Consider the following 53,998-nt stretch of genomic DNA (forward strand, 5'->3'; position numbering starts at 1 on the left):
GCATGGCCTTGCCCCAGGCCTGCTCGCCGAGCACCTTGGGCGGCTGGCGGTACTTGCCGGCCAGCCGCCGCAGGATCAGGTTCACCAGCCCGGTGATGTCGTCCCGGCGCTCGCGCAGCGGCGGGAGGTGGATGGGGACCACGTGCAGCCGGTAGTAGAGGTCGCTGCGGAACTCGTTCGTCGCCACCATCTTCTCGATGCGGCGGTTCGAGGCGGCGATGATGCGGACGTCGGCGCGCAGGACCTGGCGCCCGCCGACCCGTTCGAACTCGCTCTCCTGCAGCACCCGCAGCAGCTTGGCCTGGGCCGGGAGGGGCAGGCTGTCGATCTCGTCCAGGAACAGGGTGCCCTGCTCGGCGCGCTCGAAGAAGCCCTGGTGGACGTTGCAGGCGCCGGTGAAGGCGCCTTTCTCATGGCCGAACAGCGCGCTCTCGATGAGCTCGTGGGGGATGGCGCCGCAGTTCACCGCGACGAACTTCCGCTCGCTGCGGTTGCTCAGCGCATGGATGGCGCGGGCGATGATCTCCTTGCCCACGCCGGTCTCGCCGCTGATGAAGACCGAGGCCTGGGTGGGGGCCACCACCTCCACGGCTTCCAGCGCCGCGCGCATCTCGGGCGACTCGGCGACGATGGCCGGCCGCGGCTGCCGGCCGTCCGGGTGGGCGCGGGCATCGGTGGGGCACCAGAGGCCCTCCATCCGGCTGGCCACGCGCACGGAGACCTCCGCGTGCTCCGATCGGGACACCAGCGCCTCGCCGTGGTTGTGGTACTCGTCGCCCCGCACTCCCGCGGCCAGCTCCGGGTCGGTGTGGATGCAGACCTCGCAGCGGTCGTCGCCGGCGGCGATGCGCCGTTTCAGCTCCACCTTGGCGTAGCCGAAGTTGCGCGCCGCGATGCCGCCGAACACCGAGGAGGTCATGCGGCACAGCTCGGGCGCCTCCCGGACCATGTCGCCGAAGGGGCAGCGGGTGGCCTCCACCCGGATGACCCGGTCCGGGCCGGAGCTGCGGGAGAAGCTGCCGCCGATGCGGTTCTTGATGTTGACGATCACATCGGCGTATTCGTCGGGGGTGATGGGGCCGACCAGGCCCAGCTCCTCCCGGGCCGCGGCCTCGAAGCAGCTGCTGGCGGTGAGGCCCAGGAATTCGATGTAGTTGAAGTGATCCTCGCAGGCGGAGCAGCCCTTCTGGTTCGCCACCTTGATGCTCTGGGTGACGAAGGTCTGTAGAAAGGAGATCGGATTCAGGTTCCCCGGGCGCCTGGTTTTCATGCCAACCCCCTGTCTCGATGTTGTCTCGGGTGGTGCTTCGCGGTACCGGCCGTCCCCGTTGTCCCGCGGGGGCCGACACCCTGGCGGGGCGCCGGGACGGGGTGTCGCCGGAGGCCGGCGGCGTGCCCGCTGCGGGACGCCGCCGGCGGAGTGACTCGCTTCAGGTCAGGGCTCGGTGCGCCGGCTCAGGAGCCGCAGCACGGTTCCTCGGCGCACACCCGGCAGCGCCTGCAGTAGTAGGCGTTGGTCAGGTGTGCGGTGATGAGCAGCACGCCTCCGGTCACGGTCAGCCCGGTTTCCAGCGCCTCGCCGGCGAACCCTTCCGGGATGAAGGCCGCAAAGGCAAGCATAGCAAAGCCCGCCAGGGCCGCCATGGCCATGCCGGGACGGTTGTGCTGACGATAGCCGGGGATGAAGGCCAGCAGCCCGACGAACATCAGCGCCGAGACGAAGCCGATGTGGGTCCCCTTCTCGGTCACGGCCAGCACCGGCAGCAGCGCCGCCAGGAAGGGGGTGGCGATGCAGTGTCCGATACACAGGAGCGAGCCGATGACTCCGACCCGGTCCCAACGCGTGCCTTGCGGCAGTTCGATTCTTGCACTATGCATGGATAACCCTCCAGGAGCGGGACGAGGGGGCCTGGACCGGCCGGTCACGGACAGCAACGGCAGCCCTTGCCGCACTGGGGCAGCGACCTGGCCGCCTGTTCCCGTCCCTGCGCCATCCCGCCGTGCACCGGGGGTGCGGAGAGCAGAACGCGGACGGCCTCGCCGCCGCAGCCGGGGCAGGGCGGCTTCGGCGCGGCCAGGGCGTGGAACGCCTCGAAGTCCCGGCCGCAGGCATGGCAGCGGTAGTCGTAGGTCGGCATGGCATGACCCCTCTTGTCTGGTAACGTGAAATTCCCACAGGCAAGTGGGGCGCCGGGGCGTTGCCGCACCCGGCGCCCGTCAGGCGCCTCAGCTCCAGCGCGGCGGCTGCTTGCCCTTCACGTTCATGGACGCGGCGGTGGCCTGGGTGACCGACCGGGTGGGCGCATTGGGATTGGGCGCCCGCAGGCGGCGGAACTCCGTCTCCCATACCCAGCCGCTGATGGTGATGTCGTCGGGGATGAGCGGGTGGTTGCGCAGCTGCTCCACGCAGCGGATGCAGGTGGCGTCCACGTCGTCCATCATGCCGATCCACTTGGCGAAGTTGCCGGGAGCGAGACTCAGCTCGGGCAGGGAGGGATCGATGGGCACGCTGTCCACGTCGATGCCCTTGCCGCGCAGGGCCGCCTCCAGGTCATTGCCGTTGGCCGAGAGCATGCCGCAGCCCGTGTGCTGGAGGACGATGATCTCCTTGGTGCCGAAGAAGTTGATGGTCAGCATGGCCGAGCGGATGGCGTCGTCGGTGACGATGCCGCCGGCGTTGCGGAACAGGTGGGCATCGCCGCCGCCGACCGGGGTATCCGCGCGGATGCCGAGCGCCTCGTCCACGGGCAGGCGCTCATCCATGCAGGCAAGTACCCACAGCCGGCGCATGTTGGGGCCATCGGCCCCGAACTGGCGCCGGATGGACCAGTCGTCGTAGCTCTTGACCCGGCTTTCGATTTCAGCCTTGAGTGTCGTCATTCTCCATCTCCTCGCATATTGTTTTATGGATGTTTCGGGCCGGTTGTGGTCGCCGGCGAAGGAGAATGGAGCAGGACCCGTGCCATAATTACAATATCATTAAAAACAATAGGATAGGATTTGCCCGATACTCCCGCCGCACCGGCCTGGTTCGCGCCGCCTGCGGCCATGACATGGAAAATATTAAATAAAACAATAAGTAATGTATTTATGAAGCCTGGGTTCGCGGTGCGAAGTCCGGCTTCGCGGTTTTCGCCTCTGCCGTGACCGGGCCGTGCCGGGCGCCGGTCGGTTGTGGACCTTCCGCCGGCAATGAAACATCATGCACCGGAGGTGCCGGTGCCGTGCCGCAGCCGACTGGGCGGGCCGGCGGGCAGTGCAAGGACAGGGAGAACTCTGAAAGATGTCGTGGGGGAAATCCGCGCTTTCGTTCCGCACGCGGCTGGTGGCCATCGTGGTCATGGTGCTGGCGGTGGGCTTCATCACCACCAGCGCCATCAGCTTCAACGTCTCCAGGGAGAGCCTGCGTGAGACCATCGTCGTAAACGAGCTGCCGCTTACCAGCAACAACATCTACTCCGACATCCAGGTGGACCTGCTGCGGCCGGTCTTCGTCTCCTCGCTGATGGCCAACGACACCTTCCTCAAGGACTGGGTGCTGGGCGGCGAGCAGGACGAGGACAGGATCCGGCGCTACCTGAACGAGATCCGGCTCAAGTACGACGCCTTCACCAGCTTCTTCGTTTCCGAGCGGACCCGCAACTACTACCACTTTTCCGGGGTGACCCAGGTGGTGGAGGAGGCGGACCCCCGCGACGCCTGGTTCTTCCGCGTCCGCGCCATGGAAACGCCCTACGAGATCAATGTCGACCACAACGCCGAGCAGGGCGACACCCTGACCATCTTCATCAACTACCGCGTGCTCGATGAGAAGGGACATTTTCTCGGCGCCGCCGGCGTGGGCCTGCAGCTGGACACGGTGGCCCGGATTCTCACCCAGTACTCCCAGAACTACCGCCGGACCATCTACTTCGTCGATGGCGCGGGGCAGATCATGCTGCGCTCCGAGGGCGCCCGCATCACCGTCGACGACATCCACCAGGCCGAGGGCATGGGCGAGGTGGCGGATCGCATCCTGGGGGCCGATCACACCTCCCTGAGCTACCGCAGCGGTGACGAGACCGTCCTGCTCAGCTCGCGCTACATCCCCGAGCTGAAATGGTGGGTGCTGGTGGAGCAGAAGGAGGCGCAGGCGACCACGGAGCTGCGCCAGAGCCTCATGGTCAACTTCCTGGTCAGCCTGGTGGTCATCGGTCTGACCATCCTGATGGTGGTCTACACGGTCAACCACTTCCAGGCCCGGCTGGAGACGCTCGCCACCACCGACAAGCTCACCGGCATCGGCAACCGCCAGGTTTTCGATATCAGCCTGGAGCAGAGCCTCAAGGTCATGCAGCGCTACGGCGAGCCCTTCTCGGTGTTCCTGTTCGACATCAACCGGTTCAAGACCATCAACGACACCTACGGCCACCTGGAGGGGGACCGGGTGCTGCGCATGGTGGCGCGGATGGGCAGCGAGACCCTGCGCGAGTCGGACCTGATCTGCCGCTGGGGCGGTGACGAGTTCATCGTCATCGCCCGCCAGTGCCGCCTCGAGGACGGTCTCCGGGTGGCGGACAAGCTGCAGCGGAGCATCGAGTCGACGCCGCTGCTGCGGGACGGCAAGGCGGTGACCATCACCGTGGGCATCACCGAGAGCCGGCCCGGGGACGATGCCGATGCCGTTCTGGCCCGGGTGGACCAGGCGTTCTACGCCGCCAAGCACGCGGCCCGGAAGGGGCAGGAATCGGTCGCGGAGCCGGGCTGAGGTCCGTCGGAGGCCATGTCCGGAGCGCCGTGGACCGCGCCCTGGAGCAGTGAGCCGCGGGTCCGGCGCGGAACAAAAAAAACGCCGCGTTCCGGGGGGAGGACCGCGGCGCCAAGGGAGGGGTCGAACAAGCGCAATGACCGGAAGGCGGAACCGCGGTGGCGACCCGGTTGGCTCCGGGATCCGAGGGGGGTGCCGCCCCGCCTTCCAGTGACCGCAAGATTGGACCGCCAATGGGCAAGCAGTGTGCATGAACCGGGGAAGTCGCCGCCGCCCGGTTGAACCGGCAGCGCGCGGGCGGGTCTTTCTGGTACGCTGTAACCGTTCCCGAACCCCGTCCCGCCCCAGCCGTCGTTCCGGGCCGGGGCATTTCAGCCTTGTTCCGTTACCGGTCCCCTGCGCCGGACGCACCCCCAAAGAGTTGCCATGGCAATCACTCCCTCCGTCCTCTTCACCCTGGGCCTGCTGGCGGGCCTGACCCCCTTCGCCATCGATCTCTACCTGCCCAGCATCCCCACCATCGCCCGGGACCTGGGCGCCTCGGTGGAGATGGCCCAGCTCAGCCTGACCGTGTACCTGGGAGTGTTCGCCGTGGGCCAGCTGTTCCTGGGGCCGGTCTCGGACGTGCTGGGGCGGCGCCGGACCATCCAGGGCGGGCTGGCGGTCTTCTTCCTCGCCAGCCTGGCCTGCGTGGCCGTGCCCTCCATGGAGTGGATGCTGGCGGCGCGCGCGGTCCAGGCCGCGGGCGGCGCGGCGGTGGCGGTCACGGTGCCGGCCCTGGTGCGGGACCTGTTCGACAAGGACGAGTATGCCCGGGTCATGGGGCTGGTGATGATTGTGATGGCCATGGCGCCGCTGGTGGCGCCGATGCTCGGCAGCGCCATCGTCGCCACCGCCCACTGGCGCTGGGTGTTCGTGGCCCTGGCGGCCATCACCACCGCGGCCGCCGTCCTGTTCCAGGCACGGGTCCCGGAGACGCTGGCCGCCGCCCGGCGCCAGCGCTTCGACCTGGGGCAGATCAGCCGCAACTACCTGCGCCTGCTGACCCACGCCGCGGGGCTGGGCTACATGCTGACCGGGGGGCTGGCCTTCGCGGGCATGATGACCTTCATCGTCTCCTCGCCCTACGTCTACATGGAGCTCTACCACGTCCCGGCGCGCTACTACGGTTTCCTCTTCTCCCTGCACATCCTGGCGGCCGTCCTGGCGGGCTTCGTCAACACCCGCATCGTGCGCCGCCTCGGGGCCGAGCGGCTGCTGCGGATCGGTCTCGGCGTGCAGGCGACGGCCGCGCTGCTGCTGCTCGGGCTGGCGCTGGGCGGGGAGCCGCCCCTGTGGGTGGTGGCCGGCGCCTCGATGCTGTTCATCGGCACCAACGGCCTGGTGCTGGGCAACTCGCTGGCCGGGTTCATGGCCTATTTCCCGCAGCTGGCGGGGACCGCCTCGGCGTTCGCGGGAACCCTGCGCTTCGGCCTGGGGGCGCTCATCGGCACCGTGGTCAGCCTGGTGCACGACGGCACCGCCGCGCCCATGCAGGTGGCGATGGGCCTGTGCGGGCTGCTCGCCGTGACGGTCTACCTGCTGCTCTGCCTGCCGGCCCAGCGGCGGCAGGCGCGCGCGGGTGCCTGATTCCCTATAATCGGACCATCCGAATCCCCGGGGGAGAGTGTGTGAAGCTGACCGTCGAAGAGTTCCGCGCCTGGCGCAACCGCAGCGTGACCCTGCTGGGCATGTCCGGGGTGGGCAAGACCCGCCTCTCGTCCCTGCTGCGGCGCCACGACTGGTTCCACTATTCGGGCGACTACCGCATCGGCACCCGCTACCTGGACGAGCCGATCCTGGACGTCATCAAGCAGCAGGCCATGCAGGTGCCGTTCCTGCGCGACCTGCTTCGCAACGACTACATCTACATCCGCAACAACATCACCGTGGACAACCTCGGCTCCGTGCTCAGCTTCGTGGGCAAGCCGGGCGACCCGGCGCGCGGCGGCCTGCCGCTGGCGGAGTTCGCCCGCCGCCAGGCCCTCTACCGCCAGGCGGAGGTGGACGCCATGCGCGACGTGCCCGAGTTCATCCGCAAGGCCCACGACATCTACGGCTACCCCCACTTCGTCAACGACGTGGGCGGCAGCCTGTGCGAGCTGGACGAGCCGGGCATCCTGGATCTGCTGGCCGAGCACACCCTGTTCCTCTACATCCGCGTCACCCCCCGCGACGAGGCGGAGCTGTTCCGCCGCGCCGAGGCCGATCCCAAGCCCCTCTACTTCCGGCCCGCCTTCATCGAGGAGGCCATCGGCGTCTACCTGGCGGAGCGGGAGCTGGATTCGGTGGCCCGGATCGAGCCCGACGACTTCATCCGCTGGGTCTTCCCGCGCCTGTTCCGCTCCCGGGTGCCCCGCTACGAGGCCATCGCCGCCGAGTACGGCTACACCGTCACCTCCGAGGAGCTGGCGCAGGTGCGCGACGAGCAGGACTTCATCGGGCTGCTGGAGACCGCCATCGCCCGCACGCCCGCGGCGGCGTGACGCCGGGGGCTGACCGCCGTCCATCGCGGCGCCGGCCGAACGGGCAGTGTCCAGGGGGGGGCGGTCTCCCGCCCCCCCTTCGCACTCAGGCCGCCCTGATCTCCCGCCCGGAGTCCTCGCGGATCACCACCGTGCTGGCCACCGGCGTGATCTCGTCGGCCGGCATTTCCGCACGGCGGGCATGCTCCCGGAGGGCCTCCTCGTTCACGGCCTGGTAGATGCAGAGCGCTCCCAGCGTGCCGTCGGCCTCTTCCAGCACGTAGGTGCGGATCCAGCGCACCTCGTCCGGCATCTCCTCGTTGCCGACCCGGGTGGCGAGGCCCGCGGTATTCTCGAGCTCCTGTGGGGTCTTCCAGGCATTGCGGCGGCGAATGATGAAAGTCTTCATGCTGGTCACCTCATTCTCGTGGTTGCCGTCGGGTCAAGTGTTCCGGGGCCGGACCGAAAGGGATATCCGTCCCCACACGCTTCCAGCCTAGGCACCGTTCGCCCCGGCGTCCCTTGCATGCACCTATCAATTCCCTAAGTTTTTCCTAAACGAGCCCGTGCCGACGGGGGGCTTGACTCTGTAGTCGACTACAGGGTTTATGCTTTTGCCGTACCTCACGAATCCATCCGCCCGTCGGCAGCCGACCTGCCGCGGGCCCGGGGAACCGACATGGACAACCTCACCATCGGCAGGCTGGCGAAACAGACCGGGCTGGGCGTGGAGACGCTGCGCTACTACGAGCGCCGCGGCCTCATCGAGCCCGAGAGCCGCACGGCCGCCGGCTACCGTCTCTTCGCGCCGGACGCACTGCGCCGGCTGCGCTTCATCCGCCGCGCCCAGGCGCTCGGCTTCTCCCTGGACGAGATCGCGGAGCTGCTGGCCCTGAGCGAGCGGCCGGCGGAGAGCGCCGCGGAGGTCAAGCGCCTCACCCAGGCGAAGATCGACGACATCGAGAACCGCATCCACGACCTGGAGCGGATGCGATCGGCGCTGCAGGCGCTGGAGGTCACCTGTCCGGGACATGCCGGCACCACCGCCGAGTGTCCCATCCTGGCCGCACTCAACGACGGCGAGCCCGGTGTGAAGGCGTCCCGGAGGGCCAGCCCATGAAGCAGATTGAAATCGGTGTGGACGGCATGACCTGCGCTTCCTGCTCGGCGCGGGTGGAGCGGGCCCTGGGCAAGCTGGAGGGGGTGGCCGAGGCCGGCGTGAACCTGGCCACCGAGCGGGCCAGCGTGCGCTTCGACGAGTCGGTCCTGAAGGTGGACGCCATCGTCGCGGCGGTGCGCGAGGTGGGCTACACGCCGGTGACCGACGAGCTGGAGATCGGTGTCGGCGGCATGACCTGCGCCAACTGCTCGGCGCGGGTGGAACGGGCCCTGAACAGGCTGCCCGGGGTCGTGGAGGCCGGCGTGAACCTGGCTACCGAGCGGGCCACGGTGCGCTTCATACCGGCGATGATCGGCCCGGACGACATCGCCCGCACCATCGAGGAGACCGGCTACGAGCCCCGCCCCCTGGATGGGGACGAGGCGGCCGAGGATCGCGAGGCGGCCGCGCGCGAGGCGAGCCGGCGGGCCATGTGGCGCGACCTGTGGGTGGCGGTGGCCCTGTCGCTGCCGGTGTTCATCCTCGCCATGGGCACCCACTTCGTGCCGGCCTTCCACCACGCCCTGACCGGGCTCGCGCCCCAGGGCGTGTGGGACTGGACCCAGGCGGTCCTGACCACGGCGGTGATCCTCGGCCCGGGGCGGCGCTTCTTCCGGCCGGGCTGGATCGCCTACCGCCACCTGTCGCCGGACATGAACAGCCTGGTGATGACCGGCACCGGCGCCGCGTGGCTCTACAGCATGGCGGTGCTGCTCCTGCCCGGCCTGTTTCCGCCCGAGGCCCGCAACATCTACTTCGAGTCCGCGGCGGTGGTGCTCACCGTCATCCTGATGGGCAAGTACCTGGAGGAGCTGGCCAAGGGCCGCACCTCGGCCGCCATCAGGAAGCTGCTGGGACTGCAGGCCAAGACCGCCCGGGTGGTCCGCGACGGCGCCGAGGAGGAGGTGCCGGTGGCGCGGGTCCGCGCGGGCGACACGGTGGTCGTGCGTCCCGGCGAGCGGGTGCCGGTGGACGGCGAAGTGCGCGAGGGCGAGAGCTACGTGGACGAGTCGATGCTCACCGGCGAGCCGGTGCCGGTGGCCAAGCGCCCGGGCGACAAGGTGGTGGGCGGCACGGTGAACCAGCACGGCCTGCTGCGGGTGGAGGCCACCCAGGTGGGCAGGGAGACGGTGCTGGCCCGGATCATCCGCCTGGTGGAGCGGGCCCAGGGCTCCAAGCTGCCCATCCAGGGGCTGGCCGACCGGGTGGTGCGGGTGTTCACGCCCGTGGTCATCGCCATCGCCACGGTCACGTTCCTGGCCTGGCTCGCCCTCGGGCCGGATCCGGCCATCACCCTGGCGCTGGTGAGCGCCGTGGCGGTGCTGGTGGTGGCCTGCCCCTGCGCCATGGGGCTCGCCACCCCCGCGGCCATCATGGTGGGCAGCGGCCGGGCCGCCGAGCTGGGCGTGCTCTACCGCAAGGGCGAGGCGCTGGAGATCCTCTCCCACGTGGACACGGTGGTGTTCGACAAGACCGGCACCCTCACCGAGGGGCGGCCGCGCCTCACCGACCTGGAGGCGGTGGATGGCGACGCCGACGCGGCGCTGCGCCTGGCCGCGGCGGTGGAGGCGGGGAGCGAGCACCCGCTGGCGGCGGCCATCGTCGAGGCGGCCCGGGAGCGGGGACTCGCGCCGGCGGCGGTGGAGGCCTTCCAGGCCATCCCCGGCTACGGCGTGAAGGCCCGGCTGGAGGGGCGGGAGGTCCTGTTCGGCGCCGCACGCTTCATGGCGCGCGAAGGTATTGACCCGGGCGCGCTCGCCGGGCGGGCCGAGGCCTTCGCCGGCGACGGCAGGACGCCCGTCTTCCTCGCCGTGGACGGGGCGGCGCTGGCGGTGCTGGCGGTGGCCGATCCCCTCAAGGCCGAGTCGGCGGCGGTGGTGGCCGCGCTCAAGGGCCAGGGACTGCGGGTGGTCATGATCACCGGGGACACCCGCCGCACCGCCGCGGCCATCGCCCGCGAGGCCGGGATCGACGAGGTCCAGGCCGAGATCCTGCCTGACGGCAAGGCCGAGGCCGTGCGGAAGCTGCAGGCCGCGGGCCGCCGGGTCGCCTTCGTGGGCGACGGCATCAACGACGCCCCGGCGCTGGCCCAGGCGGAGGTGGGCATCGCCGTGGGGTCCGGCACCGACATCGCCATCGAGGCGGCGGACGTGACCCTGACCCGCGGCGACCTGAGCGGGGTGGTCACCGCGCTGCACGTGGCCCGGCGCACCCTCGCCACCATCCGCGGCAACCTGTTCTGGGCCTTCATCTACAACATCCTGCTGATTCCGGTCGCCACGGGGATCTTCTACCCGGCCTTCGGACTGCACCTGAATCCCATGGTCGCGGGCCTGGCCATGGGGCTCTCGAGCGTGTTCGTGGTGACCAACAGTCTGCGCCTGCGACGCCTGCGCGCCACCCGGCTCGGTGGTGCGCCGGATGACGCGGCGGAGAAGCATGAAACGGCGGACCTCGGCGCGGGCCAGGCCGCCCATTGAAATCGCCTTGTGCGAACAATCAGCCACTGGAGGCAATAGCGATGGAAACGAAACTGAAGGTGACCGGCATGACCTGCATGCACTGCGTGGGCGCGGTGAAGAAGGCCCTGCAGCAGGTGCCCGGCGTGGAGGCGGCCGAGGTGAGCCTGGAGGAGGGGCGGGCGGTGGTCACCGGCACCGCGGACGTGGCGTCCATGGTGGCGGCCATCAAGGAGGAGGGCTACGGCGCCGAGGCGCAATAGCCTGGTCACGCCGCCGTTCCCCGGACGGGAGCGGCGGCCGGGGGAGACGCCATGGCCAGTGAAATCCTGATCTACACCAGTCCCGGCTGTCCCGACTGCGCCGCCCTCAAGCGGTGGCTCGACGAACGCGGCCGGCCCTATGCGGAGAAGGACCTCTCCCGCCCCGGCATCGCCGACGAGGCGAAGGCCCGTTGCGGGGTGCGGGTGGCGCCGGTGACCGTGATCGGCGAGTCGTGCCTCTACGGCACCTTCGCGGAGCAGAAGCCCCGCATCGAGGCGATCCTGGGGGAATGAAGCCCGCGCGGGCTGCGGCAACGCCGATTGACGATCGTCAATGACCCGGGCGGACGCCTGGCACAACCTTGCCCGCCAGTGAATCCGCCACCGGAGAAGGCCATTGTCCCGTCGCTCACCCGCGCTCGCCGCACTGCTGCTCCTGCTGCCCGTCGTCGCCACCGCCACTGCCCTTCCCCGGGGAGACTGTGACGCGCCCGCACCCCGGACCGACCTGACCCACTGCTCCTTCGCCGGACGCAATCTGTCCGCGACCGACCTGAGGGGCGCGGTTCTCGATGGCGTCAATTTCCAGAATGCCGTGATGCCGGGCTGCAACCTGGACGGGGCGAGCCTGCGCAAGAGCGATCTGCGCTGGACCAACCTCGGCGGCTGCCGGCTCAACGGCGCCGACCTGAGCGGGGCGAACCTGTTTCACACCACCCTCGATCACGCCGTCCTGGACGAGGCGCGGTTCAGCAGGACCTTCATGTTCGGCGTGAAGATGAACGCGGCCAGGGTCCGCAATGCCCGCTTCGAGGGGGCGCACATGAAGGACAGCAACCTGGAGGCGACGGATCTCTCCGGCAGCGTCTTCCGCGACGTCTACCTCCTGCGCACGGTGATGATCGGGGCGCGGCTGATCGGCGTCGATGTCCGCAATGCCGATCTGACCGGGGCGATGCTGGACGAGGCCGATCTCAGCGACGCGGTGATCCGGGATGCGAACTTCTCCGGCGCCTACCTCGGATTCACCCGCTTCAAGGGTGCGGACCTGGAGGGCAGCCGGTTCCCCAACGCCGTTTTCGAGGCCACGGACTTCACCGCGGCGAGCAACCTGGACCCGGCGGTTTCGGCACGGCTCGACAACGCAGGAAGGGTGCCCTGAGGGGCGCCGGCGCATGCCGTTCCGCGGGAGCGTGGTATCCGTGTCCCGTGACCCCGGAGAGCCTGGGAGGACTGACAGCGGCTGTTTCCCGGCTATTCGATATGATGCGCCTGCCGGGCATGGGCACTTTTTCCTGCGCTGGTATTCCGACTCCTGTAACCTAGTGAAGCAGTACACCAGTTGCTGAAATCCATGGTGGCCATCACCAACGTAAGGGTCTACCGGCTGACGAGGTCTGTAAAACATGCACCCCGGTCATGCGAGTATCGTTCTGGCACCCGGTGACAAGCTCACCCGCAGCGTACTCGACAAGCCTCTCTGGCCCCTCATCTGGCACCACTACCGCGACAAGCAGGTGTGGCGCTGGGAGATCAGCCGCGACAACATGACCGGCGTGGCGGAGTGCGGCGAGGCGGAGTCCTCCGAAGCGGCCATCGCCGCGGTTCGCGACTGGGCGGCGGAGCACTCCGGCTATCTTCTCATCCACACCCGGATGCGCCGCAGCCCGCCCCTCGGGCTTTGACCTCAATCCGTATTTTCCTGCCCCGTGTCGTTCCGCCGGGCCGCCGCGCGCGCCAGCTGCGCCGCCTCCCCGGCGTCCAGGTGACGCCAGGGCAGGGGGATGAGTCCCGGCACCCGTTCCCGGTAGCGGCGGTAGGCCTCGCCGTGGTAGAGGAGGAGCTTGCGCTCCTCGAACCGGGAGCCGATCCAGAGATAGGCGCTGGCGAACGCCGCGGTCAGAAGCCAGGCGGCGTTCATGTCCCGGGTCCAGAGGATGATCAGCCCGAGAAAATACCAGGGGTGGCGGACCCAGCGGTGCAGGGGCGAGAGATGCAGCCGCTCCTGGTCCTCCACCGACGTCTCCCGCGCCCGCCACTGGCGCAGCCCCAGGAACTCCTGCCCGTCGTACCAGCGCAGCGACCAGAGGAAGCCCGCCGCCGCCAGCGCCGCCAGGCCGTTGGCCACCCAGAACCACGCCCCCCGCCACGCCCACAGCATCGCCCCCTCGTAGCTGTAGGTGAGCCACAGCGGCGGCAGCAGCAGGATCGCCGCCTGCAGGTTGAACAGCAGCCGGTAGGCCGGCATCCAGCCCGGCCGGCGCGCCGCCACCCACCGCTTCGCCCCCAGCGAGGCCAGCAGCGTGTGGACGATAAAATAGAACAGCCAGGCCAGGGCAAGCAGCGCGAGATGGGTCATTTTTCAAAAATAGACAGGATTTACAGGATTGACAGGATGAATAGAAAAACCTGTTATCCGCAGATTACGCAGATTGCGCAGATTACGCACCGTACAACCAACTGCCCGATACCAAGACGATTCTGGTTTTCAACAATCAGCGTAATCAGCGTAATCTGCGGTTAAACAGGTCCTTATCCTGTGAATCCTGTCTATTGAAAAACTGACCCTATCGTTTTCCGCCCAGCAGCGAGCCGAGGACGCCGCGCAGGAGCTGGCGGCCCAGGGAGCTGCCGATGCTGCGGGCGGCGGACTTGATGAAGGCCTCGGTGACGCTCTGGCGGCTGCGCCCGCGGGCGGGGGCCTGCGCCGCCTTTTCGCGGGCGCGGCCCGGTTCGGCCCCGGCCTGCCGGCGCCCGGCGGCCACGGCGGTCTCCTCGGCCCGGGCCTTGAGGATCTCGTAGGCCGACTCGCGGTCCACCGGGGTGTCGTAGACGCCGCGGACCAGGGAGTCGTTCATGAGGGCGCGACGCTGCGCCGGGTCGATGGGCCCGATCCGGCTGTGGGGCGGGGCCACGAGCACCCGCTCCACGATGCCGGGGCGGCCCTTCTCGTCCAGGGTGGAGACCAGCGCCTCGCCCACGCCGAGCTCGGTGATGACCCGCTCGGTATCGAGCGCGGGGTTGCTGCGGAAGGTCTGGGCGGCGGCCTTGACCGCCTTCTGGTCGCGGGGGGTGTAGGCGCGCAGGGCGTGCTGCACCCGGTTGCCGAGCTGGCCGAGGACGGCGTCCGGCACGTCCAGGGGATTCTGGGTGACGAAGTAGACGCCCACGCCCTTGGAGCGGATGAGGCGCACCACCTGCTCGATCTTGTCCAGCAGCACCTCGGGGGCGTCGTCGAACAGCAGGTGGGCCTCGTCGAAGAACAGCACCAGCCGGGGCTGCTCCGGGTCGCCCACCTCGGGCAGGCGCTCGAACAGCTCGGCCATGAGCCAGAGCAGGAAGCTGCCGTAGAGCTGGGGGGTGCTCATCAGCTTCTCGGCGGCGAGGATGTTGACCAGCCCGCGGCCCCGGTCGTCGGTCTGCATCAGGTCGTCGAGGTTCAGCGCGGGCTCGCCGAACAGGCGATCGCCGCCCTGGTCCTCCAGGCCGATGAGGCGGCGCTGGATGGCGCCCACGCTGGCGGCGGAGACGTTGCCGTAGAGCGTGCGGAACTCCGCGGCATTGTCGGCCACGAACTGCAGCATGGCGCGGAGATCCTTCAGGTCCAGCAGCAGCCAGCCGTTGTCGTCGGCCACCCGGAACACCAGGTCGAGCACGCCGCGCTGGGTGTCGTTGACGTTCAGCAGCCGCGCAAGCAGCAGCGGGCCCATCTCGGAGATGGTGGTGCGCGCGGGATGGCCCTGTTCGCCGTGGACATCCCAGAAGGTGACCGGGACCCCCTCGAAGGTGAAGTCGTTGAGCCCGAGGCGCTGCACCCGCTCATCCACCTTCGGGTGGGGCCGGCCGGGCTGGCTGATGCCGGCGAGATCGCCCTTCACGTCGGCCAGGAACACCGGCACGCCGAGGCGGCTGAACTGCTCCGCCAGCACCTGCAGGGTGACGGTCTTGCCGGTGCCGGTGGCCCCGGTGATGAGGCCGTGGCGGTTCGCCATGCGCGGCAGCAGGTGAATGTGCCGGTCGGCACCGCCGATCAGGATGGGTTCGGCCATGACATGCTCCTCCGCCGGTCGGACAGCCCCGGTTGGTTGTTATTGAAATAGACAGGATTTACAGGATTTACAGGATAAAGGCAAAGGACGGTTTATCCGCAGATTACGCAGATTGCGCAGATTGTTGTTGTGGGGCTTGTGTGGCCGGAGTGAGCGCGGACCGGTCGTGGGGCGAAAGCGTCGGCAGGCAGCCGTAAACCACGAACGAAAATCCTGTGAATCCTGAAAAATCCTGTCAATCCTGTCCATTCGGATGTTCAAGCAGGCCCCGCGCCAGGCGGCAGCGGCGGGTGCATAGCGCGTCGAGGAAGGCGTGGTCGTGGGAGCAGACCAGCAGTGCCTGGGGCAGGCCCTCGAGGACCTCCAGCAGCCGTCCCTGGGCCACCTCGTCAAGGCCGTTGGTGGGTTCGTCCAGCAGCAGGGCCTCGGGCTCCATGGCCAGCACCGCGGCGAGGGAGACCAGCCGTTTCTCGCCCCCGGAGAGGTGGTAGGTGACCCGATCGGCGAGGCGGGCGAGATCGAGTGCCGCCAGGGTGCGTTCGACGATGGCATGGGCCTCGGCATGGCTGCGGCCGAGGTTGAGGGGGCCGAAGGCCACGTCCTCGGCCACGGTGGGACAGAACAGCTGGTCGTCCGGGTCCTGGAACAGGAGCCCGGCCCGGGTGCGCACCTCGCGGAAGTCGGCCTCGGTGCGCCGTTCCCGGCCGAAGGCGCGGAGCGTGCCCGCCGCCGGTTTCAGCAGCCCCACCATGAGCTGCAGCAGGGTGGTCTTGCCGGCGCCGTTGGGGCCGGTCAGTGCCAGTCGCTCCCCGGCCGCCAGGGTCAGGTCTATGCCCTCCAGCACCGGCCGCCCGCCGCGCTGCAGGTGGATTCCTTCCAGCTGGAACAGTGGTTCGCTCACAGGCTGTGCTCCAGGGTCAGCAGCAGGGCCAGCAGCAGGGTGCCGAGAGCCCCGGCAATCCAGTCCGCGGCGCCCGCGCGGGGATGGTGGAGCCGGTGGAAGCGGCCGTCGAAGCCCCGGCACTTCATCGCCGCCAGCACCCGGTCGGAACGGTCCAGGCTGCGCACCAGCAGCATGCCGAACAGGTAGCCCACGCTGCGCCAGGTGTGCAGGTCGCTGCGCAGCCGGAAGGCGCGGGCCTGCATGGCCAGCCGCAGGCGCAGGTATTCCCGGTGGAGCACCTCCAGGTAGCGCACGGTGAACAGCAGCAGCTGGATGAGCCGCTGGGGGACGCGCAGGTGGTCCAGGGCATGGCCCAGCGCCGGCGCCTCCAGGGTGCCCACCAGGGCCAGCAGCGCGATGACCACGGCATTGGCCTTGAGAGCGATCGTCACCGCCCGCAGCAGCCCCTCGCGGCTCGCCTCCAGGCCGCCGAGGGTGAACAGCGTCTCCCCGGGGAGGGTGAAGGGCAGCAGGAGCAGCACCAGGACCATCAGCGCATCCATGGCCAGGATGCGCTTCAGCGTCGTGGCGGGGGGCAGCCGCGCCGCCAGCGCCAGCCCCAGGGCCAGCCCCAGGCCGAGCAGGAGCAGCGGCAGGCGGTGGAGGGAGACCACCACCAGGGCGAAGCCCACGCCGAGCAGGATGCGCAGGCGCGGATCGCGCCGGTGCACGAAGCTGTCGCCGGCCGCGCTGTGGTCGAGGCGCCAGGAGGCGTTGCGCGTGTCCTGTGTGCCGGTGGTCATTTCGCCTCCGTGTCAATTCGGGGACAGTTTACTTATTTCCCGGCAATGCGGAGTGCCGTTTGGACGGATTCATGCGGGTAATAAGTAAACTGTCCCCGAATTCAATCAGCGGCGGGCGTGGAGCCATGCGGCGAGCCCGAACAGGCCGAGGATCCAGCCCAGGCCGCCGAGCACGTCGTGGAGGCGGACCTTCTCCTCGTAGGCCTCGAGCTGCTCGCGCAGCGGGCGGACATGGCGCGCCACGGCGCGGTCCACGAGCTGCTCCAGGGCCGCGTCGGCGGTGCCGGCCGGGGCCTCCGGGGCGTTCCTGGCAGCGGCCGTGGCGGGGGCGGCCCCGGCGCCGGCGGGCGGAGCGCCGCCCAGCTCCGCGGCGCTGACCACGTATTCACCCCGGTGGCCGTCGCCGCTGTCCACCACCACCCGGTGATCCACGGCGCTGGCGGCCTCGTAGCGGAAGCGTCCGTCGGCGTCCGTGGCCGTCTCGCCGAGGCGGGCCCCGTCGGGGCCGAGGAACAGGACCTGCAGGTTCCGGCCGCGGCCGCCGCCCGGGAAATAGACATAGCCCTCGATGGTGCGGCCCTCGGCGGTGGCGAAGACCTTGATCTTGTGGGCCAGCGCCGCCTGCAGGGGGAGGGCGGCGAGAAGCAGCGCCAGCACGCCGCGCAGCAGCGCCGCTCCCGGCCTCATGCGCCCAGTTCCCCGGTGTTGAGGCGCGGCGCGGTCAGCAGCTCCGGCCTGACCCGGTGGACCAGCCCGACGGCGGCGGCCGTGAGCAGCGCCTCCACCACCATCACCGGGATGTGGGCGGTCATGATGAGCTGGGCGGCCACCACGTATTCGCGTCCACTGAGGGAGAGGGACAGGCCGGTGAGGGCCGCGTCGAGGGCGATGGCGAGGGCCCCGGCCAGCGCCCCCAGCAGCGCGGCGGGGCGGGCGCCGGCCCGCGCCAGCAGGGGCCGGAAGAGGAAGCCGCAGAGCACCGCGGGCAGGGCCATGTTGAGGGTGTTGACGCCGAGCACGGTGATGCCGCCGTAGCCGAAGAAGACCGCCTGCAGCAGCAGCGCCACCAGGATGACGGGAAACGCCGTCCAGCCCAGCAGCACCCCCATCAGGCCCGAGAGCACCAGGTGGACGCTGGCCGGCCCGACCGGGACGTGGATGAGGGAGGCCACGAAGAAGGCCGCGCTGAGCAGGGCGGCCTGGGGCAGCCGCTCGGGCTCCAGCCGCTTCAGGCCCAGCGCCACGCCGCCGGCGGCCAGCACGGTGGCGGTGACGATGACCGGGGTGGTGAGGGCGCCGTCGACGAGGTGCATGGGATCACTCCATATCCACGGTGCGGACCCAGATGAGCCCGCCCAGTTCCACCGGGACGGATTCGCCGGTGGGCGCGGTCATGGGCGTGGCGCCCTCCACCAGCGCGGCGAAGCCCCACCAGCCGGCCCGCGGCATGGTGTAGCTGAATACGCCGTTGCCATCGGCCTTGATGACCTGGGTGGCGAAGGGGCCGGCGGGCACGGCGACCGCGCCGTCGCTGTTGAGGTACTCCACCTCCACTTCCGCGAAGGGCACCGGCTCGCCGTCGCGGCGGACGATGCCGCGGAAGCTGTTGCCGGTCCACAGGCCGTAGGGGCGCACCAGGGGCTCGATCTCCACCGGGAAGCCCACCAGCGCGTCCCACCCCTCTTCGGCTTCGAAGGCGTCCACCACCACCTTGGTGTAATGGACAATCATCTTGCCCTCGGCGGGCTCCCAGTAGGGAGCCGGCTCGATGTAGAAGACATGGTCGGCGGGCGCCTTGAACCGGTAGCGGGTCTGGTAGGTGGTCCGGCCCTCCACGGTGACCGGCTGGAGGCTCGCCTTCAGATCCCGGTGTTCGCCGCCGGCCAGGACGCCGAAGCGGGTCGGCACCCCCATCTCCATCACCGGGCCGTTGGCCATGGGATGGGTGAAGCGCAGGTCGATGCCGATTTCCGTCCCGGTTTCCGGACTGACCATGTCCGTGGACGGGATCAGGGTCTGGAAATGGGCGGCCGCCGGCAGCGGCGCCAGGGCGCTGAGGATCAGCAGGACAGGCAGGGTGCGGTGACGGCATCCGCGGGGCTTGGTGGACATTCCTTTCTCCTTGCAGCCAGCGAGATGAGTATTACAAAAAATCAGCGAGTAATACCAGCGTATGAGGAAATTTGTTGGAGTGATCCGGATCGGCCGATGCCGCGGTTGACTCTGCGATGGGTGCGGGGGAAAGTGGGGCGGCCACCAGGGGGAGGGAAACCATGCACGATACCACTCGCCGGACCGCGGCGGAAAAGGCGGTCGAGAAGGAGGAGATCATCCGCTTCACGGTCTCCCTGCCCCGCTCCCTGCTGGACGCCCTCGACGAGCGGGTCATCGGCCGCGGCTACGCCTCGCGCTCGGAGTTCGTGCGCGATTTCATCCGCGAGCGCATCGTGGAGGATGTGTGGGCCCAGGGGGCGGAGGAGGTGGTGGGGGTGCTGACCATCATCTACGACCACCACCAGCGCGAGCTGACCCAGCGCATGATCGACATCCAGCACAGCGACCAGGTGCACGTGCTCTGCACCACCCACGTGCACATGGACCATCACAACTGCCTGGAGACCATCATCATCCAGGGCCAGCCGCCGGAGATCGAGCGCATCGCCATCGAGATCGGCGGCCTCAAGGGCGTGCGCTTCGCCAAGCTGACGCGGGCGTCGAAGGTGACGGTCTGACGGTGACGGCTGATGGAGAAGGCGGGTACGGTGTTCCGTGAATGCGTGAATGCGTGAATGCGTGAGTGCGTTGGTACGTAGGGCCGGATTCATCCGGCCGGGCAGGGCGTCGGTTCCTGGCTGTTCCTGTGCAGATGAATCTGCACCTACAATCCCTTACCCCTTACCCCTTACCCCTTACCCCTTACCCCTTACCCCTTACCCCCTGGCCTTACATCCCGCCGGGGGCGGGCAGGGCCGGGAACGGCCCCAGGTACTCCCGCGTCCACCAGTCTCCCGTCTCCGCGCGGGTCCTCGCGTCGGTGAAGCGATAGCGCCACAGGCTCGCCCGCAGGAACCGCGGCGGCGCGCCGGGGAAGGGGTTCTCCGCCAGCAGTCCGGTGACCGCCGGGCTATTCTCCCGCAGCCGCTCCAGGAAGCGTCCGTACCAGTTCCAGTTCACCGGGTGTCCCAGGGGCACGAACCAGATCATCCAGTCCAGCCGCGGCTGGCGGGGGATGACCACCGCCGGGCGCCGGGCCGGGTCGCCGGGCTTGTAGCGGAAAACATAGGGACGCCAGCTCCGCCCGTCGCGGGAACCCTCGATGCGGATCTCCAGCCGCTCGGTGAGCATGTTGGGGAAGACGTGGTAGCGGTTGGCGATGCGCCAGGGCTGCAGCCAGCCGGCCAGCGCCGCCAGCGGGGCGGGGGCCGGACGCTGGAGGATCATCTCGCCCGCCAGGGTGGCGCTCACCGTCACCAGCAGCAGCGCCATTGCGCCGAGGCCGGCGGCCCGTAGAACGCTCCCGATGCCGCCGCGCGGGAGCGCGGGGTGCAGGGCGAGGCGCCGCGCGAGTGCGACGGGCACGACCCGGCGCAGGGCCCGGTCGTCGAACAGGAACAGGCACAGGACGATGGTGAGCAGGTTGAAGAAGTTGTGGTTGCTGGTGAGGATGATGAGCAGCTGCATGGCGATGGTCGCCCAGGCGGCGAACAGCCGCCAGGGACGCGGCAGGAACATCATGAAGGGCACCACCAGCTCGGTGAACAGCGCCGCACCGGTGCCGGCCCGCAGCAGCCACTCGGGCAGCTGGTGGGCGTACCAGCTGCCCACGTGGGGCAGCGGCTGGGTCTCGAAGTAGTGGTTCAGGGCCGTCAGGCCGGCCCAGGAGGGATCGCCGCTCACCAGCTTGGAGATGCCGGACAGGAAGCGCAGCCGGAACAGCAGCCAGCGGTAGAGCCAGATCACCACCCGCGACCCCCCGGGCAGGAAGATGCCCAGGAAACCCGCCTCCAGCAGCAGGTAGTCCCACTGGAAGTTCATGAATACCTGGCCGGCGTGGAACAGGGACAGGTAGAGGGCGAACAGGGCCGCCAGCGCCAGGCGCGGAAAGATGTTCAGCAACAGCAGCAGGGAGAAGCCGCAGCCGGCCACCGCGGCGGCGCGCAGGGCGCCGTCGCCGGCGTCGATCCAGAACAGGGTTGGCAGCTGCAGGAAGCACCATGCGCCGTGCAGGGCCTCCGCCGCCCGCAGCTGGTCGGTGAACGGCAGGATGCCCTGGCTGCCGGCCAGGCCGGTGATCTGCCCCGCCAGCGAGGCGAAGGCGGCGAGGTAGACCAGGGCCAGCAGGCACAGGAACAGTCCGCTGATCAGCCGGTAGTCTTCCGCCGGCCGCGCGGCCGCGGCGATTGCGCCGCGCAGCCGCGTAGCGGGTGTGGATCGGGTCACGCTCATGGCGACATCGGTTTGGCGGAGTGGAGCCGTGCCTGTCTTCAGCATGGACCCGCGCGGCGCAGCCCGCCAGTGTTCAGCCGCAGCAGTCGCTGCGGGATTGCTGGATGGGCGGGCAGGGGACATCCCCGTAGGAACAGAACACGCAGCAGTCGCCGGGCTGCGGGCGCAGCAGGGCGCCACAGCCGCGGCACTCGTAGAAGAACTGGCAGGCGTCGGTGGGCATGGTCTCCGTCGCCTGGTGTCCGCACTCGGGGCAGGTCAGGGTGGAGCGGAGCCGGAGCGGAGTCGGTTCGGACATGGCGGTCTCCATGCGGGGCGCGGCCGGATAGCCGGAAACGAGGAAAGGCCGCCCGGGGGCGGCCTTTCCTCGGGCTGCGGCATGGGCCGCAGGCCGGGGGGTTATCTCACCTTCACCTTCACCAGCTCCTCGCCCCCCTCGTCGCTGACATGCACCGCGCAGGCGATGCAGGGGTCGAAGCTGTGGATGGTGCGCAGGATCTCCACCGGCTGCTTGGGATCCACCAGCTGGTGGTTGTCCTGCAGCGCCGCCTCGTAGGCGCCCGGTACCCCCTTGGGATCCCGCGGGCCGGCGTTCCAGGTGCTGGGCACGACCGCCTGGTAGTTGGCGATCTTCTCGTTCTCGATGACGATCCAGTGGGCGAGTCCGCCGCGCGGGGCCTCCATGTAGCCGACGCCCTGGCACTTCTTCGGCCAGGTGGAGGGATCCCAGAGCGCCTCGTTGAAGGTCTTGAGATCGCCCGAACGGATGTTCGCCACCAGCTGGTCGTACATGCCCTGCATGGCGTCGACGATGATCTTGGTCTCCAGGGTGCGGGCGGCGGTGCGGCCGAGGGTGGAGAACAGGGCCTCCACCGGGATGTCCAGCTTGTTCAGCGTCATCCCCACCAGCTCCCTGGTCTGCTCGTGGCCGCGGGCATAGAGCATCAGGACGCGGGCCAGCGGGCCCACCTCCATGGAGTGGCCCTTCCAGCGCGGGGACTTCAGCCAGGAGTAGCCGTCGTCCACGTTGAGCTGCTCGAAGGGCGGCTGCGGACCGCCGCGGCCGTCATAGTCGAAGGCGGTCTCGCCCTGGTAGGGGTGCAGACCCTGCTCCTTGCCGCCTTTGTAGTCGTACCAGGAGTGGGATACGAACTCCTGGATCTGATCGTCGGCGTGCATGTCCACCTCGTGCACCGTGGAGAGATCCCGGTTGAGGATCGCGCCCGGCGGGATCATGTAGCCGGAGGGATCGCCCATGCCCTTGACCGGGTCCGGGAAGTCGCCGTAGGTGAGGAAGTTGCCGAGCCCCTCGCCGCGCGAGCCCCAGTCCTTGTAGAACCCGGCGATGGCCAGCGTGTCGGGCACGTAGACCTGGTCGACGAAGGAACGCATGCTGTCGATGACGTTCTGGATCTTCTGCAGGCCCACCACGTCCAGCGCGGTGCCACCCTGCTGGCCGGAATCGACGCTGATGGCCGACGGCGCGCCGCCCACCAGGAACATGGGGTGGGGGTTCTTGCCGCCGAGGATGGCGTGCAGGACCACCGCGTCGCGCTGCCAGGCGAGGGCGTCCAGGTAGTGGGCCACCGCCATCAGGTTCGCCTCCGGCGGCAGCTTGTAGGCCGGGTGGCCCCAGTAGCCGTTGGCGAAGATGCCGAGCTGGCCGCTCTCGACGAACTCCTTGAGCCGCTTCTGCACGTCGGCGAAGTAGCCCGGGGAGGACTTGGAGTAGTTCGACAGCGACTGGGCCAGCTCGGAGGTGGCCTTGGGGTCGGCGGAGAGCGCCGAGACCACGTCCACCCAGTCCAGCGCGTGCAGGTGATAGAAGTGCATCACGTGGTCGTGCACGTACTGGGCCGCGATCATCAGGTTGCGGATGAGCTCGGCGTTGGGCGGGATCCGGTAGTTCAGGGCGTTCTCGACGGAGCGCACCGAGGCGATGCCGTGCACCAGCGTGCACACGCCGCAGATGCGCTGGGCGAAGGCCCACGCGTCGCGCGGGTCGCGGCCACGAAGGATAATCTCGATGCCGCGGACCATGGTGCCGGACGAGTAGGCCGACTGGATGCTGTCACCCTCCATCTGGGCCTCGATACGCAGGTGGCCCTCGATGCGGGTGATGGGATCAACGACGATTCTTTCGCTCATTGTTGTCAGGCTCCAGGGTCATCAGGCTCCGGTGGATTCCGCTGCGGCCTTGGCGACCGGGTCGGACTCTTCGTCCTCCACCAGGTAGTCGGCCAGCAGCTCGGTGAGGCCCAGCACCTCCACGTCCATGTTGTAGTGCTCCAGCCCCTCCTCGAGGACGATGCGGCAGTTGGCGCAGGCGGTGACCATGGTGGTCACGCCCAGCTCCTCCAGCTGGCTCTTCTTGCGCTTGAAGGCCTTCAGCCGGAGCTCCTCGGCGCGTTCGTTCGCCGACACGCCGCCGCCGCCGCCACAGCACCAGTTCATCACGCCGTGGTCGTTCATCTCGCGGAAGTCCGTGGCCACCATGTTCAGCAGGTTGCGCGGCTGCTCCACCACGCCGCCGCGGCGCACGATCTGGCACGGGTCGTGGAAGGTCAGGGGGATGTCCTTGTGGCCCCGGGTGCGCAACTTGCCCTGCCGGCGCAGTTCGTCGAGCACCTCCAGGATGTGCTTGACCTCGAAGGTGAAGGGCCGGCCCATGAGGTTGGGCCCCTCCCAGCGGATGGCGGAGAAGGCGTGGCCGCACTCGGGGCTGATCACCGTCTTCACCTTGAGCTTCTCGGCGGCGTTGACGATGCGCGAGACGATCTCCCGGGCGATGTCCGAGGCGCCTATCTGGATGCCGCTGTTGGTGGCCTCGAAGGCGTCGGAGGAGAGCGTCCAGGTGACCCCCGCCTGCTTGAAGATGCGCGCCAGGGCGGCCAGGTACTCGGGGAAATTGATGATCTCCATGGAGGAGAGCAGCGGCATGTACTCCACCCCCTCCTGGTCCACGGGAATCTCCAGCCCGGTGTCGGCCTGCACGTGCTTGATCTGGGCCTGCACGGCCGGCCACTTGACGCCCATGGGGCTGCCGATGGTCACGGTGCGTTTGGTGGCGCCGATGACGCCCTCGGGCGCGTGGCCGGCGGCCGACATGCCCTCGCGCATCTTGCGCACCATGTAGGCGATGTCGTTGCCCACCGGGCAGACCATGGAGCAGCGTCCGCACAGGGTGCAGCTGTCATAGACCAGTTCGGACCACTCGGCCAGCTCCTCGTCGGTCACCGCCTTGGACAGGCCCACCAGCTTGCCCAGCCTGCCGAACAGGGTGTACTCCTGCTTCCACGTCCGGCGCAGGGGCTCGAGCTTGTGGATCGGGGTGTACTTCGGATCGCCGGTCTCGGTGTAGAACAGGCACGCCTCGGCGCACAGGCCGCAGTGGACGCAGCTCGAGAAGAAGCTGGCGATGGGGGCATCGAGCACCTCGCGGAAGGCATTGATGCCGCGTTCGAATGAAGCACTCATGACGCCACCTCCGTAAGACGGTTCCCATTGTTCATGACGCCGCTGTTCATGACGCCGCTGTTCATGACGCCGCTGTTCATGACGCCGCTGTTCATGACGCCGCCTCCGTTGGGGGAGTGCGGGTTGAGGGGGCGATCCGGTCGGCGGCCGGCGTCATTCACGGCCGTTCGCATCCCCGCTGCGCGGGGCCCCTGCTCTCTGATCATGACGCCACCCCCTTCCGGCCGGAGATGTCGCCGTTGTACCAGCGGGCGGCGAAGAGGCTGAAGGTGTGGAACAGCTTGGTGAAGGGCAGCGCCACCAGCAGCAGCTCCACGGTGAGGATGTGCAGCGCCAGCAGCAGGGTGTAGTTGAGGAACAGGTGGTGATAGGCCAGGTAGCCGGTCAGCAGCGGCAGCAGCGTCAGCGTCCAGGTGAGGTAGTCCTCGAAGGTGGAGAGGAAGCGCTTCACCGGGTCGGTGATGCGGTTGGCCAGCACCACGATGAGGGCGATGATGCTGATGATCGCCGCGGCGTCCACCACCGGGCTGGGCAGCCCCGGCCAGCTGAGGCCGATGAGGTTGCGGATGAGCTCGATGTGGGGCTCGAACAGCAGCACGGTGATGAACAGCCCGATGTGGAAGATGTAGCCGCCGATATAGGTGATCGGCGAGCGTTTCAGCATCCCCTCCGGGGGCAGGGAGCGGCCGAGGATGGTGCGGCCGCCCGAACCCCTGGACTCGGTGCGGGCGACGGCCAGGTCCGGCTTGCGTCCCAGGGAGTAGATCTCGATGAGACGCAGCGCGATCCCGAACAGGAAGATGGCCACGGCGATGATGAAGCCGGGGCCGCGCACCCACGTGAGGAGGTCCATGGCAGTCGAACTCATGGCTATTTCTCCAGGTCGTCGATGGTGACGGTTTGGTGCTTGGACTTGGCGTCGGCCTTGGCCTTGCGGTTGCGCATGGCCATGGCGGCCCCGGCGGCCACGCCCGCTGCGGCGGCGGCGCCGGCGACCAGGGTGACCGGGTCGTTGGGCACCGAGAGCGCCTTGTAGAAGCCGCCCATATCCCAGAAGTTCGGCTCGGAGCAGCCGATGCAGCCGTGGCCGGACTGGATGGGGAAGCTGGTGCCGGCGTTCCACTTGGTGGTGGCGCAGGCGTTGTAGGTGACCGGCGCCTTGCAGCCGAGCTTGAACAGGCACCAGCCCTTGCGCGCGCCCTCGTCGTCGAAGCTCTCGGCGAACAGGCCCTTGTCATAGAAGGGCCGGCGGTAGCAGCGGTCGTGGATGGTCTCGCCGTAGAAGACCTTCGGGCGGCCCACGGCGTCCAGTTCCGGGATGGTGCCGAAGGTCAGGTAATGGGCCAGCACGCCGGTGATGACCACCGGGATGGGCGGGCAGCCGGGCACGTTGATGATGGGCTTGTCCTTGATCAGGTCGCTCACCGCCACCGCGCCGGTGGGGTTCGGGTTGGCCTTCGGGATGCCGCCATAGGCCGCGCAGGTGCCCACCGCGACGATGGCCGCGGCGCCCTTGGCCGTCTCCAGCAGCATGTCCTTGTTGCTGATGCCGGCGATGGTGGAGTAGCCGGGGTTGCCCAGCGGGATGGAGCCGTCGACGATGAGGAGGTACTTGCCGTAGTTCTCCTTCATGGCCTCTTCGCGGGCGTGCTCCGCGGCGCTGCCGGCGGCGGCCTGGAGGGTGTGGTGGTAGTCCAGGGAGATCTGGCCCAGGATCAGACTTTCCACGGTGGGCGAGTGGGAGCGGGTCAGCGACTCGGTACAGCCGGTGCACTCCTGGAAGGAGAGCCAGATGACCGACGGTCGGCGGGCCTGCTCCAGGGCCGCGGCGATGGCCGGTACCATGCTGGGGGGCAGGGCCATGAGTGAAGCCGTGGTGGCGCAGAACTTCATGAAGCCGCGGCGGCTTACACCCTGGCGCCGGAGCGCTTCACCCAGGGTCTTGTCGTATGACATGGTGTCTTCCCTCCCTCGTCTGGAAGCGGATACCTATTCGTTTGCCTGCTGCTGCAATTGTTCCGAAAGCGCGTCGATCCCCTCCCGGATGTCCTCGGACTGGCTCCGGAGTATGGCCGGTACCTCGGTCACCTCGATGAAGCGGGACAGGATCTGGTCCTCGCTGTTGTAGTGGGTGATGAGCCATACCCCGGGGAAGCGCGTCTCCATGACGACGCTGGGACCGATGGCCGTCTCCAGCCGGGCGTTGATTTCTCCGGTCCCGAGTTCGGCCTCCAGGCGCGCCTCGTCGCCCGGTCCCATGGGAATGGAGCGCAGATCGATGACGGTCTCATCGCCGGCGGCGAGCAGCCGTTCCAGGGCGTGCCGGACCTCGTGCAGGAGGGGCAGTGCGTTGCCGTGGCTGACGGGTTCGCCGCCGCTTTCGGCACGGATGGGGATGTCGATGGGGCGTCCGGTCATTGTTTTATGACGCCTGGAAATATTAAGCAGTCCTTATGAAGCATTGTCGTGACTCCCGGAATCGTCAACCTTGACGATAATCAAGAAATTTCCATTTAGGTGGCGTCCTCGCGCCAGCGGCCGAGGAGGGAGGTCACGGCGGCGGCCGCCTCGGGGATGGATCTCGCCACGGCCGGCGAGGGCGCCTGCCCCCAGTCCAGGGACTCCGGTTCGATGCCCACCAGGGCCCGGTTGGCGGGAAAGCGGCCGCGGAGGAGGGCCATGGCCAGCAGGTCGCTGATGCTCACCTCGTGGGGCGTGCGCTTGCCGCTGTTCAGGTAGCGGTCCATCTCCTCGCCCTCGAACACGTGCACCGTCCCCGGCGCGCTGTCCATCCGGGCGGCGTCGATGACGATGAGGCTGTCGGCCTCCTCGATGGGAATGGCCAGGGTGAAGCTCAGGGTGCCGCCGTCCATGTACTCGACACCGGGCAGGTCGGGATGGTGTTCCTGGAGATAGGACAGCGCGTGGATCCCGGCGCCCTCGTCGGTCAGGAGGGTATTGCCGATCCCGAGCACCAGTGTAGTGTTCAAGTCCCTGGGTCCTTAGAGGCCTGGCATGCCCCATCGGTTGTTATCGCGCCGGCTGGCAGTGCCCGGCTTTTTCGGCAGTGTAGTACAAATCGGCAGGGGCGTGAGGGACCGGCCGCGACTTTTCCGGGATTGCGCCGATTTTGACTATCGTCAAGGTGCGCCCGCGTTGCCCCGCTAGAATTGAAAGCCCCGCGATGCAATCCATCGCCCGGGAACCGGCGCCCGGCCCGGTGGCGCCATGGGGGGGAGTGGTTCCGGCCTCCGCCTGTGGCTTTGCCGGTGTCGGGGGCGGTACCATGACAGCCCCGGCTACAGCAGTGCGGCAGCGAGGTGAGTGCAGGCCTATGTGTCTCGGAATTCCAATGCAGGTGGATGAGGTCAACGGTTTCGTGGCCCGCTGCTCGGCCAAGGGCGTGGAGCGGGAGGTCAACCTCTTTCTGATGCAGGGCGAGCCGGTGGATGTGGGCGACTACGTCATGGTCCACGTGGGCTACGCCATCCAGAAGATGACCGAGCAGGAGGCCCGTTCGGCCTGGGAGCTCTACGACGAGATGCTCGCCGCCGCCGGTCCCGCGGGGGGCTGAGGCCCCGATGCACGAGCTCGCCCTGTGCCAGGCCCTGCTGCGCCAGGTGGAGGCGGTGGCCGCGGAGCACAACGCCAGCTCGGTGAGCCGCATCCTGCTCCGCTACGGCCCGCTCTCGGGCGTGGAACCCCACCTGCTGCGCCAGGCCTACCCGCTCGCCGCCGCCGGCACGCCGGCCGAGGGCGCCGAGCTGGTGATGGAGGAGTCCCCCGTGCGGGTGCGCTGCCGGACCTGCGGCGTGGAGTCGGAGGCGGTCCCGAACCGGCTGGTATGCGCCGCCTGCGGCGACTGGCACACCGATCTCGTCAGCGGCGACGAGCTGCTGCTGGCGAGCCTGGAGCTGGACATCCCCGAAGATCCCGCGCCGGAGTAGTCTATTCTTGAGTACCGTGACCGCGCCCCCGCGGCGGGTCGCGAAACTTGCACCGGAGACGCTACCCCCATGTGTGACACCTGTGGCTGCAACATCACTCCCGGCAACCGGCACCTCATCATCGGCGAGGGCAAGCTGGCCCGCACCGAGGACGGCCGCACCGCGGTGAGCGTCCTCCAGGGCCTGCTGTCGGAGAACGACCACCAGGCCGCCCACAACCGCGAGCACTTCGACCGTCGCGGCATCCTCGCGCTGAACCTCATGTCCTCTCCCGGCGCGGGCAAGACCCGGCTGCTGGAGGCCACCATCGACGCCCTCAAGGGCGAGCTCGGCATCGCCGTCATCGAGGGCGACCTGGAGACGGAGAACGACGCCGAGCGGGTGCGCGCCCGCGGTGTCCCGGCCATCCAGATCGCCACCGGCAGCGCCTGCCACCTGGATGCCCACATGGTCCACGACGCGCTCCACCACCTGCCGCTGGAGGGGGTGGACATCGTCTTCATCGAGAACGTGGGCAACCTGGTCTGCCCGGCCAGCTTCGACCTCGGCCACCACCGCAACGTCATCCTGCTGTCGGTGGTGGAGGGGGACGACAAGCCGGCCAAGTACCCGGTGATGTTCCGCGCCGCGGACCTGATGCTCATCACCAAGACCGACCTGTTGCCGTTCCTGGACGACTTCGAGCCCGCCGCGGCCGAAAGGCACCTGCGCGCACTGGCCTGCGAGGCCCCCGTGCTGCAGCTCTCCGCCAGCAAGGGCCCCGGCATGGAGGAGTGGCTGGGGTGGCTGCGCGGGGAAGCGGCCGCCCAGCGCGAGCGCGCCACCCGCGGCGAGAGCCTGCGCCCCAGCGTGGCGCCCGACGCCCACGGGCATGATCACGATCACGCCCACCACCACGCCCACCCCTGAACCGGGAGAACGACACCATGCCGCAGACCGCCAGGCAGTGGCTCGAACACATCCGCGCCCTGGAGCTCCCGGAGCGGGTGCGCATCATGAACGTCTGCGGCGGCCACGAGCGCTCCATCACCATGGCCGGGCTGCGCGGCGCGCTGCCGGACAACCTGGAGCTGATCCCCGGCCCCGGCTGCCCGGTCTGCGTCTGCCCCGAGGAGGATGTCTACACCGCCATCCAGCTCGCCCTGCGCGAGCAGGTGACCCTGGTGGCCTTCGGCGACATGCTGCGGGTGCCGGTCAATGTGCCCAAGTCCGAGGCCCGTTCCCTGGACCAGGCCCGCGCCCGCGGCGGCGACGTGCGCCCCATCGCCTCGCCCACCGAGGCGGTGCGCATCGCCGAGGCCGATCCGCAGCGCCCGGTCGTGTTCTTCGCCGCCGGTTTCGAGACCACCACCGCGCCGGTGGCGGGCATGGTCGCCGAGGGCATTCCCGACAACCTCTCCATCCTGCTCTCCGGGCGCCTGACCTGGCCGGCGGTGGCCATGCTGCTGGACTCCGAGGCGCCGGGCTTCGACGCCCTCGTCGCCCCGGGCCACGTGGCCACGGTGATGGGGCCGGAGGAGTGGGAGTTCGTGACCGAACGCCACCACATCCCCGCCGCGGTGGCCGGTTTCAGCCCCGACAGCCTGCTGGCGGCCACCTACTCGGTGCTGCGCCAGCTCCAGGAGGAACGGCCGTTCCTCGACAACTGCTACCCGGAGCTGGTGCGCCCCGGCGGCAACCCGGCGGCGAAATCGTGCCTGGAGCAGACCATGCGCGTCGGCGACGCCACCTGGCGCGGCATCGGCACCATCCCCGATTCCGGCTTCCACCTGCGGCCCGAATACGCCGCCCACGACGCCCGCGTCCTGTTCCCCGGCTACGCCGACGAGGGCCGCAAGCGCGCCGGCGAGATGCCCCCCGGCTGCGACTGCGCCCGGGTGGTGCTGGGCAAGCTCTACCCCACCGACTGCCGCCTCTACGGCAAGGCCTGCACCCCCCGCAATCCCGTCGGCCCGTGCATGGTCTCCGACGAGGGCGCCTGCCGCATCTGGTGGTCCGCCGGCGCCCGGCCCGATCCCGAGGCCGCGACGGGATCCTAAGAAAGCAACAAATAGACAGGATTTACAGGATTGACGGGATTAACCCGCTATCCGGTATTGGGTTTTATTGCACGCAACCGGCGGATGTAACCAGATGCCGTGCTGCGACTACCGAAACGGGGACCGCGATTCTGTTGGCTTTTCACTATTTGCGTAATCTGTGTAATCTGCGGATAACTGTTTTTTTGAATCCTGTAAATCCTGTAAATCCTGTAAATCCTGTAAATCCTGTCTATTCATGAAAAACCCGTGACGAGTGACGAGAAAGGCGCCGTGGTGGCGCGGCGGCTGACCATCACCGGGCGGGTGCAGGGGGTGGGGTTCCGGCCGTTTCTCCACCGGCTCGCCCATGACACCGGGGTGCGGGGCTGGGTGCGCAACGTGGCCGGGCGGGTGGAGGCCCACGTGGAGGGCCCGGCGGAGTCGGTGGCGGCCTTCGTGGCGGGAGTGACGGCGCAGGCGCCGCCGCTGGCGCGGCCACGGCTGGAGACGGATGTCGAGGGTGTGCCCGGGGGGGCGGCTGAGTTCCGTATCCTCGGCAGCGGCGAGGGCTCCCCCGACCAGGCCAGCGTGCCGCCGGATCACTTCGCCTGCGACGACTGCCTGGCGGAGATGCGCGACCCGCACGCCCGCCGCCACCGCTATCCCTTCATCAACTGCACCCAGTGCGGCCCCCGCTACACCATCATCGACCACTTGCCCTACGACCGGCCCAATACCAGCATGGCCGGTTTCCCCCTCTGTCCCGAGTGCCGGGCCGAGTACGAGAATCCCCTCGACCGGCGCTTCCATGCCCAGCCCCTGGCCTGCGCGGCCTGCGGTCCGCGGCTGGAGTTCCGCGCGCCCGGGGTGGAGCCGGTGACGGGCAACGAGCCGGCCCTGGCCGCCTGCGTGGCGGCGCTGCGGGCGGGCCGGGTGGTGGCGGCCAAGGGCATCGGCGGCTACCACCTGCTCTGCGACGCGGCGAGCGCCGCCGCGGTGGCGCGGCTGCGGGCCAACAAGCCGCGCCCCCACAAGCCGCTGGCGGTGCTGGTGCCCCAGGCGGGCGCCGACGGGCTCGACGGCGTGCGCGCCGTGGCCGCGCCGGAGCCGGCGCACGCCGCCGCCCTGGCCGACCCCATGCGCCCCATCGTGCTGACGCCGGTGCGCCCCACCGCGCCGCTGGCCGAGGGCATCGCCCCCGGGCTCGGCGAGGTGGGGCTGATGCTGCCCTACAGCCCCCTTCACCACCTGTTGCTGGAGGCCTTCGGCGGTCCGCTGGTGGCCACCTCCGCCAACCTCAGCGGCGAGCCGGTGCTCACCGACGCCGGGGCGGTGGAGTCGCGCCTGGGGCGGGTGGCGGAGGGGTATCTGCACCACGACCGGCCCATCCGCCGGCCGGCGGACGACGCGGTCTACCGGGTCATCCGCGGCCGCCCCCGGCCCATCCGCCCGGGCCGCGGCGGGGCGCCGCTGGAACTGGAGCTGTCCCGGCCGGTGGCGCGGCCGGTGCTGGCGGTGGGGGGGCAGATGAAGAACACCATCGCCCTGGCCTGGGGGCGGCGGGCGGTGGTCTCGCCCCACATCGGCGAGCTGGGCGCGCCGCGCAGCCAGGCGGTGTTCGAGCAGGTCGTCACCGACCTGCAGGCGCTCTACGGGGTGCGGGCCGAGCGGGTGGCCTGCGATGCCCATCCCGACTACAGCGCCTCGCGCTGGGCGCGGGGCTGCGGACTTCCGGTCATCCCGGTGTTCCACCACCATGCCCACGCCGCCGCCCTGGCGGGAGAGCGCGGCCTGGACGAGGCGCTGCTGGTCTTCGCCTGGGATGGTACCGGCTACGGCGCCGACGGCACCCTCTGGGGCGGCGAGGCGCTGCTGGGCCGGCCCGGCGGCTGGGAGCGGGTGGGCGCCCTGCGCCCGTTCCGGCTCCCCGGCGGGGACAAGGCCGGGCGCCAGCCCTGGCGCAGCGCCCTGGCGCTGGCCTGGGAGACGGGCAGCGACTGGGATGCCGCCCCGGGTGACCGGGCGCTGCTGCGGGCCGCCTGGGAGCGGGGACTCAACACTCCGCTCTCCAGCGCCGCGGGACGGCTCTTCGACGCCGCCGCGGCCTGGGTGCTGGGCATCACCGAGGCGAGTTTCGAGGGCCAGGGCCCCATGTGGCTTGAGGCGGCCGCGACCGGCGCCCTGGCGGACACGGCGCCGGCAGTGCCGCTAATCCGGGATGAATCGGGCCTGTGGCGCAGCGACTGGGCGCCGCTGGTGCCCTGGCTGCAGGACGCCGGGCTCCCGGCGCAGGTGCGCGCCGCCGGCTTCCACGCCGCGCTGGCCGGCGCCCTCCTGGACCAGGCCCGCGCCGTGCGCCATGATTGCGGCGTCACCCGGGTGGGCCTCACCGGCGGGGTGTTCCAGAACCGCCTGCTCACCGAGCTGGCGGCCGACCGGCTCGAGGCCGACGGCTTCGAGGTCCTTCTCCACGAGCGCGTCCCGGCCAACGACGCCGGCATCAGCTTCGGCCAGATCGTGGAAGCCACGGCTGCGGATTGATTATTAACGCGAAGATGCGTGAGTGCGTGAGTGCGTGAATGCGTGAGTGCGTGAATGCGTGAATGCGTGAATGCGTGAGTGCGTGAAGGGTCAATGGATAATGGACAAAGGATAAAGGTGGCTGGAGCCGAACGGGGACGCTCTGAACACGGAACACGGAACACTTTACGCGATACGCATGTGGGGGACGGTGCCGCCTTTTCCCACCACTCATCACTCATTACTCAATCCGTTCTTGGCGTCGTCGCGTTGAAAACAACAGACCAAGGGAACCGAACGATGGAATTCAGTCATATCTCCCTGGCCCACGGCAACGGCGGGCGGTTCATGCGCGAGCTGATCACCGGGCTGTTCGCCCGCCACCTGGGCAACCCGTGGCTGGACACGGACGTGGACGCGGCGCGGGTGCCCATCGGGGACCATGGCGAGATCGTGGTGACCACCGACGGCTTCACGGTGCAGCCGCTGGAGTTCCCGGGCGGCAATATCGGCAGCCTGGCGGTGCACGGGACGGTGAACGACCTGGCGGTGGCCGGCGCCCGGCCCCTCTACCTCACCCTCAACGCCTTCATCGAGGAGGGGCTGGAGCTGGCGCAGCTGGAGCGATTCCTGGCGGCCATGTCGGCGGCGGCCACCGAGGCGGCCGTGCACATCGTGGCCGGCGACACCAAGGTGGTGCCGCGGGGTCAGGGCAGCGGCGTCTACTTCGCCACCACCGGCATCGGGGTGCGCGAGCACGGGATCGAGCTGGGCATGGGCCGGATCCTGCCCGGTGACCGGGTTCTCGTGAGCGGTCCGGTGGGGGATCACGGCACCGCCGTGATGCTGGCCCGGGAGGAGTTCGGCCTGCGCGGGGACCTGGCCTCGGACGCCGCCTCGGTGCTGCCCGTGACCCAGGCCCTGCTCGGCGTGCCGGGCCTGCGCTTCATGCGCGATCCCACCCGCGGCGGTCTGGCCACGGTGGTGCACGAGATCGCCCATGCCACCGGCGCCACCGTGCGGCTGCAGGAGCCGGACATCCCGGTGCGCGATCCCGTGCGTTCGGTGTGCGAGATGCTCGGCTACGATCCCATGTATCTCGCCTGCGAGGGCCGGGTGGTGTCGGTGGTGGCGCCGGAGTCGGCGGACGCCGCCCTGGCGGCCATGCGCTCGGTCGGCTGCCCCGAGGCCGCCATCGTCGGCGAGGTGGCGGCGGGCCGCGCCCAGGCGGTGCTGGTCACCGAGCTCGGCGGCGAGCGCCTGCTGGAGGAGCTCGAGGACGACCCCCTGCCGCGCATCTGCTGAGTGTTTTGTTAATAGACAGGATTCACAGGATTAACGGGATTTTTATTGTGCGCTCCCCGGAAAGGGGGATGTGGTGTCGGCCGGAGTCATCCGGCCGGACACCCTCCGGTTTTACGCCGTTTCATGGATGGACCCGTGACCAGTCTCCGTTCCCTGTTATCCGTAACCTGTAACCCTGATTCTTAATAGACAGGATTTACGGGATTGAACGTGCATGTATCGTGATTGGGCAATACTCTGACGGAACACGGAACACGGAACACGGAACACGGAACACGGAACACGGAACACGGAACACGGAACACGGAACACGGAACACGGAACACGGAACACGGAACCATCCGCACCGCGGCGCTCCGATTCGATGCCCTGCCCGGCCGGATGAATCCGGCCCTACGCACTGACGCACTCACCCACTCACGGACTCACGCACTCACGCACTCACGCACTCACCCATCACCACCCATCCGTCCCGCTCCTCCACCGGCAGCGGCTGCAGGCCCCGGCCGGCGCAGGGGCCGGCGATGCAGTGGCCGTCCCCGATGCGGAACAGGGCGGCGTGGGTGGCGCACTGGAGGTGTTCGCCCTCCGGGTCCAGGAACGCGTCCGGGAGCCACTCCAGCGGTACACCCGTGTGGGGACAACGGTTGCGGTAGGCGCGCAGCAGGCCGTCGCGGCGCACCACCACCACGCCGTAGCCCTCCGGGTCGGCGGGGTTGTCGAAGCCCCGGGCCGCGCCCTCCGGCAGCGCCTCCGCCGGACAGAGCCGCCTCACCCGGCGTCTCCCGCCAGGCCGTCCAGCCCCGCCTGACCGCACTTGCGTCCCGCCAGCCGGCCGGCACGGTCGATGGCCTGGCCGACGGGGGCGCCGTCGAGGAGGGCGTGGATGATGCCGGCGTTGAACACATCGCCCGCGCCCAGGGTCTCCACCACCCGCGGCGGCGGATAGGCCGGGCTCTGGTGCAGGGTGCCGTCGGGCTCCAGGGCCCAGGCGCCGGCCTCGCCCCAGGCGCATACGAGCAGGGCGTCCGGGTTGCGCGGCTGCAGATCCGCCAGCAGGTCGGGTGCGCTGCCGTAGCCGCGGGCCTGGGCGAAACGGCGCGAGAACAGCAGCACGTCGGCCAGCGGCAGCAGCGCGTCGATGCCCTCGTGGGGCTTCTCCACCTCCAGCGAGCGCCGGGCGCGGGGCGCGGTCCGCGCGGCGTGCTCCAGCATGCGCCGGGTCTCCGCCAGGTTGCGCCCCTCGAAGTGAATCCAGTCGAAGGGGGCGAGGTCCACCACCGCGAAGTCGAGGAAGCCGAACTCGGGCAGATCGCGGTAATGGATAATGGTGCGCGATCCATTGCGCCGATTCAGCGTAACGTAGGAGGTGGGAACCCTGCCCCCCGCGACGACCCGGCAGGGGGTGGTGACGACGCCGTGGCGCTCCAGGTCGCCACGGATGCCGGCGGCGTCCGCCTCGTCGCTGAGCACGCCGCCCCAGTGGCAGCGGTGGCCGTGCTGGGCGAGGACCACGAGGGTGTTGGTGGCGTTGCCGCCGCGGGCGCGGCGCTGCGCCAGCGCGCGCACCTCGGCGTCCTCGGCGGGGTAGCCGTCCACCTCGTTGATGATGTCCAGGGTCGCGATACCGATGCCGAGCACGGTGGCCATGGGAACTCCTCGGTTACCGGGGGATCTCATTCATGAAGAGGGCCAGGCAGGTTAACAGACCATGAGCGATACGCGCTATCCCACGCCGGAGGCGGCCGAGGCCGCCTTCTACCAGGCATTCGAGGCGGCCGACCTCGCTGCCATGCTGACACTCTGGGCCGATGACGACACCATCGCCTGCGTCCATCCGGGGGCACCCCTGCTGCAGGGACGCTACGCGGTGTCCGAGAGCTGGCGCGGGATTCTCACCGACCCCGGCCGGATGAGCATCCACACGGAGACCCTGTCCCGGCACGTGGGCGACGGGATGGCGGTTCATGTCCTCCACGAACACATCACCCTGCCGGGGGAGGAGACGCCCCGCGATCCGGTGATGGTCACCAATGTCTATCGCGAAACGCCCGCCGGCTGGCGCATGGTGCTCCACCACGCCTCCCCGGTCCTGCGCCGCAACCCGGAGCCGGAGGCGCGGGCAACGGTGCACTGAGTCGCCGCCGCTCGGCAGTCCTTCAGTCGCCGATCCGGTTGCGCAGGCCGGCTACCGGTTCCCGGAGCAAACCCACAGCCAAGGAGATCCGATGATGCATCGATTACCGGTCGCAGGCCTGATCCTGCTGCTCACCGCCTGCGGTGGCGGTCCGTCCCTGGACGGCACCTATCTCGGCGATCCCGCCCCGGCGCGTGACGCCCTCGCCGGTCCGGCGGCGCGCATCGCCGCGGGCACCAGCGGGGAGATCGTCGACGTCAGCCTGGTGGTGGAGCGGGATGCCGCCCACCTGCTCGTTCGCGCCGCCGGTGGCGAGAACCTGGACTCCTTCGCCGCCGCGCGTGATGGCGCCGTCCTGGATGTCGATCCCGGCACCGGCGCCTCCCTCCGCTTCGTCCTGCAGGAGAGCGGCGACCTGGAGTGCACCGGCTGCGGCGCGCTGGGCCTGCCGTCCCGCTGGTACCGGCAGTAGCAAGCGTGGTTCAGATCAGCCCGTGGAAGGGCTGTACCTCCACCGGGTCGCCGGGCTCCACCCCGCCCTGGTCGTGGCCGAGGACGACGAAGCAGTTGGCCTCGCTCATGGAGCGCAGGATGCCCGAGCCCTGGGCGCCGGTGGTGCGCACCACCAGGCGGCCGTCGGCGTCCCGGTGCAGCACGCCGCGCTGATACTCGGTGCGGCCGGGGCGCTTCTTCAGGGCGGTGAGGCAGGGCACGGTGAAGCGGACGGGGTCGGTGTCCGTTTCGCCCTGCAGGCGGCGCAGCAGGGGCTGGGCGAACTGGTAGAAGGCCACCATCACCGCCACCGGGTTGCCGGGCAGGCCGATGAAGGTGGACGCACCCAGGCGGCCGAAGGCGAGGGGGCGCCCCGGCTTCATGGCGATTTTCCAGAAGTCGACCCGGCCGAGCTCGGCCAGGGTCTCCCTCACGTAGTCGGCCTCGCCCACGGAGACGCCGCCCGAGGTTATCACCACGTCGGCCATGGCGGCGGCCTCGCCGAAGGCGGTGCGCAGCGCCGCCGGGGTGTCCCGCACCACCCCCATGTCCAGCACTTCGACGCCCAGGCGCGTGAGCATGCCGTGCAGGGTATAGCGGTTGCTGTCGTAGATCTCCCCTTCACCGAGGGACTCGCCGATGGAACGCAGCTCGTCTCCGGTGGAGAAGAAGGCCACCCGCAGGCGCCGCCGCACCCGTACCTCGGCCACCCCCAGGGAGGCGAGCAGCCCCAGCTCGGCCGGGCCGATCCACTGGCCGGCGTACAGCGCCGGCTGGCCGGCGGCCAGATCCTCGCCGGCCTGGCGGACGTTCTGGCCGCGGCGGTGGCCGCCGTCGATGCGGATGGTGTCCCCGTGCCGCTCCGCATGCTCCTGCATCACCACTGAATCGGCCCCGGCGGGCATCATCGCACCGGTCATGATGCGCACGCACTGGCCGGCGGCAACCGCGCCGGGAAAGGGCGTTCCGGCGTAGGCGGTGCCGATGACGGCCAGCTCGGCGCTGCCCCCGGCGGGCAGGTCGGCGCCGCCGAGGGCGTAGCCGTCCATGGCGGAGTTGGTATGGGAGGGGACGTTGACCGGGGAGAGCACCTCCCCGGCCAGGACCCGGCCCAGCGCGCTGCGCAGGGCGATCTTCTCCACCCCGGCCACGGGGGCGATATCGGCGCCCATGCGCGCCAGGGCCGCCGCCACGCTCAGCACCCCGGCTTCCGCGTCATCGGCGCAGCTGGGCTGTCGGGCCACCGGTTTCGTGTCGTTCATAGGCTGTCCTTCCGCAGGTAGTCGAGGATGAAGCCGGCCACCTGCGCCGGGGCGTCGAGGTCCAGCACCGGGATGGCGGGGACCGGCTCCAGCGGCGCGTCGGTGGCGACGGCGAGTACGCGCGCATCCCGAGGATACAGCAGGGGCTGGCCCAGGGCAGGCCGGTGCAGCTCGATTTTCGGGATCGGCGCGCGCTTGAAGCCTTCCACCAGTACCAGGTCCGCGGCGTCCGGGTCGAGGCGGCCCAGCATCTGCGCCAGGTCGGGGCGCTCCGTGCGCTCCGGCGTCTCGGCCATCAGGACCCAGCGCTGGCGGGAGGCCACCAGCACCTGCTCGGCGCCCGCCTCGCGCAGCCGGTAGCTGTCCTTGCCCGGGTGGTCCACGTCGAACTCGTGGTGGGCGTGCTTGAGCAGGGCGATGCGCAGCCCCTCGCCGCACAGGAGCGGGATGACCCGCTGCAGCAGGGTGGTCTTGCCGGTGCCGCTCCAGGCGGCGATGCCGAGGATGGGGACGGGGAAGGCGGGCGCGGTCATGGTTCCTGGCGCAGCCGCTGTTCCAGCGCCTGCAGCTCTTCGGGCGTGTTCACGTTGAGGAAGGTCTCGGGCCGGTCGCTGAAATCCACCCGGGCGACGCGGTGACGGGCGAACCAGCGGTCGATCTTGCGCTCGCCGCTGTCGAGGTAGCCGGTCAGGTCCTCCAGCAGCCGGGTGTGCAGCAGCGAGAAGACCGGCTGCAGGCGCTCGCCGTCGTGGGCGACCGCGAGGTCGGCCCGTTCCGCCTCCAGGGCGGACAGCAGCCGCTGCGCCAGGTCGCCCGGGAGCAGGGGCGAGTCGCAGGGGGCGGTGAGGATGAGCGGGGTGGGGGCGGCCTGCATGGCGCTGGCCATTCCGGCCAGCGGTCCGGCGAAGGAGCCGTCCAGGTCGGGCACGACGGGGTAGCCGAACCCGGTATAGCGGTCGAGATTGCGGTTGGCGTTGATGAGCAGGTCGCCCACCTGGGGAGCGAGGGCGGCGATGGCGTAGGTGATGAGCGGCCGGCCGCCGAGCTCCAGCAGCCCCTTGTCCATACCGCCCATGCGCCGTGCCCGGCCCCCGGCCAGGATCACGCCGGTGATGCGGCTGCGGGCTCCGGAGCGGAGGGGCTGGCTCATGCCAGCGCGGTCGCCATGGCCGGTTGGAGCGGGACCGCGCGGATTCTCCGCGGCGTGTCGTCCTCCTGCCGCAGCCGGCCCTCCTCGAGGGTCAGGATCAGGTCGGCCAGGGGCGTCATCTCCTGCAGCTCGTGACTGCTGATGAGGATGCCCATGCCCTCGTCGCGCAGGCGCCGGACCAGGGCCTGGGTCTGATCCCGGGCGGCCTGGTCCATGCTGGCGGTGGGCTCGTCGAGCAGCAGCAGGCGCGGCTGCAGCACCCGGGCGCGGGTCAGCGTCACCCGCTGTTTCTCGCCGCCGGAGAGGGTGCGCGCGTTGCGCCCGGCCAGGTGCGAGAGGCCGGCCCATTCCAGCGCCTCGCCGACCGTCGCCCGGATGCGGCGTCGGGGCCAGCCCGCCTGTTCCAGGCCGTAGGCCACGTTGGCCTCCACGCTGCGGTCGAACAGGTAGGGCTGCTGGTGCACGTAGATCGCCTGGCTGCGGCAGAGCTGGCGGGCGGCATGCCACGGCCGCCGTTCGCCGCCGGACTCCACCAGGCCGCCGTCCGGGGCCTCGAGGCCGGCGAGGATCTTCATCAGGGTGCTCTTGCCGGCGCCGTTGCGGCCCTTGAGCAGGAGGCAGGTGCCGGGATGGATGCTCAGCTCCGGGATGCGGAACAGGCAGCGCCCGTCGAAGGACTTGTGCAGGTCCAGGAAGCGCAGCACCGGGGTGTTCGGTTCGGGTGTCATGTGCGTAGTTCGCCCTTGCCCTGGAACACGCCCAGGGTGAAGTTCAGGACCAGCGCCATCAGCAGCAGGACCAGGCCCAGGGCGATGCCCTGGGCGAATTCGCCCTTGCTGGTTTCCAGCGCGATGGCGGTGGGGATGTTGCGGGTCACATTGAGGATGTTGCCGCCCACCATCATGGAGCTGCCCACCTCGGCGATGATGCGCCCGAAGGCGGCCAGCACCGCCGCCAGCAGGCCGAAGCGCAGCTCGTGCATCAGCGTGAGCATGGCCCGCCACGGCGGGGCGCCCAGGGTCAGCGCCGTCTCCCAGGCGCGCCGGTCGGCGCCCTGGATGGCGGCGTGGCCCATGGCCACCAGGATGGGGAAGGCGAGCAGGAACTGGCCGATGATCATCGCCTCCTGGGTGAACAGCAGGCGCAGGTCCCCCAGCGGGCCGTTGCGCGAGAGCGCCATGTAGACGCTCAGCCCCACCACCACCGCCGGCACGGCCAGCAGGGTGTTGAAGGTGGAGATGAGCGCCCGCCGCCCGGGAAAGCGCCCGTGGGCGAGGAGGAAGGCCAGCACCAGGCCGGGCGGCGTGGCGTAGAGGATCGCCTGCAGGGAGACCTTCAGGGAGATGCCGATGATGGCCCACAGGGCGGCGTCGCCGCTGAACAGCAGCGCCAGGGCGCGGGTCGTGGCCTGTCCCAGGCTCTCCATGGACGGTGTCAGCTCCGGTTCATTTCTTCGCCATGGTCACCGCCACCGGGGTGAACAGCGGCTGGTCGTTGATGGTGAAGTCGCGGATGATGGCCTGGCCCTCCGGCGAGGTGATCCAGGCGATGAGCTCCAGCGCGCCCATGTAGTTGGTGTCCGGATAGCGCTGCGGGTTCACCGCCATGACGCCGTAGGGGTTGAACAGGCGCCTGTCGCCCTCGGTGAGCACCTCGAGCGGCAGCTTGCCGCTGTAGGCCAGCCAGGTGCCGCGGTCGGCGAGGGTGTAGGCGTCGAGCTCGCCCGCCATCTGCAGCACCTTGCCCATGCCCTGGCCGGCCTCCCGGTACCACTCGCCGCCGGGCTGCACGCCGGCGTCGCTCCACAGGGCGCGCTCCTTCTTGTGGGTGCCCGAGTCGTCGCCGCGGGAGATGAACACGGCCTGTTTCGCGGCGATCCGCTTGAGGGCCTCCGTGGCGTCGCTCAGCCCCTTGATGCCGGCCGGATCGGAGGCCGGACCGACGATGACGAAGTCGTTGTACATCACGTCACGGCGGTTGACGCCGTAGCCGGCCTCCATGAAGGCGTCCTCGGCGGGGCGCGCGTGGACCAGCACCACGTCCACATCGCCCTCCTGGCCCATGCGCAGGGCCTTGCCGGTGCCCACCGCGATCACGTGCACCTTGGTGCCGGTGCGGGCCTCGAAGGGGGGCAGCAGCTTGGCCAGCAGGCCGGAATTGTCGGTGCTGGTGGTGGTGGCGAGCCGGATGACGCCCTGTTCCGTCGCCAGCGCATTGGTGCCCAGGCACAGCCCGAGCGCCGCCGTGGCCGCGATCAGAATCTTCCGTAGCATGGGTTTCTCCTTATATGGCGAAGTAATGAAAAACATTGTCGTTCGCAATCAGCCACGGATAAGATGCAATCGAGGTGCCAGCGCGACGGTGTCCGTGAGAGCCGCGCGCCGAGGGGGGCAACACCCCGGCATCGTGCCGAGTGTGGGTCAATTTGTCGTAGTCCGCGGTCCGCGGCGGACACTTTGACCTATGCGCTTCGGCACGGCGGTCGTCCCGGGATGGGATTTTTCCCGGGCCGCGCCGCACGGGACAGATGCGGATGTGAGGCGGATATGACCGAGACAGCCTTGAAGCGGTTGGAAAATGCCGTGCCCGGTGAGGGCGCGAACGATGCGCCCGGCCTGGGCATCCAGGGTTCCATCCTGGTGGTGGACGACGAACCGGGAATCCGCAGCTTCCTGCAGCGATCCCTGGCCAAGAACTATCCCCTGGTGGAGGTGGCCGAGAACGTGGAGCGGGCCGAGGCCCTGCGCCAGCGCTGCCACTTCGACCTCATCATTCTCGACATCCGGCTGCCGGGCAAGTCGGGCGCGGAGTGGCTGGAGGAGCTGCGCGGGCAGGGCATCCGCACCGAGGTCATTTTCATGACCGCCTACGCGGACCTGGAGACGGCCATCACCGCCCTGCGCGCCGGGGCGTCGGACTTCATCCTCAAGCCCTTCCGGCTGGAGCAGATGCTCGCCTCGGTGCGGCGCTGCCTGGAGCAGCGCTGGATGGCGCGGGAGAATTTCCTGCTGCGCCGCCAGGTGCAGAGCCTGTTCGGCATGGACGGCATGGTCGGCCATACCCAGGCGATGCGCGACGTGGCGGCGGTGATACAGCGGGTCTCGCCCACCCCCTCCACGGTGCTCATCGAGGGCGAGTCGGGCACCGGCAAGGAGCTGGTGGCCCGCTCCATCCACCGCAACAGCGGCCGCAAGGGTCCCTTCGTGCCCATGAACTGCGGCTCCATCTCCGCGGAGCTGCTGGAGAGCGAGCTGTTCGGCCACGCCAAGGGCGCCTTCACCGGCGCCCACGCCGCCCGCGAGGGGCTGTTCAGCTACGCCAACGGCGGCACCCTGTTCCTGGACGAGATCGGCGAGATGCCCCTGGCCATGCAGGCCAAGCTGCTGCGGGTGCTGGAGGAGCGGGCCATCCGGCCGGTGGGAACCGACCGGGAAGTGCCGGTGGATGTGCGCATCCTCGCCGCCACCAACCGCCGGCTGGCGGACGAGGTGGCGGCCGGGCATTTCCGCGAGGACCTCTTCTACCGCCTCAACGTGCTGACCCTCACCGTGCCGCCGCTGCGCGAGCGGGTCGAGGACATCCCGGACCTGGTGCGCTTCTTCGTCGGCAGCCTGTCCCGCGAGCTGGGGGTGCCGGTACTGGAGTTCCGGGACGATGATCTGCGCCGGCTGGCCGTCTACAGCTGGCCGGGCAACGTGCGCGAGCTGCGCAACGTCATCGAGCGGGCCCTGCTGCTGGGCAAGCCGCCCGGCGACTGCCTGGTGGGCGCCGCGCGCGGGGCGGAGGCCGCGGAGGCGGCCGCCGAGCAGGGCTATTCCCTGGATCTGCCGCTGGATGAGGTGGAGAAGCGCCACATGCTGGCGGTGCTGCAGGCCGCGGAGGGCAACAAGTCCGAGGCGGCGCGGCGCCTGGGTGTCTCCCGCAAGACCCTCGAGCGCAAGCTGCAGGCCTGGGGAGAGGGGTGAGTGGCGATGAGCGGGATGCCGGCCCGCGGCGGCCGGCGCCGCCTGCGCCGCCCCTGAGCGGGGTCCGGGAGATGTGTCTGCCGTGATGGGCCTGCGTCGCTGGCTGCCCGACACGCTGCCCCTGCGCTACAAGCTCCTGGCGCTGGCCCTGGTGCCCGTGCTGCTGGTGATTCCGGGCATCCTGGCGCTCACCATCCACTGGGGCAGCGGCCTCAATATCCAGTACCTGCTGCTCAAGTCCAACACCGATCTCTCCGTGGCCCGGGATGCCTTCCAGCGCACCCAGCGGGACTACCTCGAGCGCCTCGGCCGCCTGGCCGACTCCCGCGCCTTCCGCCTCCACCTGGACCGTGGCGATCTCGTGGCCGCCCAGGCCCAGGTGCAGTCGCTGGTGCGGCGATCCGGGTTCGACTTCGCCCGCCTCACCGACACCCACGGCCGGCCCCTGGCCGGGGACGGGCCCGCCAGGCCGTCGTCGCTGCAGGGCCGCGCCGCCGGGGGGGTGCCGGCGATGGGAGTGGAGATCTACAGCCACTCGGAGCTGGCGCGGGAGGACCCCCACCTGGCCGACCGGGTGCAGCTGCCGCTGGTGCGCACGCCCCGGGCGGGGCCCACGGATCGCACCCTGGAGGACCGCGGCATGGTGCTGCACGCGGTCTACCCGGTGATGGATGCGGACGGCAGGGTGAATGCCCTGCTGGAGGGAGGGGTGCTGCTCAACGGCAACCTCGCCTTCGTGGATGCCATCCGCGATCTCGTCTACGGGCCGGGCAGCCTGCCGGAGGGCGGGATCGGCACGGTGACGGTATTCCTGGACGACGTGCGCATCGCCACCAACGTGGAGCTGGAGCCCGGCGTGCGCGCCGTCGGCACCCGGGTCTCGGCGGCGGTGCGCGAGCAGGTGCTGGAGCGCGGCGAGCCCTGGTCCAACCGCGCGTTCGTGGTCAACGACTGGTACATCGCCGCCTACGAGCCCATCACGGATGTGCGCGGCGAGCGGGTGGGAATGCTCTACGCCGGGTTCCTGGAGGCGCCGTTCAAGAACGACTACCAGGAGACCCTGGCGGTGCTGCTGCTGATGTTCGCCCTCGCCCTGGCGTTCGCCGCCTGGCTCGCGGTCGCGGGAGCGGGCTCCATCTTCAAGCCCATCGAGACCCTCACCGCGGTGGTGCGCGCCACCCAGGCGGGCCAGCACGTGCGCATCGGCCCGGTGGGCGCCCGCGACGAGGTGGGCGAGCTGGCGCGCCAGTTCGACGCCATGCTCGACCTGCTCGAGGAGCGCAACCGCCAGATCCGCCAGGCCGCCGACGGCCTCGAGCAGACGGTGGAGGCGCGCACCGAGGAGCTCAGGCGCAAGAACCGCGAGCTGGAAGGCACGATCCGGACGCTCCATGAAACCCGCCAGCAGCTGGTGACGGCGGAGAAGTTCGCGGCGCTGGGCAAGCTCTCCGCGGGCATCGCCCACGAAATCAACAATCCCACGGCCATCCTGCTGGGCAACCTGGAGCTGCTGGTGCAGGAGCTGGGGGAGGCCGCCCGGCCCGCCCAGGGCGAGATCGAGCTCATGTACGAGCAGATCGAGCGCATCAACACCCTGGTGAAGAACCTGCTCAACTACGCCCGTCCCGCCGAGTACGCCGCCCAGCTCGACACCGCCGACCTGGGCAACGTGCTGGAGCGCGCCGGCACGCTCTCCCGCCACCTGGCCGGCAAGGCCGGGGTGCGGGTGAGCATCGAGCACCGCGCCCGCACCCCGGTGCGGATCAACACCAGCGAGCTGCAGCAGGTGCTGATGAACCTGGTCATCAACGCCATCCAGGCCCAGCCCGGTGGTGGAGTGGTGGAGGTGACCAGCGACGACTGGGAGGACCGGGGGGTGGTGATCGGGGTGCGGGACGAGGGCCACGGCATCCCGTCCGAGCAGCTGGCCAAGGTGTTCGATCCCTTCTTCACCACCAAGGACCAGGAGGGCGGCACCGGCCTGGGCCTGGCCATCAGCTACGGCCTCGTGCGCCGCACCGGCGGCCACATCACCGCGGAGTCGGAGGTGGGGCGCGGCACCCTGTTCCAGGTCTGGCTCCCCCGCGAGCCGCGCACGGAGAACGCCGGCGAGGGCTGGCTCAACCTGTTCGGCTGATTTGGATTTATCCGCAGATTACGCAGATTACGCCGATGTAAAGGACGGGAGTTGTCCGGTTCGTCCCTGTGACCGTCAGTGCGCCTCCGATGCCAGTGCGCTGACAGTACGTACAGTCCTGCAACCCCAATCTGCGAAATCTGCGTAATCTGCGGATAAATCGAATAACCGGCTACTCGGCCCAGACCAGCCGGCCGTGCTCGGCGAAGTCGTAGCCGCCGAGGTCGCGGGCGATGGCCTCGCACTCGGGCTCGGCGAGGTGTTCCATCAGGCGCTGGAACAGGTGGCGGAAGTAGATCTTGCGGTTCAGGACCAGGTCGAAGGCTTCCCAGCCGAGGTGTACGAAGCCCAGCCCGAACTCGGTGGCCGCCGCGCGCACGCCGGGGGCCGCGTCCGCCAGCCCCATGGCCAGGGCCGCGGCCGCCTCGCGCTCGGAATGGGCGGTGAGCGCCGGGCGCAGGAGCGACTCCTCCAGGCCGTCGCGGGCCAGCGCCTCCTGGAGGAAGCGCCGCGAGCCCGCGCCCTCCTGGCGCATGGCCCAGCGCAGGCCGCCGTGGAACAGCGCCTGGGGGTCGTGGTCGGCGGCGGCGCCCGGGGCCACCATCAACCCCTGTTCACGCAGGAAGACCCGCACCATGACCCAGTCGTGGTGCTGGGGATAGTGCTTGATCAGTCCCGGGTGGCGGTTGCGGCTCTCCTCCACGGGGCCCCAGTGGATGCCGCAGGCGTCGGCGCGGTGGCGGGCCAGCAGGGAGAGGCCGAGGCGGGTGCCGGTGCTGGTGTAGCTGATGAGGGCGTTGCCGCCGATCTCGGCGGCCAGGTGCATCACCGCGCGGTAGAGCAGGGGGTCGTCGCTGCCGGCCAGCACCAGGCGGTCGGTCAGCACGCCGCCGTGGCTGGTCTCCACCATCCACTGGTCCACGAGCTCGCGGGGGAACATCCACTTGCCGGTGATCTTGGTGCCGGGCAGCTTGCCCTCGGCCACCAGGGCGTAGACCTTCTTCTCGTTCAGGCTCAGGTAGTCGGCCACCTGGCGCACGGTCATGAAGCGCGGCGGCGCCTGGTCCCCCGTTCCCTGGGCCTTGTCGTTCATGCCTGAACCCGCACCGCGCGCCGCCCCTACTCCCCGGCGGCCCGCGACAGGCGGGTCACCGCCGCCTCGTTCCGGCGTTCGGGCGGGGCGTCGTAGTCCAGGTTTTCGCTGCCGTTGAAGACCAGGAAGTGGCGGCCCTTGGCCCGGGCGATCATGGTCATGCCCAGGTCGCGGGCCAGCTCCAGCCCCATGTGGGTCACGCCGGAGCGGGACAGCAGCACGGGGATGCCCATCAGGGCGGTCTTCATCACGATCTCGGAGGTCAGCCGGCCGGTGGTGTAGAAGATCTTGTCCCCGCCCCCGATGCCGTCCAGCCACATGAGCCCGGCGATGGCATCGGCGGCGTTGTGGCGGCCCACGTCCTCCACGAAATGCACGATCCGGCCCTCGCCGCACAGGGCGCAGCCGTGCACCGCGCCGGCGGAGCGGTAGACGTCGTTGTGCCCGGAGAGGGTCTCCAGCAGGTCGTAGATGCGTGACTGGCGCAGCGACACGGCCGGCAGGCGCCGATCGTAGAGGTGGTCGATGGTGCAGCTGAACACGGTGCCCTGGCCGCAGCCGGTGGTGACGGTGCGCTGCTTGAGCTTCTCGTCCCAGCCCTCCACGCCGTGGTGGGTGGTGACCCGGACCGACTCCCGCTCCCAGTCCACCTCCACCGCCGCGATCTCCTCCAGCGCGTACACGAAGCGCTGGGTGCGGAGATAGCCGATGGCGAGCGCCTCGGGGCGGCTGCCCAGGGTCATCAGGGTGACGATTTCGCGATCGTCCACGAACACGGTCAGGGGCGACTCGCCGGCGATGTGCACCTCGCGGCGGTCACCGTATTCGTCCCGCACCTGCACCGCGCGGGTGGGCGCCAGGGCCGCATCGCTCATGCGCGGCCGGTAGGGCTGCCGGGTGTCGTCCGCCATGGGCTGTCAGCCTCCGGTCATGTTCATGTGCCGCATCAGCACCGGCTGCCCCTGCAGGTCGAAATCGTGGCCCTTGGGCTTGATCTGCATGGCGTCGACGATGGCGGCCTTGAGCGCCTCGGGCTCGCCGGGGTGGGCGCGCAGCACGCGGCGCAGGTCCACGGAGTGCTCCTGGCCCAGGCACAGCAGCAGCCGGCCCTCGGCGGTGACCCGCACGCGGTTGCAGGTGCCGCAGAAGTTGTGGCTGTGGGGGGAGATGAAGCCCACCCGGGTGGAGGTGCCCTGCACCCGGTAGTAGCGGGCGGGACCGCCGCTGTTCTCGGTGGTGGGGAGCAGCTCGTAGTGGTTCCCCAGGTCGGCGCGGATCGCGTCGCTGGAGTAGTAGGCCTCGGCCCGGTCGTGATCGCCGATGACGCCGAGCGGCATCTCCTCGATGAAGCTGATGTCGATGCCGCGCCCGACGGCGAAGTCCACCAGGTCGTGGACCTCGTCGTGGTTGCGGTTCTTCAGCACCACGCTGTTGAGCTTGATGCCCTCGAAGCCGGCCGCCAGCGCCGCGTCGATGCCGCGCAGCACCTGGTCCAGGTCGCCGGTGCGGGTGATGCGCCGGAAGCGGTCCGGGCGCAGGGAGTCGAGGCTGATGTTGACCCGCCGCACGCCGGCGGCGCGGATGGCGGTTGCCATCCGCTCCAGCTGGGAGCCGTTGGTGGTGATGACCAGTTCGCGCAGTCCATCCAGCTCGCCGATGCGCTCCAGCAGCCAGAGGATGTTGCGCCGGACCAGCGGCTCGCCGCCGGTGAGCCGGATCTTGGCAACGCCCAGCTCGCGGAACGCCCGCGCCACCTGCAGCAGCTCCTCCAGGGTCAGGATCTGGGCGCGGGGCAGGAAGGTCATGTCCTCGCTCATGCAGTAGACGCAGCGGAAATCGCAGCGGTCGGTCACCGACAGGCGCACATAGTTGACGTGGCGCCCGAAGCGATCCACCAGCGCGGCGCCGGGTGTGGACGGTGCGGTTGGTTCGAAAACTGTCGCCATGCAGGGTCTCCCTCCGCGCCGGCCCGCAGCCGGCTACTGGACTCCAGGGCAATAAAGCAAGATTCGAGCCGCCTGTCTGTACCCCGGAATGGTTAACCCCCGGGTCGATATTCCGGCCCCGCCGCCCGCCGGATCGGGATCACCCGGCGGGATTGGGTCATTCCGACCCACTCCGCCGCCCCGCCGGTGACAGTTTGACCCAGTGCGGAGGCGGCGGCTCCGCCGCGGGGGAGAGGCGGACGGTGAACGCCTCCGCCTCGGTCCCGATCTTCGCATCGGAAACTGGAACGTCCCTTGCGTACAGGTCCGTGTCACGCCGCTGCGGTTCAGGGCGGCGGCATAACGACGGCGCAATGCTACGCGGGCAAGGAACCAGAACAACTCCGCGGACACGGTCCAATAACTGGAGAGGAGGAACCCGAATGCTCCGGTCGCTGCACATCGAACCGAGAAAATGCACCGGCTGTCTGCAGTGCGAGATGGCCTGCTCCTACGAGAACGAGGGGGTGTTCAACCCGGCCCGCTCGCGCATCAAGGTGTTCAATTTCCACGAGGAGGGGCGCATGGTCCCCTACACCTGCACCCAGTGCGCGGAGGCCTGGTGCCTGCACGCCTGCCCGGTGGAGGCCATCGTGGTCAACCACGCCACCGGCGCCAAGGAGGTGCTGGAGTCCCGCTGCGTGGGCTGCAAGGTCTGCACCATCGCCTGCCCGTTCGGCACGGTGAACTACCAGCAGGCCAGCGGCAAGGTGATCAAGTGCGATCTCTGCGGCGGCGATCCGGCCTGCGCCAAGGCCTGTCCCACCCAGGCCATCACCTACGTCGACGCGGACTGGACCGGCTACGACCGCATGCGCGCCTGGGCCTCCCGCACCGACGCCCAGCCCGCCACCGGCACCCCCGCCTGAGAGGAGACACACCATGGGATGGCACAACAAAGTCCTGCGGGTGAACCTCACCGCGGGCACCTGCACCCCCGAACCGCTCAACACGGAGTGGGCCCAGCAGTACCTGGGCCAGCGCGGCCTGGCCACCAAGTACCTGGTGGAGGAGGTGGACCCGAAGGTCGACCCGCTCGCGCCGGAGAACAAGATCATCTTCGCCACCGGTCCCCTCACCGGCACCGCCGCCTCCACCGGCGGGCGCTACTCGGTGATCACCAAGGGCGCCCTCACCGGCGCCATCGCCTGCTCCAACTCGGGCGGCTACTTCGGCGCCGAGCTGAAGATGGCCGGCTGGGACATGATCATCTGCGAGGGGCGGGCGGCGAGTCCCGTCTACCTGTTCATCGAGGATGACCGCGCCGAGCTGCTGCCGGCCGACGGACTGTGGGGCAAGTCGGTGTGGGAGGCCGACGAGATCATCCACCGCACCCACCAGGATCCGCTGATCCGCATCTCGGCCATCGGCCGGGCCGGCGAGGAGGGGGTGATGTACGCCGGGGTGGTGAACGATCTCCACCGCGCCGCCGGCCGCTCCGGGGTGGGCACCGTGATGGGCTCCAAGAACCTCAAGGCCATCGCCGTGCGCGGCACGTTGGGCGTGACGGTGAAGGACCCGGCGCGCTTCATGCAGGCCGCCACCGCGGCCAAGCAGGTGCTCGCCGGCAACGCGGTCACCGGCCAGGGGCTGCCCAAGTACGGCACCCAGGTGCTGATGAACGTCATCAACGAGGTGGGCGCGCTGCCCACCCGCAACCACCGCGATGTCCAGTTCGAGGGCGCCGGCCACATCTCCGGCGAGGCCATGCACGAGCCGCGGCCCAGCGACGGCAAGCCCAACCTGGTGACCAACCAGGCCTGCTTCGGCTGCACCATCGCCTGCGGGCGCATCTCGCGCATCGACCAGAAGCACTACACGGTGGTGAACCGGCCCGAGTACTGGAGCGCCTCCGGCGGACTGGAGTACGAGGCGGCCTGGGCGCTCGGCGCGGCCACCGGGGTGGACGACCTGGAGGCGCTGACCTACGCCAACTTCCTCTGCAACGAGCAGGGCTTCGACCCCATCTCCTTCGGCGCCACCGTGGGCGCGGCCATGGAGCTCTACGACATGGGGGTCATCACCGACGCCGAGACCGGCGGCCTCAAGCTCACCTTCGGCTCCGCCGAGGCCCTCACCACCCTGGCGGAGCTCACCGGCCGCGCCGAGGGGTTCGGCCGCGAGATCGGGCTCGGCTCCAAGCGCCTGTGCGAGAAGTACGGTCACCCGGACCTCTCCATGAGCGTCAAGGGCCAGGAGTTCCCCGCCTACGACTCCCGCGGCATCCAGGGCATGGGACTCACCTACGCCACCAGCAACCGCGGCGCCTGCCACCTGCGCAGCTACACCGTCTCCTCGGAGATCCTGGGCATTCCCGAGAAGACCGACCCGCTGGCCAGCGAGGGCAAGGCGGGGCTGGTCAAGGCGTTCCAGGACGCCACCGCCGCGGTGGACTCCTCGGGCCTGTGCCTGTTCACCACCTTCGCCTGGACCCTCGGGGACATCGCGCCCCAGCTGGACGCGGCCTGCGCGGGCGAGTGGAGCATCGAACGGCTGCTGGAGACGGGCGAGCGCATCTGGAACATGGAGCGGCAGTTCAACCTCGCCGCCGGCTTCACCGCCAAGGACGACACCCTGCCGAAGCGCCTGCTCACCGAGCCGGCCAAGACCGGGCCGGCCAAGGGCAAGGTGAACGAGCTGCCGAAGATGCTGCCCGAGTACTACCAGCTGCGCGGCTGGGACACCGAGGGCGTGCCCACCGGCGAAACGCTGTCACGGCTGGGCCTGTGAAATCCGGTCCCGCGGGGCGCCCGCCCCGCGGGATCGGCCTCAGCCGGCTGATTCCATCGAGCACAAGGAGACGAACGGATGCGCTACCTGGTAGTCGGCGCGGGTCCGGCGGGGGTCATCGCCGCCGAGACGCTGCGCAATACGGATCCGGGGGGAGAGGTGGTGCTGGTGGGCGGGGAGCCCGAGCCCGCCTACTCCCGCATGGCCATCCCCTACTACCTGGCCGGCAGCATCGGCGAACCGGGCACCTATCTGCGCCCGGAACCCGATCATTTCAGCCGCGCGGGGATCGATTTCCGCCACGACCGGCTGCTGCGTCTCGACGCCGCCGCCGGACAGGCGCACCTGGCCAAGGGCGGCGCGACCCCCTTCGACCGGCTGCTCATCGCCACCGGCTCCAGTCCGGCGGTGCCCCCGGTGCCGGGGCTGACCCAGCCCGGCATCCACACCTGCTGGACCCTGGCCGACGCGCGGGCCATCGCCGCGGCCGCCAAGCCGGGCGCCCGGGTGGTGCTGGTGGGGGCCGGCTTCATCGGCTGCATCATCCTCGAGGCGCTGGTGGAGCGGGGCGTGCAGCTCACCGTGGTGGAACAGGCCCCGCGCATGGTGGCGCGGATGATGAACGACGTCGCCGCGGGGATGATCAAGCGGCGCTGCGAGCAGAACGGCGTGGAGGTGCTCACCGACACCCTGGTGGACGGGGTGGCCGAGCGCGGCGGCAACGGCGAGCCGTTCAAGGTCCATCTCAAGAGCGGCCGGGTCCTGGAGGCGGATCTCGTCATCACCGCCACCGGCGTGCGGCCCAACCTGGAGTTCCTTGAGGGCTCCGGCATCGAGACCGGGCAGGGCGTGCTGGTGGACGAGACCCTGCGCACCAGCGTCCCGCACGTCTACGCCGCCGGCGACGTGGCCGAGGGCCGCGACTTCTCCACCGGCGGCCAGTCGGTGCACGCCATCCAGCCCACCGCCAGCGAGCACGGCCGCATCGCCGCGCTCAACATGGCCGGGGTGGAGAGCGCCTACACCGGCAGCCTGATCATGAACGTCCTCGACACCCTCGGCCTCATCTCCAGCTCCTTCGGCCGCTGGGACGGCGTGGCGGACGGCGAGGAGGTGGCGCTGCGGGACGATGTCCGCCAGCGCTACCTGCAGCTGCAGTTCGCCGACGATGTGCTGGTGGGAGCGAACAGCGTGGGGATGACCCAGCACGTGGGGGTGCTGCGCGGCCTGATCCAGGGCCGGTTCCGGCTCGGCGTGTGGAAGCGGCGCCTGCAGGCGGATCCCACCCGGGTCATGGAGGCCTACCTCGCCTGCGCCGGCTCCCCCCTGCCCGTGGGCGGCGCGCAGTGAGGATCACCTTCAAGCTCTACGCCTCCCTGGCCGAGTACCTGCCGCCGGGGGCGCGGGATCACAAGATCGAGCTGGAAGTGCCGGAGGGATGCACCCCGATCCGGGTTCTCGAGGACCACCGGGTGCCGGACGGGCTGGTGCACCTGGTGCTGGTCAACGGCGTCTACCTGGCGCCCGCGGAGCGGAACCGGCCGCTGGCGCCGGGGGACGAACTGGCCGTGTGGCCCGCCATCGCCGGGGGGTGAGTGGCCGATCTCATCCGCGAGATGGGGCTTGATCGGGCCGAGTTCCTGCGCCTGCTCCCCGCCGCGGTGGCTCCCCGTCCCTACCGCCTGGAGGGCGATTCCATCCAGGTGGAGGATCCCGGCGGCGGCATCCGCATCCGCCTTCATCCCACCACCGAGCGCCGCATCGCCGGCCTCGGCCTGCCCGTCACCCGGGTGGAGTTCCGGTTCCAGGGCCTCGACGAGACGGCCCGCCGGTTATTCATGGAACAGTTCGAGCGCCACTTCCAGCGCGGCGGGGGGTGAAGCCCGCGGCGCACCGGGCAAAGGGTCGATAGACGGGATTTACGGGATCGAGAGGATATTTGGTGTTCCGTGTTCCGTGTTCCGTGAGTGCGTGAGTGCGTGAGTGCGTGAATGCATGAATGCGTGAATGCGTGAGTGCGTGAGTGCGTGAATGCGTGAATGCGTGAATGCGTGAATGCGTGAATGCGTGAATGCGTGAATGCGTGAATGCGTGAATGCGTGAGTGCGTGATGCGTGTGTTGTAGGGCCGAATTCATTCGGCCGGGCAGGGCATCGAACTCCGGCATCCGTTGCCTGGGAGTGCATTCGTTTCAACCTTCCCCATGCCTCCGTGTCCCTCCGTCACCCGACGGACAGATTGACGCGCCGGACCCGTGACTGGGTCATTCTGACCCACGAACGGGCTTTTCGCCTGGCCCCTTTGTTCCCTAATCCCCGCCCTGTCGCCGCTCCGCTCCCTCACGCCGGCTGGCATGACTATTGCCCCACTCTCCGGGAGGAAACCCGGAGGTGTGTCATGGCCGATCCCCTATTGGACAGCGTCGATGCCTTCGACGAACAGGATGTACTGCCCCTGGCGGTGG

General features: G+C 69.6%; 57 protein-coding genes (2 of these 57 running past the window's edge). 26 read left to right on the forward strand and 31 right to left on the reverse strand.

Annotation, left to right across the window (positions count from 1 at the left end; genetic code table 11):
• The 4 genes from DFQ59_RS15355 to DFQ59_RS15370 form a co-directional block, all read right to left on the reverse strand.
• On the reverse strand, positions 1-1,270 hold the 5' portion of the coding sequence (locus DFQ59_RS15355) for a sigma 54-interacting transcriptional regulator (RefSeq protein ID WP_114280603.1). It extends 338 nt beyond the left edge of the window; only the first 1,270 of its 1,608 coding nucleotides appear in the window; it begins with the start codon at positions 1,268-1,270; its stop codon lies beyond the left edge, outside the window.
• 185 nt (positions 1,271-1,455) lie between these two features.
• Positions 1,456-1,878 (reverse strand): MerC domain-containing protein, encoded by a 423-nt coding sequence (locus DFQ59_RS15360; RefSeq protein WP_114280604.1) that lies wholly within the window; start codon positions 1,876-1,878, stop codon positions 1,456-1,458.
• Between the two features lie 44 nt (positions 1,879-1,922).
• Positions 1,923-2,138, reverse strand: coding sequence for an FmdB family zinc ribbon protein (locus DFQ59_RS15365; protein ID WP_114280605.1), 216 nt, complete (start codon positions 2,136-2,138; stop codon positions 1,923-1,925).
• A gap of 88 nt (positions 2,139-2,226) precedes the next feature.
• Positions 2,227-2,880 (reverse strand): beta-class carbonic anhydrase, encoded by a 654-nt coding sequence (locus DFQ59_RS15370; RefSeq protein WP_114280606.1) that lies wholly within the window; start codon positions 2,878-2,880, stop codon positions 2,227-2,229.
• Positions 2,881-3,283: 403 nt separating this feature from the next.
• Here DFQ59_RS15370 and DFQ59_RS15375 point away from each other — a divergent pair, with 403 nt between their 5' ends.
• The 3 genes from DFQ59_RS15375 to DFQ59_RS15385 all read left to right on the forward strand — a co-directional run bounded on the left by DFQ59_RS15375 (position 3,284) and on the right by DFQ59_RS15385 (position 7,272).
• The gene (locus tag DFQ59_RS15375) at positions 3,284-4,747 is read left to right on the forward strand and encodes a sensor domain-containing diguanylate cyclase (RefSeq protein WP_114280607.1); all 1,464 of its coding nucleotides are present in this window, start codon (positions 3,284-3,286) and stop codon (positions 4,745-4,747) included.
• Positions 4,748-5,173: 426 nt separating this feature from the next.
• Positions 5,174-6,376 (forward strand): Bcr/CflA family multidrug efflux MFS transporter, encoded by a 1,203-nt coding sequence (locus DFQ59_RS15380; protein WP_114280608.1) that lies wholly within the window; start codon positions 5,174-5,176, stop codon positions 6,374-6,376.
• Positions 6,377-6,417: 41 nt separating this feature from the next.
• Positions 6,418-7,272, forward strand: a complete 855-nt coding sequence (locus tag DFQ59_RS15385) for an ATPase (RefSeq protein WP_114280609.1) — start codon at positions 6,418-6,420, stop codon at positions 7,270-7,272.
• 85 nt (positions 7,273-7,357) lie between these two features.
• Here DFQ59_RS15385 and DFQ59_RS15390 read toward each other — a convergent pair whose 3' ends face one another.
• A complete protein-coding gene (locus DFQ59_RS15390; RefSeq protein WP_114280610.1) occupies positions 7,358-7,660 on the reverse strand; it encodes a DUF4242 domain-containing protein in 303 nt (100 codons plus the stop codon).
• Positions 7,661-7,930: 270 nt separating this feature from the next.
• On the opposite strand from DFQ59_RS15390, the gene DFQ59_RS15395 reads away from it, so the two are divergent.
• The 6 genes from DFQ59_RS15395 (at position 7,931) to DFQ59_RS15420 (ending at position 12,817) form a co-directional block, all read left to right on the forward strand.
• Entirely contained in the window at positions 7,931-8,371 is a 441-nt protein-coding gene (locus DFQ59_RS15395; protein WP_114280611.1) for a heavy metal-responsive transcriptional regulator, read from the forward strand.
• Positions 8,368-10,890, forward strand: coding sequence for a heavy metal translocating P-type ATPase (locus DFQ59_RS15400; protein WP_114280612.1), 2,523 nt, complete (start codon positions 8,368-8,370; stop codon positions 10,888-10,890). Before DFQ59_RS15395 ends, DFQ59_RS15400 begins: the two co-directional genes overlap by 4 nt.
• Positions 10,891-10,931: 41 nt before the next feature.
• Positions 10,932-11,132, forward strand: coding sequence for a CopZ family metallochaperone (locus tag DFQ59_RS15405; RefSeq protein ID WP_114280613.1), 201 nt, complete (start codon positions 10,932-10,934; stop codon positions 11,130-11,132).
• A 51-nt stretch (positions 11,133-11,183) separates the two neighbouring features.
• The gene (locus tag DFQ59_RS15410; protein WP_114280614.1) at positions 11,184-11,426 is read left to right on the forward strand and encodes a glutaredoxin family protein; all 243 of its coding nucleotides are present in this window, start codon (positions 11,184-11,186) and stop codon (positions 11,424-11,426) included.
• Between the two features lie 103 nt (positions 11,427-11,529).
• Positions 11,530-12,294: a pentapeptide repeat-containing protein gene (locus tag DFQ59_RS15415; RefSeq protein WP_114280615.1), complete on the forward strand. Its 765-nt coding sequence runs from the start codon at positions 11,530-11,532 to the stop codon at positions 12,292-12,294.
• A 244-nt stretch (positions 12,295-12,538) separates the two neighbouring features.
• The gene (locus DFQ59_RS15420) at positions 12,539-12,817 is read left to right on the forward strand and encodes a hypothetical protein (RefSeq protein ID WP_114280616.1); all 279 of its coding nucleotides are present in this window, start codon (positions 12,539-12,541) and stop codon (positions 12,815-12,817) included.
• 2 nt (positions 12,818-12,819) lie between these two features.
• Here DFQ59_RS15420 and DFQ59_RS15425 read toward each other — a convergent pair whose 3' ends face one another.
• The 7 genes from DFQ59_RS15425 to DFQ59_RS15455 all read right to left on the reverse strand — a co-directional run bounded on the left by DFQ59_RS15425 (position 12,820) and on the right by DFQ59_RS15455 (position 18,979).
• Positions 12,820-13,491, reverse strand: a complete 672-nt coding sequence (locus DFQ59_RS15425) for a methyltransferase family protein (protein ID WP_114280617.1) — start codon at positions 13,489-13,491, stop codon at positions 12,820-12,822.
• A 208-nt stretch (positions 13,492-13,699) separates the two neighbouring features.
• Positions 13,700-15,181, reverse strand: coding sequence for a helicase HerA-like C-terminal domain-containing protein (locus tag DFQ59_RS15430; RefSeq protein WP_114280618.1), 1,482 nt, complete (start codon positions 15,179-15,181; stop codon positions 13,700-13,702).
• Between the two features lie 235 nt (positions 15,182-15,416).
• Positions 15,417-16,082: an energy-coupling factor ABC transporter ATP-binding protein gene (locus DFQ59_RS15435; protein WP_114280619.1), complete on the reverse strand. Its 666-nt coding sequence runs from the start codon at positions 16,080-16,082 to the stop codon at positions 15,417-15,419.
• The gene (gene cbiQ / locus DFQ59_RS15440) at positions 16,079-16,867 is read right to left on the reverse strand and encodes a cobalt ECF transporter T component CbiQ (protein WP_114280620.1); all 789 of its coding nucleotides are present in this window, start codon (positions 16,865-16,867) and stop codon (positions 16,079-16,081) included. The genes DFQ59_RS15435 and cbiQ overlap by 4 nt, the downstream gene beginning before the upstream one ends.
• Positions 16,868-16,972: 105 nt before the next feature.
• Complete coding sequence (locus tag DFQ59_RS15445; protein ID WP_114280621.1) at positions 16,973-17,554, reverse strand: hypothetical protein; 582 nt, start codon at positions 17,552-17,554, stop codon at positions 16,973-16,975.
• Positions 17,551-18,180: a cobalt transporter CbiM gene (gene cbiM / locus DFQ59_RS15450; protein ID WP_114280622.1), complete on the reverse strand. Its 630-nt coding sequence runs from the start codon at positions 18,178-18,180 to the stop codon at positions 17,551-17,553. Before cbiM ends, DFQ59_RS15445 begins: the two co-directional genes overlap by 4 nt.
• Positions 18,181-18,184: 4 nt before the next feature.
• Complete coding sequence (locus DFQ59_RS15455) at positions 18,185-18,979, reverse strand: DUF4198 domain-containing protein (protein ID WP_114280623.1); 795 nt, start codon at positions 18,977-18,979, stop codon at positions 18,185-18,187.
• Positions 18,980-19,140: 161 nt separating this feature from the next.
• Between DFQ59_RS15455 and nikR the strand changes: the two genes are divergently transcribed.
• Positions 19,141-19,599 (forward strand): nickel-responsive transcriptional regulator NikR, encoded by a 459-nt coding sequence (gene nikR / locus DFQ59_RS15460; RefSeq protein ID WP_114280624.1) that lies wholly within the window; start codon positions 19,141-19,143, stop codon positions 19,597-19,599.
• Positions 19,600-19,810: 211 nt separating this feature from the next.
• On the opposite strand, the gene DFQ59_RS15465 is transcribed toward nikR, so the two are convergent.
• From DFQ59_RS15465 to DFQ59_RS15500, 8 genes are all read right to left on the reverse strand, one after another.
• Complete coding sequence (locus DFQ59_RS15465) at positions 19,811-21,313, reverse strand: lipase maturation factor family protein (RefSeq protein ID WP_170142187.1); 1,503 nt, start codon at positions 21,311-21,313, stop codon at positions 19,811-19,813.
• A 73-nt stretch (positions 21,314-21,386) separates the two neighbouring features.
• The gene (locus DFQ59_RS15470; protein ID WP_114280626.1) at positions 21,387-21,611 is read right to left on the reverse strand and encodes a GDCCVxC domain-containing (seleno)protein; all 225 of its coding nucleotides are present in this window, start codon (positions 21,609-21,611) and stop codon (positions 21,387-21,389) included.
• A 101-nt stretch (positions 21,612-21,712) separates the two neighbouring features.
• A complete protein-coding gene (locus DFQ59_RS15475; protein ID WP_114280627.1) occupies positions 21,713-23,461 on the reverse strand; it encodes a nickel-dependent hydrogenase large subunit in 1,749 nt (582 codons plus the stop codon).
• A 21-nt stretch (positions 23,462-23,482) separates the two neighbouring features.
• On the reverse strand, positions 23,483-24,790 hold the full coding sequence (locus DFQ59_RS15480; protein WP_114280628.1) for a (Fe-S)-binding protein: 1,308 nt from the start codon (positions 24,788-24,790) through the stop codon (positions 23,483-23,485).
• 202 nt (positions 24,791-24,992) lie between these two features.
• Positions 24,993-25,658, reverse strand: a complete 666-nt coding sequence (locus DFQ59_RS15485; RefSeq protein ID WP_114280629.1) for a hypothetical protein — start codon at positions 25,656-25,658, stop codon at positions 24,993-24,995.
• A 2-nt stretch (positions 25,659-25,660) separates the two neighbouring features.
• The gene (locus tag DFQ59_RS15490) at positions 25,661-26,746 is read right to left on the reverse strand and encodes a hydrogenase small subunit (protein ID WP_114280630.1); all 1,086 of its coding nucleotides are present in this window, start codon (positions 26,744-26,746) and stop codon (positions 25,661-25,663) included.
• Between the two features lie 33 nt (positions 26,747-26,779).
• Positions 26,780-27,208 (reverse strand): hydrogenase expression/formation C-terminal domain-containing protein, encoded by a 429-nt coding sequence (locus tag DFQ59_RS15495; RefSeq protein WP_114280631.1) that lies wholly within the window; start codon positions 27,206-27,208, stop codon positions 26,780-26,782.
• Between the two features lie 95 nt (positions 27,209-27,303).
• Positions 27,304-27,780, reverse strand: a complete 477-nt coding sequence (locus DFQ59_RS15500) for a HyaD/HybD family hydrogenase maturation endopeptidase (protein WP_114280632.1) — start codon at positions 27,778-27,780, stop codon at positions 27,304-27,306.
• Between the two features lie 344 nt (positions 27,781-28,124).
• Here DFQ59_RS15500 and DFQ59_RS15505 point away from each other — a divergent pair, with 344 nt between their 5' ends.
• The 6 genes from DFQ59_RS15505 to hypE all read left to right on the forward strand — a co-directional run bounded on the left by DFQ59_RS15505 (position 28,125) and on the right by hypE (position 34,583).
• Entirely contained in the window at positions 28,125-28,364 is a 240-nt protein-coding gene (locus DFQ59_RS15505) for a HypC/HybG/HupF family hydrogenase formation chaperone (RefSeq protein WP_114280633.1), read from the forward strand.
• Between the two features lie 7 nt (positions 28,365-28,371).
• The gene (locus DFQ59_RS15510) at positions 28,372-28,737 is read left to right on the forward strand and encodes a hydrogenase maturation nickel metallochaperone HypA/HybF (RefSeq protein ID WP_114280634.1); all 366 of its coding nucleotides are present in this window, start codon (positions 28,372-28,374) and stop codon (positions 28,735-28,737) included.
• Positions 28,738-28,806: 69 nt separating this feature from the next.
• Positions 28,807-29,646 carry a hydrogenase nickel incorporation protein HypB gene (gene hypB / locus DFQ59_RS15515; protein WP_114280635.1) on the forward strand — a complete coding sequence of 280 codons (840 nt, stop codon included), beginning with the start codon at positions 28,807-28,809 and terminating at the stop codon, positions 29,644-29,646.
• Between the two features lie 17 nt (positions 29,647-29,663).
• On the forward strand, positions 29,664-30,776 hold the full coding sequence (gene hypD / locus DFQ59_RS15520; RefSeq protein WP_114280636.1) for a hydrogenase formation protein HypD: 1,113 nt from the start codon (positions 29,664-29,666) through the stop codon (positions 30,774-30,776).
• A 249-nt stretch (positions 30,777-31,025) separates the two neighbouring features.
• The gene (gene hypF / locus DFQ59_RS15525; protein ID WP_211314967.1) at positions 31,026-33,299 is read left to right on the forward strand and encodes a carbamoyltransferase HypF; all 2,274 of its coding nucleotides are present in this window, start codon (positions 31,026-31,028) and stop codon (positions 33,297-33,299) included.
• 279 nt (positions 33,300-33,578) lie between these two features.
• Positions 33,579-34,583 (forward strand): hydrogenase expression/formation protein HypE, encoded by a 1,005-nt coding sequence (gene hypE, locus DFQ59_RS15530; protein ID WP_114280637.1) that lies wholly within the window; start codon positions 33,579-33,581, stop codon positions 34,581-34,583.
• A 433-nt stretch (positions 34,584-35,016) separates the two neighbouring features.
• On the opposite strand, the gene DFQ59_RS15535 is transcribed toward hypE, so the two are convergent.
• Entirely contained in the window at positions 35,017-35,358 is a 342-nt protein-coding gene (locus tag DFQ59_RS15535) for a Rieske (2Fe-2S) protein (protein WP_114280638.1), read from the reverse strand.
• Entirely contained in the window at positions 35,355-36,233 is an 879-nt protein-coding gene (locus DFQ59_RS15540; RefSeq protein WP_114280639.1) for a PfkB family carbohydrate kinase, read from the reverse strand. Before DFQ59_RS15540 ends, DFQ59_RS15535 begins: the two co-directional genes overlap by 4 nt.
• 61 nt (positions 36,234-36,294) lie before the next feature.
• Here DFQ59_RS15540 and DFQ59_RS15545 point away from each other — a divergent pair, with 61 nt between their 5' ends.
• Complete coding sequence (locus tag DFQ59_RS15545; RefSeq protein ID WP_114280640.1) at positions 36,295-36,720, forward strand: YybH family protein; 426 nt, start codon at positions 36,295-36,297, stop codon at positions 36,718-36,720.
• A gap of 94 nt (positions 36,721-36,814) precedes the next feature.
• Complete coding sequence (locus DFQ59_RS15550; protein ID WP_211314968.1) at positions 36,815-37,192, forward strand: hypothetical protein; 378 nt, start codon at positions 36,815-36,817, stop codon at positions 37,190-37,192.
• A 10-nt stretch (positions 37,193-37,202) separates the two neighbouring features.
• On the opposite strand, the gene moeA is transcribed toward DFQ59_RS15550, so the two are convergent.
• From moeA to DFQ59_RS15580, 6 genes are read right to left on the reverse strand one after another with little or no spacing between them, the layout of a single operon-like run.
• Positions 37,203-38,474, reverse strand: coding sequence for a molybdopterin molybdotransferase MoeA (gene moeA, locus DFQ59_RS15555; protein WP_114280642.1), 1,272 nt, complete (start codon positions 38,472-38,474; stop codon positions 37,203-37,205).
• Entirely contained in the window at positions 38,471-39,007 is a 537-nt protein-coding gene (gene mobB / locus DFQ59_RS15560; protein ID WP_114280643.1) for a molybdopterin-guanine dinucleotide biosynthesis protein B, read from the reverse strand. The genes moeA and mobB overlap by 4 nt, the downstream gene beginning before the upstream one ends.
• Positions 39,004-39,624 carry a molybdenum cofactor guanylyltransferase MobA gene (gene mobA, locus DFQ59_RS15565; protein ID WP_114280644.1) on the reverse strand — a complete coding sequence of 207 codons (621 nt, stop codon included), beginning with the start codon at positions 39,622-39,624 and terminating at the stop codon, positions 39,004-39,006. Before mobA ends, mobB begins: the two co-directional genes overlap by 4 nt.
• Positions 39,621-40,352, reverse strand: a complete 732-nt coding sequence (locus DFQ59_RS15570) for an energy-coupling factor ABC transporter ATP-binding protein (protein ID WP_114280645.1) — start codon at positions 40,350-40,352, stop codon at positions 39,621-39,623. The genes mobA and DFQ59_RS15570 overlap by 4 nt, the downstream gene beginning before the upstream one ends.
• Entirely contained in the window at positions 40,349-41,050 is a 702-nt protein-coding gene (locus DFQ59_RS15575) for an ABC transporter permease (protein WP_114280646.1), read from the reverse strand. Before DFQ59_RS15575 ends, DFQ59_RS15570 begins: the two co-directional genes overlap by 4 nt.
• Before the next feature lie 19 nt (positions 41,051-41,069).
• Positions 41,070-41,897 carry an ABC transporter substrate-binding protein gene (locus tag DFQ59_RS15580; protein ID WP_114280647.1) on the reverse strand — a complete coding sequence of 276 codons (828 nt, stop codon included), beginning with the start codon at positions 41,895-41,897 and terminating at the stop codon, positions 41,070-41,072.
• A gap of 273 nt (positions 41,898-42,170) precedes the next feature.
• On the opposite strand from DFQ59_RS15580, the gene DFQ59_RS15585 reads away from it, so the two are divergent.
• Together DFQ59_RS15585 and DFQ59_RS15590 are read left to right on the forward strand one after the other, a co-directional pair.
• Complete coding sequence (locus DFQ59_RS15585; RefSeq protein WP_114280648.1) at positions 42,171-43,589, forward strand: sigma-54-dependent transcriptional regulator; 1,419 nt, start codon at positions 42,171-42,173, stop codon at positions 43,587-43,589.
• An 85-nt stretch (positions 43,590-43,674) separates the two neighbouring features.
• Positions 43,675-45,726 carry a sensor histidine kinase gene (locus DFQ59_RS15590; protein WP_114280649.1) on the forward strand — a complete coding sequence of 684 codons (2,052 nt, stop codon included), beginning with the start codon at positions 43,675-43,677 and terminating at the stop codon, positions 45,724-45,726.
• Positions 45,727-45,898: 172 nt separating this feature from the next.
• On the opposite strand, the gene DFQ59_RS15595 is transcribed toward DFQ59_RS15590, so the two are convergent.
• From DFQ59_RS15595 to moaA, 3 genes are read right to left on the reverse strand one after another with little or no spacing between them, the layout of a single operon-like run.
• Positions 45,899-46,819 carry a helix-turn-helix transcriptional regulator gene (locus DFQ59_RS15595; RefSeq protein ID WP_114280650.1) on the reverse strand — a complete coding sequence of 307 codons (921 nt, stop codon included), beginning with the start codon at positions 46,817-46,819 and terminating at the stop codon, positions 45,899-45,901.
• Positions 46,820-46,845: 26 nt separating this feature from the next.
• Positions 46,846-47,730, reverse strand: coding sequence for a formate dehydrogenase accessory sulfurtransferase FdhD (locus DFQ59_RS15600; RefSeq protein WP_114280651.1), 885 nt, complete (start codon positions 47,728-47,730; stop codon positions 46,846-46,848).
• A 6-nt stretch (positions 47,731-47,736) separates the two neighbouring features.
• Positions 47,737-48,765, reverse strand: a complete 1,029-nt coding sequence (gene moaA / locus DFQ59_RS15605) for a GTP 3',8-cyclase MoaA (protein WP_114280652.1) — start codon at positions 48,763-48,765, stop codon at positions 47,737-47,739.
• A gap of 422 nt (positions 48,766-49,187) precedes the next feature.
• Between moaA and DFQ59_RS15610 the strand changes: the two genes are divergently transcribed.
• The 6 genes from DFQ59_RS15610 to DFQ59_RS15635 form a co-directional block, all read left to right on the forward strand.
• The gene (locus tag DFQ59_RS15610) at positions 49,188-49,673 is read left to right on the forward strand and encodes a 4Fe-4S dicluster domain-containing protein (RefSeq protein WP_114280653.1); all 486 of its coding nucleotides are present in this window, start codon (positions 49,188-49,190) and stop codon (positions 49,671-49,673) included.
• A 13-nt stretch (positions 49,674-49,686) separates the two neighbouring features.
• Positions 49,687-51,534 carry an aldehyde ferredoxin oxidoreductase family protein gene (locus DFQ59_RS15615; protein ID WP_114280654.1) on the forward strand — a complete coding sequence of 616 codons (1,848 nt, stop codon included), beginning with the start codon at positions 49,687-49,689 and terminating at the stop codon, positions 51,532-51,534.
• A gap of 78 nt (positions 51,535-51,612) precedes the next feature.
• Positions 51,613-52,884: an NAD(P)/FAD-dependent oxidoreductase gene (locus DFQ59_RS15620; RefSeq protein ID WP_114280655.1), complete on the forward strand. Its 1,272-nt coding sequence runs from the start codon at positions 51,613-51,615 to the stop codon at positions 52,882-52,884.
• The gene (locus tag DFQ59_RS15625; protein ID WP_114280656.1) at positions 52,881-53,129 is read left to right on the forward strand and encodes a MoaD/ThiS family protein; all 249 of its coding nucleotides are present in this window, start codon (positions 52,881-52,883) and stop codon (positions 53,127-53,129) included. Before DFQ59_RS15620 ends, DFQ59_RS15625 begins: the two co-directional genes overlap by 4 nt.
• Positions 53,130-53,414: a hypothetical protein gene (locus tag DFQ59_RS15630; protein ID WP_114280657.1), complete on the forward strand. Its 285-nt coding sequence runs from the start codon at positions 53,130-53,132 to the stop codon at positions 53,412-53,414.
• A 517-nt stretch (positions 53,415-53,931) separates the two neighbouring features.
• Positions 53,932-53,998: the 5' portion of a DUF3305 domain-containing protein gene (locus tag DFQ59_RS15635; RefSeq protein ID WP_114280658.1), read on the forward strand. 452 nt of this gene lie beyond the right edge of the window; 67 of the gene's 519 nt are visible here — the first part of the coding sequence; its start codon is at positions 53,932-53,934; its stop codon lies off the right edge, out of view.

It is taken from the genome of Thioalbus denitrificans (assembly GCF_003337735.1).
Classification (GTDB): domain Bacteria; phylum Pseudomonadota; class Gammaproteobacteria; order DSM-26407; family DSM-26407; genus Thioalbus; species Thioalbus denitrificans.

What these genes read in the sequence shown, in the direction of transcription:
- DFQ59_RS15360 (WP_114280604.1), bottom strand. Translation starts at nt 1,878, where the DNA reads ATGCATAGTGCAAGAATCGAACTGCCGCAAGGCACGCGTTGGGACCGG.
- DFQ59_RS15365 (WP_114280605.1), bottom strand. Translation starts at nt 2,138, where the DNA reads ATGCCGACCTACGACTACCGCTGCCATGCCTGCGGCCGGGACTTCGAG.
- DFQ59_RS15370 (WP_114280606.1), bottom strand. Translation starts at nt 2,880, where the DNA reads ATGACGACACTCAAGGCTGAAATCGAAAGCCGGGTCAAGAGCTACGAC.
- DFQ59_RS15375 (WP_114280607.1), top strand. Translation starts at nt 3,284, where the DNA reads ATGTCGTGGGGGAAATCCGCGCTTTCGTTCCGCACGCGGCTGGTGGCC.
- DFQ59_RS15380 (WP_114280608.1), top strand. Translation starts at nt 5,174, where the DNA reads ATGGCAATCACTCCCTCCGTCCTCTTCACCCTGGGCCTGCTGGCGGGC.
- DFQ59_RS15390 (WP_114280610.1), bottom strand. Translation starts at nt 7,660, where the DNA reads ATGAAGACTTTCATCATTCGCCGCCGCAATGCCTGGAAGACCCCACAG.
- DFQ59_RS15395 (WP_114280611.1), top strand. Translation starts at nt 7,931, where the DNA reads ATGGACAACCTCACCATCGGCAGGCTGGCGAAACAGACCGGGCTGGGC.
- DFQ59_RS15400 (WP_114280612.1), top strand. Translation starts at nt 8,368, where the DNA reads ATGAAGCAGATTGAAATCGGTGTGGACGGCATGACCTGCGCTTCCTGC.
- DFQ59_RS15405 (WP_114280613.1), top strand. Translation starts at nt 10,932, where the DNA reads ATGGAAACGAAACTGAAGGTGACCGGCATGACCTGCATGCACTGCGTG.
- DFQ59_RS15410 (WP_114280614.1), top strand. Translation starts at nt 11,184, where the DNA reads ATGGCCAGTGAAATCCTGATCTACACCAGTCCCGGCTGTCCCGACTGC.
- DFQ59_RS15420 (WP_114280616.1), top strand. Translation starts at nt 12,539, where the DNA reads ATGCACCCCGGTCATGCGAGTATCGTTCTGGCACCCGGTGACAAGCTC.
- DFQ59_RS15425 (WP_114280617.1), bottom strand. Translation starts at nt 13,491, where the DNA reads ATGACCCATCTCGCGCTGCTTGCCCTGGCCTGGCTGTTCTATTTTATC.
- DFQ59_RS15430 (WP_114280618.1), bottom strand. Translation starts at nt 15,181, where the DNA reads ATGGCCGAACCCATCCTGATCGGCGGTGCCGACCGGCACATTCACCTG.
- cbiQ (WP_114280620.1), bottom strand. Translation starts at nt 16,867, where the DNA reads ATGACCACCGGCACACAGGACACGCGCAACGCCTCCTGGCGCCTCGAC.
- DFQ59_RS15445 (WP_114280621.1), bottom strand. Translation starts at nt 17,554, where the DNA reads ATGAGGCCGGGAGCGGCGCTGCTGCGCGGCGTGCTGGCGCTGCTTCTC.
- cbiM (WP_114280622.1), bottom strand. Translation starts at nt 18,180, where the DNA reads ATGCACCTCGTCGACGGCGCCCTCACCACCCCGGTCATCGTCACCGCC.
- DFQ59_RS15455 (WP_114280623.1), bottom strand. Translation starts at nt 18,979, where the DNA reads ATGTCCACCAAGCCCCGCGGATGCCGTCACCGCACCCTGCCTGTCCTG.
- nikR (WP_114280624.1), top strand. Translation starts at nt 19,141, where the DNA reads ATGCACGATACCACTCGCCGGACCGCGGCGGAAAAGGCGGTCGAGAAG.
- DFQ59_RS15465 (WP_170142187.1), bottom strand. Translation starts at nt 21,313, where the DNA reads ATGAGCGTGACCCGATCCACACCCGCTACGCGGCTGCGCGGCGCAATC.
- DFQ59_RS15470 (WP_114280626.1), bottom strand. Translation starts at nt 21,611, where the DNA reads ATGTCCGAACCGACTCCGCTCCGGCTCCGCTCCACCCTGACCTGCCCC.
- DFQ59_RS15475 (WP_114280627.1), bottom strand. Translation starts at nt 23,461, where the DNA reads ATGAGCGAAAGAATCGTCGTTGATCCCATCACCCGCATCGAGGGCCAC.
- DFQ59_RS15480 (WP_114280628.1), bottom strand. Translation starts at nt 24,790, where the DNA reads ATGAGTGCTTCATTCGAACGCGGCATCAATGCCTTCCGCGAGGTGCTC.
- DFQ59_RS15485 (WP_114280629.1), bottom strand. Translation starts at nt 25,658, where the DNA reads ATGAGTTCGACTGCCATGGACCTCCTCACGTGGGTGCGCGGCCCCGGC.
- DFQ59_RS15490 (WP_114280630.1), bottom strand. Translation starts at nt 26,746, where the DNA reads ATGTCATACGACAAGACCCTGGGTGAAGCGCTCCGGCGCCAGGGTGTA.
- DFQ59_RS15495 (WP_114280631.1), bottom strand. Translation starts at nt 27,208, where the DNA reads ATGACCGGACGCCCCATCGACATCCCCATCCGTGCCGAAAGCGGCGGC.
- DFQ59_RS15505 (WP_114280633.1), top strand. Translation starts at nt 28,125, where the DNA reads ATGTGTCTCGGAATTCCAATGCAGGTGGATGAGGTCAACGGTTTCGTG.
- DFQ59_RS15510 (WP_114280634.1), top strand. Translation starts at nt 28,372, where the DNA reads ATGCACGAGCTCGCCCTGTGCCAGGCCCTGCTGCGCCAGGTGGAGGCG.
- hypB (WP_114280635.1), top strand. Translation starts at nt 28,807, where the DNA reads ATGTGTGACACCTGTGGCTGCAACATCACTCCCGGCAACCGGCACCTC.
- hypD (WP_114280636.1), top strand. Translation starts at nt 29,664, where the DNA reads ATGCCGCAGACCGCCAGGCAGTGGCTCGAACACATCCGCGCCCTGGAG.
- hypE (WP_114280637.1), top strand. Translation starts at nt 33,579, where the DNA reads ATGGAATTCAGTCATATCTCCCTGGCCCACGGCAACGGCGGGCGGTTC.
- DFQ59_RS15540 (WP_114280639.1), bottom strand. Translation starts at nt 36,233, where the DNA reads ATGGCCACCGTGCTCGGCATCGGTATCGCGACCCTGGACATCATCAAC.
- DFQ59_RS15545 (WP_114280640.1), top strand. Translation starts at nt 36,295, where the DNA reads ATGAGCGATACGCGCTATCCCACGCCGGAGGCGGCCGAGGCCGCCTTC.
- DFQ59_RS15550 (WP_211314968.1), top strand. Translation starts at nt 36,815, where the DNA reads ATGCATCGATTACCGGTCGCAGGCCTGATCCTGCTGCTCACCGCCTGC.
- moeA (WP_114280642.1), bottom strand. Translation starts at nt 38,474, where the DNA reads ATGAACGACACGAAACCGGTGGCCCGACAGCCCAGCTGCGCCGATGAC.
- mobB (WP_114280643.1), bottom strand. Translation starts at nt 39,007, where the DNA reads ATGACCGCGCCCGCCTTCCCCGTCCCCATCCTCGGCATCGCCGCCTGG.
- mobA (WP_114280644.1), bottom strand. Translation starts at nt 39,624, where the DNA reads ATGAGCCAGCCCCTCCGCTCCGGAGCCCGCAGCCGCATCACCGGCGTG.
- DFQ59_RS15570 (WP_114280645.1), bottom strand. Translation starts at nt 40,352, where the DNA reads ATGACACCCGAACCGAACACCCCGGTGCTGCGCTTCCTGGACCTGCAC.
- DFQ59_RS15575 (WP_114280646.1), bottom strand. Translation starts at nt 41,050, where the DNA reads ATGGAGAGCCTGGGACAGGCCACGACCCGCGCCCTGGCGCTGCTGTTC.
- DFQ59_RS15580 (WP_114280647.1), bottom strand. Translation starts at nt 41,897, where the DNA reads ATGCTACGGAAGATTCTGATCGCGGCCACGGCGGCGCTCGGGCTGTGC.
- DFQ59_RS15585 (WP_114280648.1), top strand. Translation starts at nt 42,171, where the DNA reads ATGACCGAGACAGCCTTGAAGCGGTTGGAAAATGCCGTGCCCGGTGAG.
- DFQ59_RS15590 (WP_114280649.1), top strand. Translation starts at nt 43,675, where the DNA reads ATGGGCCTGCGTCGCTGGCTGCCCGACACGCTGCCCCTGCGCTACAAG.
- DFQ59_RS15595 (WP_114280650.1), bottom strand. Translation starts at nt 46,819, where the DNA reads ATGAACGACAAGGCCCAGGGAACGGGGGACCAGGCGCCGCCGCGCTTC.
- DFQ59_RS15600 (WP_114280651.1), bottom strand. Translation starts at nt 47,730, where the DNA reads ATGGCGGACGACACCCGGCAGCCCTACCGGCCGCGCATGAGCGATGCG.
- moaA (WP_114280652.1), bottom strand. Translation starts at nt 48,765, where the DNA reads ATGGCGACAGTTTTCGAACCAACCGCACCGTCCACACCCGGCGCCGCG.
- DFQ59_RS15610 (WP_114280653.1), top strand. Translation starts at nt 49,188, where the DNA reads ATGCTCCGGTCGCTGCACATCGAACCGAGAAAATGCACCGGCTGTCTG.
- DFQ59_RS15615 (WP_114280654.1), top strand. Translation starts at nt 49,687, where the DNA reads ATGGGATGGCACAACAAAGTCCTGCGGGTGAACCTCACCGCGGGCACC.
- DFQ59_RS15620 (WP_114280655.1), top strand. Translation starts at nt 51,613, where the DNA reads ATGCGCTACCTGGTAGTCGGCGCGGGTCCGGCGGGGGTCATCGCCGCC.